Below are 57,671 nucleotides of genomic sequence, written 5' to 3'. Positions count from 1 at the left end.
ACGTGCGGTCGTTAAAGACAATGAATCCGGTGTCGATGCTGTGATGTTCGCCGGCGTAGTTCACGTCAACCGTATTTGTGTGACCGCCGACCCATGCATTCGCTTCGAACACCGTTACCGCATGCTGTCGACTCAGGTGATAAGCCGCAACCAGGCCGGAAATGCCACTTCCCACGATCCCGATTCTCATTCCAAACCCAGACCACAAATCCGCGTCGATCCACAATGTCGCCAAATCTATTGTGTCGTTTCTAGACGGAAGCCCGCTGGTGTCCAGCAGGAATCGCAACTGCCCTCGGTTCATAATGCCACCGTTTCGTGAAAACGGTTTCCGGACGTCAAGGAGCCTGACGTCGGCGGCGAAGTCGACGGAACGCCGTCTCATGCATGAAGCGGTATCGTCAGCGTTCGCGTCGCGCTGATGCCTGTGACACCGCACGGTCGTCACGTGATCGTCGGCGGCAATCGTGTGGCATCGATGGATGAATCGCGACACGCCTGCGAAGGCGCGACTCGGCTGCTTTGCCGGTGCGCACTGCCTTCGTTTCAGGGACATACAATCGTCAGCCGCCGCCAGCCGACGTCAATGCCGCAGCCAGATTGTTGACGGCATGCAGGATCACTCCGGGCCAGATCGAACCACACTTCAGGAACAGCCAGCCGAGTGCGACGCCGAGCAGCAGAATGGACAGTGAGTGAGACAGGTAAGCTCGATAACCAGGCAGCAGATTCAGCAGGTACCAACCCGGAAAATGAATCAAAACGAACAAGACGGACGATGCAACGATCGCAAACCTGCTGCCGTACCGCGACAGTTGCTGCGTGAAATACCCGCGAAAGGAGACTTCCTCGATCACGGTCGCTGTGGAAAACCCCGTGAACCAAAAGGCAATCTCCGGAACGCCGTTGAACGTCCTGTGCTGGATTCGACTGGCAAGGAACAATGACACCGCAGCCCACGTGGCAGCGACGAGAAGACCACCTATCAACCACCGACCCGGCGGAATTCTCACACCCAGCGCCCGCCACGGACTCCGCGATTGGAAGATGACGAACAACGGAGCTGTGAAAATCAGGAACCGGCAACTCTCACCAATCGCGACACTGAAACCGGCCGACATCCCCGCAAGATGCGGATATCCCCACGCGACATACGCTGTCCAGATAACCGCCAGCCACACCGTATACGCCACTGCGTGCATTGCCGAACAATCACTTCTGTCGTTCAGTGAAGGCCGCCACCAATCGCGGCATACGCAGCCCCACGTGATTCTCCATGGCAGCTCGGTCCAACTTCGCCATGCGGCCAATCAGCCGGACGAGCCCTCAGGTCACCGTTCACCAGTTCCCGACAGGCTGCTCAAGTCACCGGACAGTCGACCGACAGAACCTGCGGAACGGGACACGGACTTTACCGTCTCCGATTCGGCCAGTGCCACGTACCGAATGCTCAAGCGACGTGGATTCGCGAAACACGGCAATCCCAACTTCACCGGGCGGTGGTTTGAGACCTGGCAGGGCTCGCGTCATACTTCGGCACCGCGTGGCGGAGTTTTGGTTGTCTGGGTTTCTGTAGAAGAGGTTCTGATGCTGTCTCATATGGTGTATTTCACTTTGAACGATCCTTCGGCCGACGCTGCGGTGAAGCTGGTGGAGTCGTGTCACAAGTATCTGAAGAATCATCCGGGAGTTGTATTTTTTGCCGCCGGCACGCTGACTCCGGATCTGGTTCGGCCGGTCAATGACCGCGAATTTCATGTCGCGCTGAATGTCGTGTTCGACACGCGAGCGAATCACGATGCGTATCAGGTCGCGGAGGATCACCTGAAATTCATCGAAGAAAACAAGCCCGGGTGGGCAAAAGTTCGCGTATTCGACGCCGATGTGACGTAGGCGGATCGGGGCGAACTGATGCCAGACGAACGAACGACGACGCACTGTCCGCAGCGCGCTTGCCCCGGTTCGGTGCGGGCGCAGCCGGGCCGACAGCCCCGCCGCCTGCGAATGACCTGGTGAAGGCTGGCGGCACAGGAGGACGAAGTGACATGTTCCCGCGTTCATTAGAGTCCGGCTCATGACTGTTCCCAGCATTCAGTCAGCGTTCGGTGACCGAACGGCTGTATCGCGTGCCGAATGGCTGCTTGTGTTGTGTGTCGGTCTGGGTCTGTCTTTGGGCGTGTGGAGGGGACTTGTCACCGGCGGCGGGCTGGTCGGAGGTGACACGTATCCGTACTTTATGCCGCAGAAGCAACTGATGGCGGAGGAATACCGGCGCGGCCATCTTCCGTTATGGCACGACCGGACGGGCCTGGGCTACCCGCTGCTGGCCGAAAGCCAGGCTGGTGTCCTGTATCCTTCGAACCAATTTCTGTATCGCGTGCTGGACATCAACACGGCCTATAGCGCCAGCCTGGTTCTTCACTATTGGCTGGCGTTTGTATTTGCCTGGCGGTTCGCGCGCGCGCAGCGGCTCTCGTTGTGGCCGGCGATGCTGGCGGCATTGGTCTATGTCTATGGCTGGTTCCCGGCCCGCGTGTCACTGGAATGGAGTATCATCGGCGGTGTCTGGCTGCCGCTGACACTGTGGCTGACGGATTCACTGCTGAAGGCTCCTTCGCGGCGATTGTTTGTGGCCCTGGTGGCGTGCCTGTCGATCCATCTGCTGGCCGGGCATTTTACTCTGGCGTTCATCAACCAATTAACGTTGATTCTGTATGCGACATTGTGGGTCGCAATGCAGCCGCGTGTTCGGAAAGGCGAGACTTCTGCCGGACATCACGAGTCGCAGCAGGGAACCGGTTCTGCCGATGCGTCGTCCCTGCGAAAGTCTCTCTTCCGTCGCGCCATTCCGGTTCCGGCTGCGATCAGCGTCAGTTTGCTGCTGGCCGCGGTGCAGTTGCTGCCGACTCTGGATCTGAAGCAGACCAGTCAGAGGGAAGGCGCTCATCAGGCATTCAATCCTGCCTATGGACACATGCCGCCGCTGTATATCACACAGCTATTGGCATCGTGGACTTATTGGCATACACCGGAGATTCTGCTTGACCGCCGGATGCTGCGCGATCCCATGGCCATCGATGCTGACACTAATCCCGTTGAAGCTCACTTGTATTGGGGACTGCTTCCGCTGGGACTGGTTGTCGTTTCGATGCTCCCGCACATACGGCACCGGTTGCCAACGAGAGAATTTCGGACGTGGGTGGTTCTGTCTCTATTGGGAATTATCTACGCCACAGGATGGCTGCTTCCGGTGACGCGTCATCTTCCAGGGTTCACGTTTTTTATGGGACCAGCCCGGTATACGATTGTGGCGGCGCTGGGCGGGGGAATCGTCAGCGGCCTGGTACTGGAACACCTGGTTCGCCGCCGGCGCGGATTTGGTCGAGCCGTGATCACGCTGCTGGTCGCTGCGATTACTCTGCCGGACTTGCTGGCATCGTCGAAGTATGTGGCGGACGCGGTCGTGGTGGAGACGGCTCCGATCTCCAGGCTGTCGGAAAGCTGGTTGCGGAACTTCTTCACTTCACGAAATTCGGAAACTCTGCGACTGCTGGCTCCCGGACCGAACGTCGGCAATCTTTATGGTGTCAGTTGCGTACCGACGTATCTGGGGCTCGGGCCATCGTTTTATTTCAGTGAGCAATTCGAACTGCGTGCGGTGCCGGAATCGCCGAATGATGTGTTTCCGTCGCCGGAGCAAAGTGTTCGGCTGCGAAACCTGGGCGTGACGCACTTGCTGCTGGAAGACGAGATTTCCGTCCCCTCTTCGGAGATTGAAATTGTGGAAAGTGGCCCGGACGCTTTGTTGAATTCGCTTTGGGGCCGGGGGATGAAGCCTGTGTGGCTGTATCGTTTCGTGGAGCCGCCGTCGCGGGTGACGGCACAACCGGCGACTTCGCTGATGAAATGGGATGTCGTCGCCAGCGGCCCTCGGCGAGTGGAGTTCGACGTGGCACTGTCGGAAGACGCGACTGTCGTGCTGCGGGACCTGATGTTTTCCGGCTGGCAGGTGTCGGTTGACGGAGAAGGGCAGACGGCAGAAGACGCTGTGTTTCGGTCCGTCAGCGTTCCGTCCGGAAAGCATCACGTGGTGTGGGAATACCGTCCGGCTGGTTTTCAAACCGGGTTGTGGTTGTCTCTGATCACGGCCGCGGCGCTGGCGGCTTTGGCGCTTGTGCGATCCGGCGGAAAGTCTGACTGACGGCCTGGAGCCCGCGGAATGGTGGTCGCGGGAACGCGCGAGTGCTTCGCCGTTGGCATCGTGATCAATGAATGGGACGGAAGCGAGCCACATGTCGACATCGAACGCCGAACGATTCTCTTTTCCTGAGGTGACGCCGCTGCAGTCGATCGGCGAGCTTCGGACTCTGTTGCCGGCGACCTTGAAATATGCCTATCTGGACAACGCGGCGCTGTCTCCGATTCCTGTTCCCACGGCGGACGCAATTCGGTTCTGGGCCGGAGACGCGATGCTGAACGGCGTGCTGCACTGGAAGCACTGGCAGACCCTCATTCGGCAGACGCGGGAGCTTGCCGCGCAGTTGATGGGATCGTCGCCGGACGAAGTTGCATTCGTGCCGAATACCGCCGCCGGAATCGCGGTTGTGGCAGAGGGTTTCCCGTGGCAGGCGGGCGACAACGTGGTCGTGCCGAAAGCCGAGTTTCCCAGCAATCTGTACCCGTGGCTGAACCTGCGTTCGCGGGGTGTTGAAGTGAGGCTGGTGGAAGGCCGTGCGACCGAAGTCGCGATCCGGGACGCATGTGATTCCGCCACCAAAATTGTCGCGTGCAGTTGGGTAGACTTCATCAGCGGAGAACGGCGTGATCTGGCCGGGCTGGCCGAGATTGCTCACCGACATGGCGCATTGCTGGCTGTGGATGCGATCCAGGGGCTGGGGGCACTTGACCTGGATGTTTCCGCCTGCGGAGTTGATGTCCTGGTTGCCGACGGCCGCAAGTGGCTGCTGGCCGCTGATGGCACGGGAATTCTGTATGTTCGTCGTGAATGTGCGGAGCGGCTGCGGGTGCTCGGACCAGGCTGGAACAGTGTCGTCAATCCCACGGACTTTGAATGCGGGGAACTCAGGCTGAAGTCGGACACGACGCGCTTCGAAACCGGAATTCTGAACACATGCGGAATTGCCGCTCTGTACGCCAGCCTGAAGCTGCTGTGCTCGATTCCGCTTTCCGACCGACAGGAGCGGTTGCTGCAAATTCGAGCGGAGCTGCAGGATGCCGCGGCGTCGGCCGGAATGTCGGCGTTTGCAGTTCCCGCGGACCGGCAATCCGGGATCCTGTCGCTGGACTGTGGCGGCCGCGATCCTCACACGGTGGCTCGCAACATGCGAAGGCAGGACGTGATCGTCAGCGTTCGCGGCGAACGACTTCGCGCGAGTCCTCACATCTACAACAACAGCGACGACGTGCAGCGGTTTGCCGAACTGTGCCGCACGGCGTGAGTCACATCGTCATCGGGCCGATCAGCGACCATACCGGCTGGAACCGAGTTTCGGCAACGTTGCCATCGACGCCGGCCGCATCTGCGGCACCGCCGGCGAAACGGACGCCGGTCGAACAGGGTAACGGCCGGTGCCGGTACCGGTCATGGCCGGTTGAGCATTCTTCGTCTGCAGTTGCTGAATGAAAGATGTCGACGCGGGAGCCGCGAGCGGCTGATTCGCGCCGGCCGGAGTCTGCCCATAGCGCAACGATGCCTGATTGACATTCGGCACGATCGCCGGCTGCCCGGGTGACGTCGCGGTGCGGTTGGCGAGCGTTCGAATCACCGGCTGACCGGCGGGTCTCTGAACCGACACCGACTGCACAGTCGTGGACCGCGGCACCGGCAGATTGTATCTCGACTGCGGCATCGGCGGCTGAAGTCCGGGGTCGGCTGCTGGCATCGGTTGAGGAACCGGTGCCGATGGAACCGGGTTACTGCCGGGAGCCCCGTATCGGGGTGGCTGTCCGCCAAACGGCGATGAAACGCCGGACGGCGGAGAATTCAGCGGCGCTGGTGTCGTGCTGCCGAGTTGCTCGTGAAAGACGTGAGTTGGTTTGACCGGCAACGGCGTGCCTAAGCCGTATCGTCCGCCGGAGCTGACGCCTGATGATCCCGACATGGTGAACTGCCCATCGATCCACGGTGAGTCCCCAAAGGACTGCGGCATCGCGCCGGAACCATCGGCCTGGCACGAACCGTCCTGGCAGCCGCAACCGGATAGGCCGCACGAATCCGTGTCGTCACATGCGGGCACGTGGGGAAACCGTTTCCAGCAGGTCTGATGAAATCCCCAGGCCGGTTCGCAGGCCGGAGATGTCTGTGGACGCACGGGTTCTTTTTTGAAGTAGCAGCCGTCGGCCATTACGCTGCCGCCGAACAACACCGCGAACGAACCTGCGGCGGTGACTGACTTCAAGTTACGAAGGAATGCGAGGTCCATGTTTCGAAATCCTGCTGTTCAGAATGTTCCGTGTCTTCGATGGCGATGGTGCTGAGTTGCTGCCGTGTCGCGTTATCGTCCGATATCGCAATGCGCTTGTCGGCGGTTAACGTCCGAGACCGTATCCACCACCGCCGCCGATGCCGAAGGCGGCCGGATGTCCGGTCAGACCGCCGCCGAGTCCGCTGCTGATTCCCAGGCCGACTCCGTACGCGCCACCGCCCAGTCCTCCGCCGTAACCGCCGCCGAAGCCGCCGCCGCCAAAGGCACCGAGCCCGCCGGCGCTGGCTGGCCCGAGGCCGCCACTGAAACCGCCGATCCCGCCGCCCAGGTTGGGTCCCAGCGAGTTACCGGAGAAACCGCCACCGAAGCCGCCGCCGATCCCGCCGCCAAAACCTCCGCCGCCGATTCCTCCCCCGCCAATGCCGCCGACACCAATTCCTCCCGCGCCAATCCCGCCGCCTCCGCCGCCAACACCGGAGAACGACATGAACGTCGCTGGATGGCCGGTGATTCCAAGCTGCGAGTACGACTGCACGCCTCGCTGAAGTCCGCCACCCTGCTGCAGGTAGTTCTGCTGCAACTGCAGAGCCTGGAGGTTCATCCCCAGTTGCTGATTCGCCTGCTGGAAGTCCAGTTGCGGCCGGACCAGACCGTAGTAGTTCAAAACGCCGCCGCTGTTGTCGCCGCGAAACAGGTTCAGGTACGGGCTGACCGTGGGACGGTCGAACGGCCGGTCAATGTGGCCTCCCAGTTGAGCCTGTGCCGAACCTGCGAAACCGGCTGCGATCACCGTCGACAAGATCAGCAGCCGGATTTCCGGAAATCGCTGCATGGTTGTATTCCTGAGTGAAGTGCGGACGGAATCTGGTTAGGAAAGCGGCCGGTCAGACGATCGCCGAAGGAATCGCGGTGTCGATTGACCGGCGGATGTGTCGTAATCAGAAGCCGCCACTGTTGCCGGAACCGAACGCCGATCGTCCTCGCTGCAGGGTTCGCACGGTTCCGTTGCCGAGAATCGTGAAGCCCAGGATCCGCTCAAACGGCGCTGTGATCTTCGCCATTGCCGTATCGAAGCGAATGAACTTGTCAGCTTTCACGTAGATCCGGTCGCCGGGAAGAATCTGGTAGTTCGTCGCCGTCTGCCCTCCCTGAGCGATCGCATTCCAGTCGACCTTCAGAATCTGATCCGGCCGGCAATTGCCCGGAGCCGGGCGAGCGACCCAGATGTCGCCTTTCGAAGCGACGGTGGGCAGCCCGCGAATGTTGCCGATGGCGTCCAGCACGGTTTCATTGCCCATCGACGGCAGAGGAAAGACCTGTTCGCCGGCACCGCCGCCGTCTGTGATCACGTAGTACTTCTTGCTGTTGTACGCCAGGATGTCGACATTCACGCGCGGCTGATAGATGTGCTGCGACAGGTGCTGTTCGATCGCCTGACGGGCTTCATCCAGAGTCTTGCCGGTGACATACACGTCGCCGTAGATCCCCAGGTGGACTGTTCCGTCCATTCGCACCAGATGCTGACCCGCGACGTACTGCTGATTCTGCGGCATCGGCAGCGTGACCAGCACCTGTGGCTTCGTCAGCACCTGCTTCATGTGTTCTTCAACGCGCCGCTGAATTTCCGCAAGCGGCTGTTCGGCGACCAGAACCTTGCCGTATTCCGGTCCGAGGTCGACGTAACCATCGGTGCCGATCATGTAAATGCCGTTGATCTGCTTGAACTGCCGCGAAACGTTTTCTTCCTCGCGACTGACGGGAATCGTCCGGTTCACCTGAATCAGCAGCGGTTCGCCGGCGTGAATCGGGGCGAAGTCCGGCCGCAGATTGTTGACCGCTTCAATCAGCAGCAAATCCGGCGGCTCGATGCGGTAGACCGGAAGCGACGTCTTCCGCAATTCGCGCGGGACGTTGTCCTGTGTCATGCAGCACTGCGAGATCTCTGAGGTGCAGCCACCGACTCCGCAGTATTCGCCCGGAACTGCCGAGAACGCGGCAGTGGTCGCGCCGACCGGCGCACAGGTTTCGCATGGCATTCCGATTTCGGTGACGGGCGGCCCGCCGATGGTCACGCATCCGCTGAAGCCAACACAGCACGCCATCGAAACTGCCAGCAGTGTCAGGCCGGCCGGTGATGATGTGTTTGTGCTGATGAACAAACGCCGCATGGTCCCCTCCATGGAGTCGTGCTGCCGACTGGGCAGGCTGGCCCGAGTTGTTTCCGGAATCGCCGAACAAACCGGCGGGCTCGTCGGGTCAGAGCGAAAGTGGATGTCGCCGTGAGCCGATTCCAGGCCAAACCGCTGATTGACGTATCCGCTGATAACAGTTGTCGTTATTGCCCGAACATCGTGTTGCGGGCGAGTGCTTTGTCAGCACGGAATTGATGTAGTGTGTGGCATTGACTGTTCCCGTGGTGTCCGCTGCGCAGACGCTCTGGCGCAGCCGGTGCCACACATCAGAACACGCTGGCCAGAGCACCGGGTCACTGTCCGCCGCCGACGTCGGTTGCGAACGGGACGCGAAACGACGGGCATATCACCCCTGCGTTCCTGCATGTTCATCGGACTGATATGATCCATCCAAACGGAGTTTCTGTTGCAACTCCGGCTGCTGGAACCCGGCTGGTCCGGTTGTGACGGATCTGCCGATTGTGCCCCGGACAAATCCGGTGGATTCTTCTCAAGTCGAGGCACCCCGCCATGACCGCCGCGCCGCGTTTGACCATTGCTGCACTGCTCGCCGCTTCATGCCTGGCACTTGGCGACATCCCGGTTGCGGCCTGGCAGTCGGAACAGGCGGCAGAAGAAGCCGCAGCCGCTGCCCGCGGCGGCAACCTGACTCGATTCAACCCGCTGATCGGGTCCTGGCGCGGCGTCGGTCAGCCGCAGCGAGGATCACGTCGCGGAGCCTGGACAGAAGCCGTCGACTGCCAGTGGGATTTCACAGGCCGGCAACCTGCCATCGTGCTGACTGCAACGGATGGCAGGCAGTTTGATTCGTTGCGTCTGGGAATCGATCCGGAAAGCGAGCGTCTGATCCTGACACAAAAGTTCGGCGACCAGACTCGGGACTTCTCCGGACCGCTGCCGGAAAAGTGGCCTTCAGAACTTCAGTTCCTTTCGGAAGCTGACGACGGGACTTCCTTTCGCTGCACGCTTCAGCAGCTCAGCGACATACGCGTTGTGCTGCTGCTGGAACAGCGAAGCACGCCGACCGGCAGTTTTCGCCGCATCGCGGGAATCGGGTACACGCGCGAAGGAGCCCGGCTGGCTCAGGCCGGCGGCAGCCAGCGAAAGTGTGTCGTCACCGGAGGACTCGGCACCATCGCTGTCGTTCACGAAGGGAAGACCTGGTACGTTTGCTGCGAAGGCTGCCGTCAGGTGTTTGAACAGTCGCCTGACGAAATCATCGCCGAATACCGCCGCTCCCTGGAGGAAACCGGCAAGCCGACTCCGTAGGTGAGGCCTTGGCAGGACGGTCCGGTCGCTGCGTTGAATTCGCAATGCCGCGTGGATAGTGTCCGTGTCCCTGCTGCCGGCGAAGTGGCGTTCGACCGCGTCGTCACATCAGCCAACCCCGTATCCGCGACTGCCTGCGGACGGCGAACTCAGACCATGTTTCGATTTCTGGGCCATCTTGCCTCGCGAAAAGCGCCGCTGATTATCGCCCTATGGGTTGCGATTCTGGCCGGTGCCGTGCTGGCTGCGCCGGACTGGCTTAGTGTCGCGGAAAACGGTGAGTTTGCGTTTCTGCCGCAGGATTCCCCAAGTCGGATTGCGGAGCAGGAGTTTCGCAAAGCATTCCCGGAACAAAGCCTGGCCAGCAATGTCGCACTGGTACTTCGACGCGAAACGTCAAAGGTCGGACTGCAGGACAGCGACCGCGTGTTCATCGCGGAAGTGTTGATTCCCAGGCTTCGAGAAATTGTCGGCTTCCCTGAAGGCAGGGATACTCTGCGAGACGATGCCGGCGACGGACCCGTGCCGCCTGACGCGATCGTCAACAAGCTAAGCTGGTACGGTGTCAATCCGTATGTCGGCGACCTTTACGACAGCACGGACGGGCAGGGTTCGCTGATCGTGATGGAACTGCGATCGGAGTTTCTCGACCAGGCCAATAACGCCCTGATTGCACGCGTGGAAGACTTCCTGGAGGAACTTCGCCGCGAACCAGCCGGCAGCAGTCTGGCCATTCCCAGAGGACTGGATATCGCGTTCAGCGGTTCGGCGACATTCGGTCGGGACATGCTGCAGGCTCAGCGGGAAAGTGCTCGCGCGACGGAACGCTGGACCATCATTCTGGTCGTATGCCTGCTGCTGATTATCTACCGCGCTCCGCTGCTGGCTTTGATTCCGCTGATGACGGTTGCCGTTGCGACGACAATTACGCTGAAGCTGCTCGCGATCGGTGCTCAGTTCGGCCTGGTGAAACTGTTCAACGGAATCGAACCGTACGTGACCGTGCTGGTCTATGGAGCCGGTGTCGATTATTGCCTGTTCCTGATTGCTCGCTACCGCGAAGAACTGGACGGCGGTGCGGCCATTGAGGAAGCGATCGCCGGAACGCTGGAAAAGATTGGTTCGGCACTTGCCGCCAGCGCCGGAACTTCGATGACCGGCATCGGCATGATGGCGTTTGCGGAGTTCGGCAAGTTTCAGCAGGCCGGGATTGCCATCACATTCGGTTTCGCGGTTGTTTTGCTGGCCGCGCTGTCACTGACACCGGCGATTCTGCGACTTCTGGGCCGCTGGGCGTTCTGGCCGAATGTTCCGCGACAGGACGTCAGTCATGAAGCCGGCTGGCCCGCTCGATCCGATTCGTTCACGCGGCTGCTGCAATCGAACTGGCTGCAGCAGGGCTGGCACTATGTCGGACAGCAACTGCTGAAGCGTCCGCGAAAGATGTGGCTGAGCGCCGTCGGCGGACTTCTGCCGTTCGCCATGATCGGAGTCGTCTTCTATGGCTATCTGAGCTATGGATTGCTGTCGGAACTGCCGGATTCCGCCGCCAGCGTTCACGGTGCGAAGGCGCTGCAGACTCACTTTGCCGCCGGGGAGATGGCTCCCGTTGACGTGATCCTGTCCGTTCCGGGTGCGAACTTCGCGGAGGAAAAAAGCGGTCCGGACATCGACGCCATTGAAGCGTTCACGAATGCAATCGTGGAAAGGAAAGGAGAACTCGGACTCACAACGGTTCGTTCTCAATCCGCTCCAAAAGGCCAGCGAGACCTGCTTCCCAACAACGGCGATGGGTTGAGTCGGGCGAACAGGGTGACAATCATCACGGGCATCAAGACGGTGGCCCGCAATCTGTACCTGAGCCATGTTGATCCTACGGTGGCTCGGATTGAACTGGTGTTCGAGCACGATCCCTTTTCCCGCAGCAGCATCGAGGAGTTTCGCGGCCTGCGAACGACTCTTCCCGAACTGCTGCCGGAGCGTTTCAAAGGCGCGTCGCTGTTCCTGAAAGGTGAAACCGCCAACATCAGTGACCTGAAGGACGTGACCGATCGTGACCAAATTCGCATCGATATCCTGGTACTGGCGGGTGTCTTCGCGATCCTGTGGATCCTGCTTCGAAAGCCAGGCATCTGTGCCTATCTGATGTGTTGCGTGTTCTTCAGCTACATGGCGGCCCTGGGCTTTACGTTTTTCGTTTTCTGGGCGATGGATTCCACCGGGTTCACGGGACTCGACTGGAAGGTTCCCATGTTTCTGTTCACGATCCTGATCGCCGTGGGGGTCGACTACAACATCTTCCTGATGACTCGCATCACCGAAGAACAGCGAGCTCATGGTCCCGTAACGGGGATCATTGTAGCGCTGGAACGCACGGGCAGCATCATCAGCAGTTGCGGCATCATCATGGCAGGAACGTTTTGTTCACTGCTGTCAGGCAGCCTGATCGGCATGGATCAGCTTGGCCTGGCCCTGGCGGTCGGTGTCCTGCTGGACACGTTCGTTGTCCGTCCGGTGCTGGTTCCGTCGTTCCTGATTCTGCTGGTTGAGGGCAGATTGGGGTTCGCAAGCCGCTGGGCAGGATTCCCGCCAACAACGCAGGCTTCCCAAATTCCCACGTGACGAAATTCGTCAATCTGTGACGGCAATTGCGCCGAATTAGATGGGGCACAGCGCCATTTCCGCGCGCACTGGATTTCCGCGTGAACTGGTAATGCCGGAAGTCAACAGCGTTCGGAAAACTTGGAGGAACAGGGCAGGAGGCCGGACCATGGCGGAGAGTTTTCGAACGTTGCCGGTCTTCGGTCGGTTGCCTCACGGCTACCGAATGGACCCGGAATTCGGTGCCGTCTACGACGCTTCGCCGGCGGCGGCGGACGACCTGACGCTTGTTCGCGGCATTCGTACTCGCGAAGCCGTCGCGTTGAATCATTTGGGCGTGTACTTCCTGGCTCAGATTGCCTACTGGCAGCAGCCGGAGATCGTTGCGTTTGCCGAAGAACTTGGCATGTCGCCGTCTCAACTGATCGACGAACAATGGGTGGAGCAGGCTCAGAATCTCTGCCGCCCGTCGGCGGTCGCCGCTCCGGCGCATCCCATGCCTGCATCCGTAATTCGTACGTGTTCGCTGCTGGCGATCGCGATCATGGCAGGCTGCCTGGTTGTGTACTGGTTTGGCATTCGATCCGGCGAACCGATGCGCGGCGTCCTTTCGGCGGACATGACGCTGCTGCGAGTCCCGGTTGACGCACGGCTGGTCGCATCGCATGTGACGGCGGGCAGCGAAGTGTTTTCGGGTGAGAAGCTGCTGACGCTGGAAAAGACGGAGCATTTGAAGCTGATCCAGACTCAGCAGCAGCAGGTTCGTCGGCTGGAAGAAAGACTCCATCAGGCGGAAGCGCAGGTGACGCTGGAGCTGGGATGGCGAACGCGCGACATCGATCGCGAAATCGCGGAAGTGCGAACGCGCGCGGAACTGATCCGGGAGGTCAAACGGCGGCCCCCGGAGCCGCGCCGGGCAGCGGCGTCCGCAAATGAGTCAAACGACTCCGACCCTGCACAGCCGTCTGCGGCGGTAGCGGTGTCGCGGACTCGTGCATTCACCGCCAGCGGCATGGGCAGAGCGAATTCGCTGCTGTTCGTCAGCGGGCACTCCGGCAGCGCGACAGTGGATTTCGCGCCGGCACTGCATCTTCCGCCGCCTTCGGTCAATCCGCCGGTCGTGGCAAGGCAACCGGCACCGGACTCAGAACCCGTTGAGGAATCCCGAATGCTGCTGCTGGAATCGCGGACCGCCGAACTGCGCCTGCAGCAACTGGAAGAACTCAAGAAGGGCCTTCCGGCACAGGTCAGGCAGGCGGCGGGTGTGGAATCGCTGCGAATGCAGCACGAAGAGGCGGCTCGGCAGTTGGCGGAGATGACGGATCTCAGCCGCGAAGTCGATTTGCTGTGCCCGGAATACGGCACTGTTGCGGAAGTCCGGTTTCACGAAGGCGACACTCTGGCGGCGGGCGAAGTTGTGCTGAAGATCCTGCACATGGACCGGCGATTCGTTTCCATCTACGTGCCGGGACGCCGCATGAATGAGCTGGGTCCGGGAACCGAAATCGATCTGATCTTTCCCGGCGGTGACCAGTATTCCGCACGGGTTGTTGAACTGCCCATGCTGGCTGATGCGTGTTCCGTCGACGGCGACAGCGTCGCGACTGTTCGGGCGGAACCATGCGGCAGGCTCTGGCCATCAGTCCCGGTCGGCACGCAGATTGAGGTCATCCCGAACCGGTAGCCCGGTCACCGCCGGGTTGTCAGTGATCGCGATCGTCGTTGAGCACCGGTCCGTCGCATCGCCGGACGCTCGCGATGTCGTCGATGGAAAACGGCCCGAGATCCGTCAGTCCGCCATCGGTCTGCTGTTGAACCAGCACCAGCATTCCCCTGCGGCTGCGCCGGCTATCCGGGAATCCTTCGACCAGTCGTCCGTCGCGAAGCTGCACGGACACGCGGTGCGTTTCATTGACTCCGGGCAGACCTTCGTGAGTCAGCTCCGGAAACCGGTCCCACGCCCAGGTCCACAGCGAGGCATTCGCGTCCGCGCGCCCCGCGATGTCCAGCCATTCAAGATCCGCCTGGCGCAGGTGTTTGAGTGCAGCCTGAAGACACCACGGACGCAGGACCTGCTCAATCCACCGGCGCCGGGATGCGGCCAGATCGTCGAACGACAGTGGAGCGTCAACGGCAGTATCCGGGGAAGAATCAGTTGGCATGGCAGTGACTTCGGTTCGCGCAGGCAGCATGAAAAGGAGTGATCGAAAAGCGACTTCGGATGACACACCGTTGCGAGAAGGTACTGAAATGCTCCGCTGTGAGCACTGGTGCGGGAACGCTGTGTGACACATTCCGGCAGGAATCGCGGGCCGCAGTGGTCAGAAATGATCGGTAACGCGCAGCACCGCACGTGATGACTTTACACGCTTCAATCACCGGCGGGACGCTGTCCAGCGACAGGCAGCACGGCGTGACGTCCGATGCCTTGCCGACCACCGCAGAAACCGCATTTTCTCGAAAGACAGTTCTCGACGCTGGACACCTTCAGCTACAATGCCAGATCGCTGATCCCGCCCAAACTGCACGCCTGCCGACAGAATGTCACGTGTCTTGTGCGGGAAGCTGTGTCCCGCCGCAACCCTGCCTGCCGTAGTCATCCCGCGATATGCACTTCGATCCGCACCGCCAGCCGATTCTCGTTCTTTCATACTGCGCCGCACTTGCGCTGGTGTCGTGTTTTCCGCCACAGGCTGCAGCCGACGAAACGACGACGGAATCCAGCGCGAGTGACTTCGCTGCGAAGGCAGTTCCGTTCCTGGAAAAATACTGCGCGTCCTGCCATTCCGGGAGCGATGCGGAAGGGATGGTGCGACTGGACCAGTTTGCGGAATCCGCCGACGTTCAGAATCACTTCGAGCTCTGGGAGAAAGTCATCCTGGTGCTTCGTGAACAGCAGATGCCTCCCATCGACGCGGATCAGCCGGAGACAGCCGAACGCGTCGCCGCATTGCAGGCTGTGTCGCAGGAGCTTGACGCATTCGACTGCGGCGCCGGCAGCCGGCCGGGGCGAGTCACGATTCAGCGGCTGAACCGGGTTGAATACAACAACACGATTCGTGATCTGGTCGGACTCGATTTCCAGCCCGCTAAGGATTTTCCTTCGGACGACGTCGGCAACGGCTTCGACAACATCGGGGACGTGCTCACGCTGCCTCCGATTCTCATGGAAAAGTATCTCGACGCTGCACGTGACATCGCGGCTCGTGTGTTCGCCGACGAGAACGCGCGAAAGCGTGTGCTGATCCATACCGCTGCAGGTGATTCCATCGAAGAAAAGGTGGAAGTCGCGCGGCGCAACGTCGACGAATTCGCGTCGCGAGCCTTTCGACGCCCGGTCACGCAGGCCGAATCAGATCGACTGTTTCGGATCATGACGCTCGCCTACAACGCTGACTCCCAAGAGAACGAAATCTTCCAGACAGTGGTCACCGCGGTTCTTGTGTCACCACACTTTATCTACCGAGTCGAACTGGACGCCAACAGCGAAGCGACGGACGGAGTCCGGCCGCTGAATGACTTCGAACTGGCGTCGCGGCTGTCGTATTTCCTGTGGAGCAGCATGCCGGATGAACAACTGTTCGAACGTGCTCGTCGCGGTGAACTGCACACCAGAGAAGCGGTCGCCGAAGAAGCCACCCGCATGCTGAATGACCCGAAGTCCCGCGCGCTGGTGGAAAACTTCGCCGGACAATGGCTGCAGCTTCGAGACCTGGACCGGCTGACTCCGGATCGGGAACTGTTCCCCGACTTCAACGATTCCCTGCGGCAGGCCATGCGCAAAGAGTCGGAGATGCTTTTCGAATCGCTGATCCGCGAGGATCGCAGCGTGTTGGAACTGTTGACGGCCGATTACACGTTTTTGAACGAAGCGCTGGCCGGTCATTACCGGATCGAGGGAGTCACGGGCGACGAATTCCGAAAGGTGCCGCTCACCGGTGCGCGCCGCGGAATTCTGACGCAGGGAAGTATCCTGCTGCTGACTTCCAATCCCACACGAACATCACCCGTCAAGCGCGGCAAATGGATTCTGGACAACCTGCTTGGCGAACCGCCTCCGCCGCCGCCGCCAAACGTTCCCGAACTGGAAGCCGGCGCTGAGGCTCTCGGTACGCTGCGGGAACGAATGGAGCAGCATCGGAGTAACCCCGCCTGTGCCGTTTGTCACACCAAGATGGACGCCATCGGATTCGGCCTGGAAAACTTCGATGCGGCCGGAGCCTGGCGTGATCGTGACGGACGCTCCGAGATCGATCCGGCCGGTTCGCTGCCGGGAGGCCGGACATTTGCAGGACCGGTTGAGTTGATCACGATTCTGGCCGAAGAAAAGAAGACGGAGTTTTGCCGCTGCATGACGCAAAAACTGCTGACCTACGCCCTCGGACGGGGTCTGCAGCCGTTTGATCGCTGCACGGTGAAGCAGATCGTCCGCCAGCTATCCGAAAATGACTACCGCTTTGGTATACTCGTCCGGGAAATCGTCACCAGCGGTCCATTCATGACTCAGGAAATCGAAGGTTCCCGTTAATTCACTTTCGCACCGTGGCAATTCACTTCAAAGGTCCGGGACAAATCCGGAAAAGCGAGGCATCACATGATTAGTCTGACCCGAACGCGAATTTCCCGACGGACGGCATTGCGCGGACTGGGAGTCTCGATGTCGCTGCCGTGGCTGGAAGCAATGGCCGGACCTGCCGCGTCAGCTCCCGTGCCCGCACCCGCGCGAATGGCCTTCATCTTTGTTCCCAACGGCGTCAACCTGTCACAGTGGACGCCGAAGACGGAAGGTTACGGTTTCGACCTGCCTTATATTCTGGAACCGCTGGCGGATGTGAAGGATGACGTGCTGGTGCTGAGCGGTCTGACTCACGACAAGGGTCGAGCGAACGGCGACGGACCCGGCGATCATGCTCGCAGCGCTTCCGTGTTTCTGACCGGCGCTCAGCCGCGCAAGACGGACGGCGAAAACATCCGCTCCGGTGTCTCCGCGGATCAGGTGGCGGCACAGGCCATCGGACAACTCACACGGTTCTCGTCACTGGAACTCGGATGCGAACAGGGACGCAGCGCCGGCAACTGCGACTCCGGTTATAGCTGCGCGTATTCGTCGAACATCTCCTGGTCGTCGGAGTCCACTCCTGTCGGCAAGGAAACCAATCCGCGGCTGGTGTTCGAACGACTGTTTGCCAGCGGTGCCTCGAAGGATGTCGCGAAAAGTCAGCACAGCCGCCTGGAACTGCAGCGAAGCATCCTGGACTTCATTTCCGAAGACGCAAAACGGCTGCAGACGAATCTCGGACGCAGCGATCGACGCAAGCTGGATGAATACCTGACCGGCGTCCGCGAAATCGAACGCCGTCTTGGAAATACCGACGCTCCGGTCGTTTATTCCGAAGACCTGAATTATGCCCTGCCAGCCGGCATTCCGTCCGACTATGCGGAACACATCCGGCTGATGGCCGACATGATGGTTCTGGCGTTTCAGACGGATACAACGCGCGTCGCCACCTGTATGTTCGCCAACGCCGGCAGCAACCGCAGCTATCGGCAGATCGGCGTGCCCGACGGACATCACGATCTGTCACATCATGGCAGCGATCCGAAGAAGCTGGACAAGATCAAGCAGATCAATCGCTTCCATGTGGCGCAGCTGGCGTGGTTCCTGGGGCGACTAAAATCCATCCGCGAAGGCGAACGCACGCTGCTGGACAATTCGATGATCTGCTACGGCAGCGGACTCAGCGACGGCAACCGGCACAACAACGAAGACCTGCCGGTGATTCTTGCCGGCGGCGGCAGCGGCACGATTGATACGGGACGACACATCCGCTTCGAATATGAAACGCCGATGTGCAATCTGTTCATGTCGATGCTCGACCGAGTGGGCGCGTCAACGGACTTCATCGGTGACAGCACCGGACGCCTGAAGGGTCTCACCGTTTGAACCGGCGACCGTTTGAACTTGCGGCAGTCGCCGGTTGCCATGATTCAACCGCGGAACTGAGTGTCGCGTACGGTCGCAGCTCACTGTGGCGGTCGTACTGACGGAACCCGGCCGTCCGGATCGGATTTCGCCTGCGCGGAAATGGCGACAGATAAGTAATGATCAGTAGTCGAGGGCTGTCCGTGATTCGATCGACCCTGTTCGTGCTCGTGTTATTCGCGGTTGACGGCTCAGCGTTCGCTGCGGCTGAAGATATCCGCGATGCGTCCATCGACTCACTCGTCGCGAACCTGAAATCAGACGACGTCGATAAGCGCCGCGACGCAGCCTACGAAATCGCGCGGCGACGTGACGACTCACCGGCCACGGTCGACGCACTGGCCGGCGCTGCAAGTGATCGGGACGAACAGGTGCGGTTTCAGTCCCTGATGACTCTGGGCCGCATCGGGGACAGAGCGGCCCCGGCCATTCCGGCGCTGATTGAATGCCTGTCACACCGCGATGACCAGGTTCGCTATCGCGCGGCGTCCGCATTGGGCAGGATTGGATCGGCGGCGGTTCCGGCGCTATCCGACGCCGTGCAAAGCGAAAACACAACGATCCGTCGCAGCGCGGCTGTGGCTCTTGGCCTCGTCGGACCACAGGCCGATTCCGCGCTGCCGTTGCTGCAGCAGCGGCTTGCCGACAACTCCGGCGACGTGCGGGAAGCCGCGGCACGCGCCATCACGGCAATCGCGCCCCGAGACGACTCGCTGCTGGCCGAAATTGTGGCGAATGACAACTCCCAGGTTCGCCAAATCGGGATCGATGCGATTGCCGAGTTTGGTGCGAACTCCGCCGCCGCACTTCAGCTATTGCGTGATTCTGCGGAAGATTCCAACCCCGTCGTTCGTTCCATGATCGTGCTGGCGCTGTGCCGCTCGGACATCCCTGCGGATGAAAAGCAGGCAACGATCGAGCGCGCTTTGCAGGATTCGGATACTTCCGTTCGAGCCGCCGCTGTCGTCGCTTTGGAGAAGTCGAAGCTGACCGGAGAAAGTATTGCCCAGTCGATCGCGCGACACCTGCAGAACGAAAACGCACAGGTCCGGAACTCCGCAGTCGCGGCCCTTGGCGTCCTGAAGTCAGACGCACGGACAATCCTGCCGGCACTGCTGGAAGCGCTGCAAAGCGGTCGGGTCGACCCCGGACAGACGGCGTCAACGCTGGTGCGTATCGGCCAGGATGCGATTCCGCAACTGCTGCAGGCCGTCGCCAACAACCACGATGCGGTGCCGGTGATCGCCGACGCGCTGGCCGCCATCGGGTCGCCCGCTGCCGATCCTCTGATGCACGCCGTGACCGACTCCGACGCGGCCGTGCGGCTCACAGCCATTCGCGCACTGGGAAATATCCGCCCCGTCACCAGTGAAGCGCTGAATGCATGCGCGAAGGGCTTGACCGATGATTCTGCTGACGTCCGTGCCGCGAGCGTCAGAGCTCTGGTGGAAACCGGCAAAGCTGCTGACTTCGCTGCCCCTGAAATCGCGGCAGCCGCTGAAGACAGCGACGCCGACGTTCGTGCGGCAGCCGTGCTTGCAATCGCCGCATTCGACTATCCGACGGACACCGTTGCAAAGATCCTGAACGCAGCAATCTCCGACAGCAGTTCGCTGGTGCGGGCAAACGCTCTAACGGCTATCAGTGGCAATACGGCGATCCTGAAGACTCGCCTGGACGACGTTGTTCGCTTCTTCGCTGACGAAGCTCCGGACGTGCGAGCCTCAGCAGCCGCAACTCTGGGAACACTGCCGGCGGACGACGTTACTGACAAGGCTCTGGCTGCGCTGGCAACCGCGCTGGCCGATGAGGACAATTCCGTTCGAATCTCGGCGGCCGGCGCGATCGCGAACATTGGCCGTTCCAGCAATGAACTACTGACCGCTTTGTCTGGCAATCTCGGCCACGATGATCAGCCTCTGGTGCTGGCCGCATTGAACGCCGCTGCGGCTCTGGGGCACGACGCCGCCGGCGTTGCGGATTCCGTCACGCCCCTGCTGCACCATCCGGAAGCTTCCGTTCGGGCAGCAGCCGTTCAGGCGTTTGCGGCGATTGAGCCGGACAGCGAAAAGCGAACGACTGCATTCCTGGAACTGCTTCGTGATGACGCGTGGGACGTCCGACGGAATTCGGCGGAAGGACTTGGCAAGCTGGGACCTGCCGCCAAAGCTGCGGTTCCGGTGCTGTTCGAAATGCTGGACAGCAACGACGACGCGGAATTCGCCCGCGCCGCCATTCGCGACATTGATGCCGCCGGACCGGATGCCGTTCCGGTGCTGATCAACGGCCTGAAGTCCAGTGACCGCCGAAAGCAATACTATGCGGTCTTCCTTCTTAGAAAAGTGGGCTCGGAAGCCGCCGATGCTCTGCCAATCCTGGAAGAAATGTCCAAAACGGAAAACCGTCGCCTGCGGGATTCGATCCGGGAAGCCATCGACGCAATCCGCAAGAGCGAATAGCGATGCTCACGCAACGGGCCTTCAGAAGCTGTCCACGGGACGCGCCGATCGTGTCCGGTCGCAGTTGTCCGGTGAGCCCCGGAATGTCTCGTTCCGTCTCTGTGCACACGCTACATTGCGTGTATGCCGATCAAGTTTCGCTGCCACCATTGTCAACAGTTGCTGGGGATTTCGCGATCACGGGCAGGAGCACTTGTGGATTGCCCACAGTGCGGACGATCGCTGCGAGTTCCGTCGCTGGACGGAACAACGCGAGCCGTACCGAATCCGGGAGAATCAGTCCGCCGCGATGGCGACCTGCTGGCAGCGCTAAGCGAACTGTCGGAACTTGCCACCAGCACCGACGATGATTCGGGCAACACCAGCGACCGGACAGAACACGATTCCAGGCTACGGCCGGTTCCCTCCGAACCGCTGCCCAATGCGGAAATCATTTCGCTTCCCGAGCCCGCTATCACAGTTCCGCCGACTTCCGATTCCGATCACGACACGGACTTCGACGAATCCATCGCGACGACATACGCCCGCGAGCCACTGCGGGAACTCGCGGAGTCGTTTGATCAGGCCGTCGGTCAGCCGAGTCTGAGTGAACTCGGTTTCGAACAGACGCCGGCCCGCACACTCCCCGGTGCAACATGGTGGCTGATTTCGGGAATCCTGATGCTGGCCTGTCTTGCCGGCGGCTGGTGGATTGGTCGGAATGGCGCGGACGGCAGTCGTCGATCGACGGACGCAGAACTGTCGAACTCGGGGGACGGTTCAGCAGCGGGAGCGGCAGCGTCGCGTCCGCGAAATCCGGTCGCCGTTGCGAGCGTCCGCGGGACCGTGATGTATGTCGATCCCTCCGGCCGAAGCGTGCCCGACTCGTCGGCGCTTTTGATCCTGCTGCCGACCAGTCGTCGCGGTGACATGCTGCTGAGTTCACGAAGCCTTCGGCGGGAGACGGAGCATCCGGACTTTCAGGCGACCGCAGCCGCGCTGGCGATTCTCGGCGGCGCGATCGCCGTTGCCGATGGCGACGGTCGTTTTCAACTGGATGCGACCGGTCACGGCAGCCATATTCTGGTCGCGGTCTCGCGTCATATTGAACGGCCAAACGACCTGCCGGTGCCGCCAGCCGTCGAGAAGGCACTGTCCGGATACTTCGACAGCATCGGTCACGCCCCGGGTCGACTGGCCGCGCAGGCAGTCGACGTGGCCATCGATGACACGACGACAGTTGATGTGAATCTGAAGGATTTCGCGGCAGGCGTCGGTTCCGGCGAGTGAGCGTACGAAACAACTCCTGCCGACGGCGATGCTCGGGGCGCAGGCACCGGCGATCCGGAATATCGCCGCGACCGCAACGAAACTGCCGCAAAGTCACGGCGCGAAACGCAGTCCCGGCTATTTGTCATCTGCGTTCTTCGTAATCCATGGCGGCCACTTCGGATCTTCGCGAAGGCGGTTCAGCAGTATCGCGGCCCCTTTGGACAGGTCGAACACGTCGAGGCCCCAGGCCGGAAATCCTTCGCTTCCAACGGCCTCAAAGTGAGCGACGGCGCCGGCGCGGTCACCGTGACCGAGCCTGCTGAGACCGGCCAAATAGTGAGCATTGATACGATCCTGCCGCGTTTCTGCCGAAGCAACCAATTCATCGATCCCGATCAGACCGCTTGTGAATTTTTCGACCTGCAGACTCATCGAGTCGGTTGGCGGATCGGTGCGGATCAGTCTTTGGAACTGCTTCGTCTGTTCGATCGCTTCTTCGGGTCGGCCGAGATAACAGAACAGACCGAACACAGAAACGCCGCGATCCGGTGGCGCGTCGGGGTTCACCGCGGCCAGCCATTCCTGATACGCGTTCAGCGCCTGTTCAACGCCTTCGCAGTCGGCGATCAGGAAGCAGCGATAGATACCTGTCTGGTCTTGCCTGGATCCCGGATTCTTATCAACTTCATAAAGCGCTTCGGCAGTCCTTCCCGCTCTGTGGAGAAACGAGGTCACGTCGGCCAGATCGTCTCGGGAATGCGCCCGCAAACGGGCGTCACGTGCATACTTCAGTGCAAAATCCCACTGGCCATCAAACGCGGCCAGCAGTGAGTTCACCTGGTAGCTCTTGGCATCCTCCGGAAACTCGATCAGCATTTCCCGCGCGGTTTCCTGTGCCGTGAACAGGTTCTGGCGTTGCTCCTCCTGGAAACCGGCAAGCCGGAAAATGTCGGCAGCGTAGAAATGTGCGAGTACCTGCCGGCGCATCGCCAGGACGTTGTCCGGCTGAGTTGCTCTGGCGGCATCAATCAGCCGCAGCATGTCGCCGATATTGAATCCCGCTTCCAGATCAGTCCGCAGATATGTCTGAACGACGCGGGCAAAGTAGGCGCGCCCAAGCATGTATTGAACGGCGGGAGACGACTCCTGCTGTTCCAGCTCCCGCAGCATTTCAATGGCTTGCAGAGGATCGGTGCCGGTCATCGCAGAGCCGCCGTACAGTTGATCGAGCCGCGTGACAGGTGTCATCTGCCGGAATTCGCGATTCATCTGCACCGCAAGTTCCAGGTCTTCGCGGGAAACCGCCATCATCAGACAAGACCGCATCAGCAGAACTCTTGCCGCAACACTGTCCGGCAACTCACTAACGGCCAATTCCAGGTGTTCGATCGCCTCGCCATAGGCGCCTGATTCAAAAGCCGCAAGACCTCGCAGCAGATGGACTTCACCTGTGTGGGCTCCGAAGAATTCCGCTTCCCTGAGATGTTCCTCGATACGGTCGTAAGTGCCATTCAGTGCTTCGCGAGTCGCCGCTTCAATCGCAGTGGCGGCGCTGGCGGCCCGCTGTTTGTCAGCCTCTTCCGCAACGCGTCGCTGTTGCTGCCGCTCGCGTTCCAGCTTGTCCCGCGCTGCCTGCCGCTGATTCTCTGCGATCAGTTTCTGAGCGGCACGATTGTCCTGATAGGCGCGAAAGCCGAACACGCCGCCTGACAGCACCAGGACGATCAGGGCACAGGACAAGGCGGCGACCGCTGGACGACGCTGCGCCCATTTCAGCAGCCGAGCACCGAGTCCAGCACGTCGTGCATGAATGGGTTCGAACGCCACGAACCGGCGCAGGTCAGCGGCCATTGCCGCCGCTGTCGGATACCTTCGATCCGGATCCTTATCCAGAGCTGTCAGGCAGATGGTCTCCAGGTCGGCAGGGATCTTCCTGTTCAGAGATCGCGGATCTCGGGGCTCCTTTGTCAGGATCTGCGTCAGGATTTCGTCGCGGCGTGTTCCCACGAATGGCGGCTGCAGCGTCATCAGTTCATACAGCGTGGCTCCCAGCGAATAGATGTCGGTGCGATGATCGATCGGCTGACGCCCGGTCACGATCTGCTCCGGTGACATGTACAACGGTGAGCCGACGAATTCACCGCTGACGGTGACGCCTGGTGCGTCCATCACTCGGACCAGCCCGAAGTCGTTCAGACACAGTCGCCCGTCGCGGGACAGCAGCATGTTTCCCGGCTTGATATCGCGATGAATGATTCCGGCGTCGTGAGCGTGCTGAAGAGCATCCGCCACATCCGCCAACATCCGAGCGATATTGCGAAAATACCGGCTGCCGGTCGAAAGAGACTGGTCGTGCAGGGAAGCACCAGAGCCGCTTGAACCGAATAGCATGGAATCAGACGGGGAGGAACTCACCATTCGCCGCGCGAGGTTGGTTTCGCCGATCCCGGAGCCGCTGACCTTGATGTACTCCGCCGTTCGAGCGTGTTCGTCGACATCCGGCTTTTCAACGACGGTGGCTGCGACTTCGGCCGGAATGTCTCCCACGACGGTGGCGTCGTCATTGAGGTCGCCGGCGGCAAGTCCGGTCATTTCCGTCGGCTGTTCAGGAGCAGTCGGCTGCGGTGATGTCGGTTCGGGCGTGGTTTTTTCCGGCGACGTTTGTTCCGCAGGAGTCTGGTCATGGGCAGTTGCGGTGGCGCCGGGCGATTCGTGGCGACCGATAATCGTTTCGACGGACCAGTTGATGGCGGGGTCTTCGGTGTCGTGTTCCGGGCCGCCGGTTGCCGTGATGGCCTCGACCGTGCCGGGAGTCACTGCCTGTGGTCGCGTCGCCGCGCCGTCTGCCGGCGGACCGCGGCGCGTCAGTCGCATTTGCCGGATGATTCGGTCGAGCGACGGGCCGTCGATGAATTCCATCGCATAGAACGGAATCCCGTCCTGTTCGCCGGTTGCGAAAATCGGCACGATGTTGGAATGATGCAGTCGCGCGGCCGCTTCCGCTTCGAGCTTAAAGCGCGTGATCGCCCTGGGAGTCAGCCCCATTCTCCCGGACAGCACCTTCAGCGCGACACGGCGCTTCAGCGAAACCTGGCGGGCCTCATACACGACACCCATGCCGCCGCGTCCAAGTTCTCCGACGATTTCAAAATCGCCGAACTTCTCAAGCGGTTGAATGCTGGCGTCGGCCATGAAAGTGGTTCGAAAAACGCGGGCTGAGATGAACGGAGGTAACTCCCGGCCATGTTACCGAAAAGGATCGGATTCTGCGAAGAATTCCCGTCCACCACATTCGGTGCACCATTCGAAGGCTAACGGAATCTTGACGTGAGCCAGTTGATGTCGAGCGGCACAAGTGATAAACCATTAGTTCACCCTGATTCCACACCATTGAAAGTACGTGATAATGCTGCCGGAATGTCCAAAGTGCGGGCTTTTGGCGGAATTCGCTGAGAGTCGTTCCACCCTGCGGAAACTGGTTTACCTGTTGATCGGACGCAGACCTCTGCGATGCATGAGCTGCGGGACACGGATCAGTATCCCGGTCTGGCATCGCCTCAAGAGCCGTCTCCATCGGTGAACCCGACGGATCGCGCGTCGTACCGGCGGCTTCAGAATACGTCGACCGAACATCGCGCCGCGAACGACTCTGGAACCGAAAAACGCCCCATGCCGGGGACGTCTGAGTTCACGTTGTGTACTCGGAATTGAGCCGGACGTATTCCTGAGTCAGGTCGCTGGTCCAGTATCGGACGGATTCGCCGCCGGAAGCCGGACCGCCGGAAAGCACCAGCCGCAGATGTACCTCGCGACGGGACTTCATTTGGCGGGAGAGGGCCGCACTGTCAAAGCTAAGCGGAGTGCCGGCCCGGTAGACTTCCGTGTCGTTGATCGTCAGTGACAGGTACGCAGGGTCGAAGGGAATTCCTGCGTACCCGGCCGCTGAGGTGATGCGTCCCCAGTTCGGATCGTTTCCCGTGATGGCGGTCTTCACCAGTGCGCTGTCGGCAATTTCCTTCGCAATGCAGTGTGCGGCGGCGCGGGTTTCGAAACCTTCGACGTCGACAGTGATAAAGTGCTCCGCACCTTCGGCGTCGCGAATAATGTCGGTGGCCAGCTTTTCGCAGACCTGCTGCACGGAATTGCGCAGCTGGGTCAGGTCGTCGCCGGACGGCTGCACTCCGGAAGCTCCACTGGCCAGCAGCAGAACAGTGTCGCTGGTGCTCATGTGCCCGTCGACGCTGATGCAGTTGAAAGTCCGGTCGACGCCGAACCGCAGAGCTTCGTCGCACTGCTGAGCCGTCAGCACGGCATCGGTCATAACTAACGACAGCATGGTGGCCATATTCGGGGCAATCATGGCGGCTCCCTTCGCGCAGCCGGCGATTCGTACGCTGCGACCGCCGAGTTGCACTTCGACGGACGCCTGCTTCGCAAACGTGTCGGTGGTCATCATCGACGTGGCGGCATTCAGGAACGACGCGCCGCAGTCACCCAGAGCCGACACCGCCTTCGGAATGCCTGCCTGGACGATCCCCATTGGCAGCGGCACTCCGATCACTCCGGTTGAACAGACCAGAACGTCTTCCCTGCTGCAACCGATTTGTGCGGCGACTGCTGCCGTCATGGCCTGCGCATCTTCGATCCCTCTTGTTCCCGTGCAGGCGTTTGAGTTCCCGGAGTTGATGATGACCGCCCGCACGGACTCCGAAGGGACTCGTCCGCGCGTTACCGTCACGGGAGCTCCGCACACGCGGTTCGTTGTAAAAACGCCGGCGGCCGAGGCCGGTGAGTCGGACACGAACAGCGCCAGGTCGGGCTTGCCGCTGGCCTTGATGCCGCAGGTGGTGCCGGAAGCCCGAAAGCCGCGCGGCAGTTGAGCGTGATCGTCTGACATTTTTTGTGAATCCTGTCGGAGTGACGATGCTTCAAACGGGAAGCATTCCTGTGCGCTGATCGAGACCCAGCAGCAGATTCATGTTCTGCACGGCCACGCCGCTGGCTCCCTTGATGAGATTGTCGGTGGCGGAAAACACAACCAGTTGGTCGCGATTCATTCGCAGCGACACGTCGCAGAAGTTCGTATGCGAGACGTGTTTGGTCGCGGGAATGTGGTCGACAACACGTACAAAGGGCTGATCGGCGTAGAAGCTGCGATACACGGAAAGCAGTTCTTCCAGCGATTTCGGCGAATTCAGTCTCGGGTACATCGAACACAGGATTCCGCGGTCCATCGGCATCAGATGGGGATTAAACGAAACCTGCACGCTGACTCCGGCGACATCAGACAGGACCTGTTCGATTTCCGGAGTGTGGCGATGATTTCCAATGCTGTAAGCGGTGACCGATTCGTTGCATTCGGAGAACAGAGTTCCCAGTTTTGGCGTCCGCCCGGCGCCGCTGACTCCGCTTTTTGCGTCGATGACGATCCCAGTCGGGTCAATCAATCCCGCTTTCAAAAGTGGTGCCAGTCCCAGAATCGCCGTGCTGGTGTAGCAACCGGGATTCGCCACCAGGTCGGCGGACGGAATGCGGTCCATGTAAAGTTCCGGCAGGCCGTAAACCGTGGTGCTCAGCCGCGTGGGATCCGTGTGAACGTGGCCGTACCACTGTTCGTAGACTCCCGGATCGTTCAGCCGATAATCGGCGCTCAGGTCAATCACGCGGCAGCCCTGATCGAGCAATTGCGGGACTGCTTCCATGCTGGCCGTGTGGGGAAGCGCGCAGAAGACGACGTCGGCACGCTGGCCAACCTGTTCGGCTGTCAGATTCTCACACGCCAGATCGAAGATTCCCGTCAGTGACGGATGGACCTCAGAAACGTGCGGATTGCCGTCCTGGCGAGTGGTCAGCGCCGCGACTTCGACATGCGGATGCCGCGCCAGAATCTTCAGCAGTTCGAGCGCCGTGTAGCCGGTTGCACCAAGGATCGCCGTTCTTGTCATCTGCCAGGTTCTCTGTACGCATTTCGTGCCCGGTTTTTGCCGTGTCATGATCGCCCGCGTCTGTGTTCGTTCGCCAAACTCGACCCGGCGGGCCGGATTCTACGCGATCCGCTGCGCCGCTCCAGCAAGCGTCGGAGACCGGACACGGTCTCTGGCCGGTGAGATCATTGGCAGTCGAAATTTCGGCGAGATTCCCGGAATCGGAAGCGCCGCCCACGGTACCGGCGTCGCGGAATTGCCCAGTCGCCTGGAAATCGGCCGGTTGCTTTGAAATCTGTTTGGCTGCCGTCAGAATGCCAGCCCTGCCGAGTTCGCTGCGTGGAAAACGTCCGGAGTTTCCTGCCCTCCCAGGCGAATGTTCCACCCGCCCTGTTGACATTTTTCGGGCCGAAACACTCCTATTTGAAGTCTGCTTCCTGACCGATGACCAACGTCGCCAGACTTGCGTCTGATGCACCGACCGCCGGAAACGGCATTCTTTGCATCGCTCCAACCCGGGTTCCTCGGTCATTTCTTCAGCTTGGGCGTCCGCTCCGCAATCGCCTCGGATAATTCCGTTCGCAGGCCGGCTCGTTGGGTTCTGGTAGATTCAAGACAACAAATATCTTTCCAAATACGTCATGGAACCGACACGCTCCTTTTGACTTCCTGAGGTGAACAATCTTGGCTTCTTCGACGTCAATTCTCGCGGATAAACTGCACGAGTACCCCCAACAGGATGTCATCGACGGAGCATCCGCTGCGATTCTCGATGACTGCCTGAACAAGAGCGATGGGGTCCTGCAGCTGCTGCACCGTTACGCCGGTCGGACATTCTGCACGCCAGGGAAACGCCTTCGCCTTGATGCACAGTCGTACTACCCGGACTACATGAACGGCACGGGGCTCGATGAACTCTGGATGTGCTGCACGGTTCCCATCGTGACGGGTGTCATCGACACGCGCACGAACAAGGCTCCGTTCCGCGAAGGAGAAGCACACGTCCTGACTCCGAACGGGCAGGTCATCTCGCTGCAGGATCTGATCGTCGCCAATCCGGAAGCTGTGATGGGCGAGAAGGTGACGGCCTTTTCGAAATCGCTGTTTGGCAACCCGACGTGGCCGATCGTGTCAAAGAAGTTCGACAATCTGAATCCGATCCCGCACCACCTGCACTGGTCGAAGTGGGAAGTTTATGACATCAACTCGTTCGACAATCCCGGAGTCAGTGCGTCGCATTATCACACCACGGCCATGGGACTGTACCCGTTTGTGACGAAGGATCAGTTTCTGGCCTGCATGAAGAGTTTCGGCAAGGGCGAATACAACGGGGTCCGGCATTTGTCGCCGCACACGATGATGTGGATTGATAACGGCTTCGTGATGCCGAACGGCGTGCTGCATTCGCCGACAAATCTTTGCACGCACGAGCTGCACGTCACGATGGATGAGCACTTCCTGGCCGAGGACCTGACGCTTGACGGTCGTATCGGAGCAGCCGATGCGTTCTACGCCTGCCGGGAATTGGACTATCCGAAGGCGAAGCACGAAGACTGGGAGTACCTGGTTGAAAAGTTCGACTTCGCAGCAAACCAGGATCCGAACTTCGTTCAGAAGAATTCGCGTCCGGCAATCACCGCCGAAGAATTCGCAGGCGCCGGAGTCGATGCGAAGTGGATCGTTTACGGCGATTTCCTTGGCGACCAGAAGTGCTCGATTCTTCGACTCACCGTGCAGCCTGGCGGTAAAACGAATTTCTGCCCGGAGAGTCCAGCGCTGTTTCACACGAACGGCGGAAGCGGTCGCGTTGGGAAGCTCGCAGTGCGATATCACCAGGATATGAAGCTCGGCGAACTCTATCCCGAAATCGGCTTCATCACTCAGTCCGCACTGAACAGCGGCGGCGTGGAAATCGAGAACACAGGCACTGAACCGCTCGTGTTGACCTTCGACTTCCCGCAGCACGCACATTCCAAAACGCCGGGCGTTGCGGCTGCGAAGTAGTTCCTCGGTGTGGGTAATCCGCGTACAGGACTGCCGCGTCGCTCATAATGACCGAGGCACGTCAGTTCCTCGATTACCCAACTCAATCTGCAGCGCCGCTGGTTCAATGCCAGGTCATCGGCTAAGCTTCCCACCCTCTGAAATCACCCGTCATCTCAACAGAAGATTGCTGCACACGACATCGGCAAGGGAGAAAATATGAGTGCCTTGAAACTTCACAACGCCATGTGGCCCGGACTCGTCGGTAAAGGTGACGGTGAAGGACAGGAACCGCCCATCAGCCTGGACCGTATGCTGGAACTGACGGCGGCAGCCAATGTCAACGGGCAGAAGTTTGACGGCATCGATTATTTCCTGTTCCACCCGCACACCGATCCCGATGCCTCCGACGACGAACTCCGCCGCATTGCTGACAAGATTGCGTCGCACGGATTCGCCGTCGGTTCCCTGGTGGCGCCGATCTGGCCCGGTACTGTTGGCGATTCCGCAATGGGAACGCCGGTTCAGCGAGCCAAATTCATCCTGTCCGTGAAGAAAGCCTGTCGTATCGCCCGTATCTTCAACGAACACGGCGTACGACAATACGGCGTGATCCGGGTCGATTCCGCGGAATTCGGCGTCAACAAGTGGCGCGAAAATCCGGCTGCACACACCAGGACCATCGCTGCGACTTTCCGGGAAGCGGCGGTCATTGCAGCAGCTCACGGCGAACGACTGGCCGCGGAAGGTGAAATCTGCTGGGCCGGTATGCACAGTTGGAAGGATATGCTGGACCTGCTCGAAGCCGTCGACATGCCCGGCTCCCTGGGCTTTCAGTGCGACATGGCCCACACCTACCTGTACCTGCTTGGATACAACGCGCCGGAACACGCGTTGGTGCAGCCAGGCTACAGCGATGACGAGTTCTACGCCGCATACGCGACGATGACCGACAAACTGCGACCCTGGACGATCGATTTTCACGTGGCACAGAACGACGGCAACGTTCACGGCGCGGGATCGCACGACAAAACCGGAAAGCACTGTCGCGCTGATGATCCAAACGGAAAACTGGATATCGTGAAGTGCTCCAAATACTGGCTGGACGGAGCGGAAGAACGAGGAATACGCCACATGTGCTGGGACGGCTGTATGTTTCCCAACTCCGTCCTGGAAGACCCGAAGACGTGGAACACCATTCTGGACACGATGATCAAAGTCCGGGATGCGAACGCGTGACGGTCTCGTCTTCTACGTGGTCGCCCAGGCCGGCTGATGCATGTTTGTCAGCCGCCGACGTTCGAACTGATTGTGCAGAAAGAAGACTCTGAAATGGCAAACCTTCGCCCGCTGAATATCGGTCTGATTGGTTACGGCTTCATGGGCCGGACGCACACAAACGGCTACAAGCGAGTCAATGATTTCTTTCCCGAGCTTCAGCACAGGCCGGTGCTGAAGTCGGTGTGCGGCCGTGACGGCGACAAGGTTCGGGCATTCGCCGACCAGTGGCAGTACGAGTCTGTCGAAGTGGATTGGCGAAAGCTGATCGCACGAGACGATATCGACGCGATCGATATCTGTACGCCGAACAATTCCCACGCCGAGATCGCCATCGCCGCCGCTGAAGCGGGCAAGATGATTCTTTGTGAAAAACCGCTGGCGCTGAATCCGGAAGAAGGGCAGCGGATGGTGGACGCCGTCGAAAAAGCGGGCGTCGCAAATACGGTGTGGTACAACTACCGTCGCGTCCCTGCCGTCACACTGGCGAAGCAGTTGATTGACGAAGGACGCCTTGGCCGGATCTTCCACTATCGCGCCAACTTTCTTCAGGACTGGACGATCAACGAAGACCTTCCTCAGGGAGGCGCGGCGCTATGGCGTCTGGACGTCAAGGCCGCAGGTTCGGGAGTCACCGGCGACCTGTTGGCACATTGCATCGATACGGCGATCTGGCTGAATGGCTCGATCTCCACGGTTAATGCCATGACCGAGACATTTGTCAAACAACGCATGCACAATGAGACGGGAAAAGTCGAACCGGTCGGCATCGACGACGCCTGCACCTTCATGTGTCGTTTTGAAAACGGTTCGCTGGGCCTGTTCGAATCAACCCGCTACGCGCGCGGACACAAGGCCCTGTATACGTTTGAAATCAACGGCGAACACGCTTCGATCAAATGGGACCTGCATGACCTGCATCGACTGGAGTATTTCGATCACAGAGATGATTCCCTGATTCGCGGCTGGCATGACGTCCATGTGACGGACGGCGATATGCCGTACATGGATAAGTGGTGGGTGCCGGGTCTGCAGATCGGCTACGAACACACGTTCGTCCATCAGGTCGCTGATTTCCTGAAAGCCCTGGAATCCGGCGGTCCGTGTCATCCCACATTCCGTGATGCCCAGGAAACGCAGCAGGTCTGCGCTGCCGTTCTGGACAGTGCGGGTTCGCGGCAGTGGTGCAGCGTGGGATAGCCATTGCCCGCGTGTTGAGTATACTTTCGGCAGTGACTGCGGTTGCCGTGAACTTCTCTGCACAGGCCCCGTTCCGCAGTCACTTGTGAACATGAAATCTCCGTCGAGGACACGGTCCCGTCCGCACCGAACCAATCGGTGTCGAGTCCGTGTCCTCGGCTTTTGTATTGCGCAAAGAGAGCACGACCAGCCAACCAGGAGCACCGCCGTGGATCGCCAGCCAATCTCCCGAGAAGGATACGAAAAAATCCGCGAAGAAATCCGCGAACTGGAGGATGTCCAGATGCCCGCCGTGACGGAACGAATCAAGGTCGCGCGTGAGGAAGGAGACCTAAAGGAAAACGCGGAATACCATGCTGCGCGCGAACAGCAGGGATACATTCAGGCCAAGATCAACCAGCTCAAGACAAAACTGGCCGGTTGCGAAATCGTCGACCGCTCCGCGATGCCGAAAGATGTCGTCGCGTTCGGCTCACGCGTCACTGTGCGAGACCTGAGCGACGGTCTGGAAGAAATGTACGAACTTGTAGGCCCCGGCGAAGAGGACTACGACGGCGATGTGATGAAGATCCTGACGTCCAGCCCGATCGCCCAGTCAATGCTCGGCAAGAAAGTCGGTGAGGAGTTTGAGGCCGAAATTCCCAAAGGCACGCTGCGTCTGCAGGTCATCGCGATTGGCGACCCGGAGTAGATTCCTCAGCGGCCATCAGGCGAATTGACCATTGAACGATGCAGTTGCCGACCGGATTCCCGTTGGCTCTGCAGATCCCCTGAACAAGGTTCCGAGCGCGTCGGCTTCCCGGCCGGCGCAAAACTCGCGAACGGCGCACGGTCGCTTCAGAAGAACAGCTTCCGGGCGCGCAGCGGTACCAGCAGTCGTCCCGACTGTTCGCGCCGAATGATGGTGAGTTCGATGACATCACCGGGCTCATGAGATTCCACGAGCTGTCGTAGCTCAGTGCCGCTGGAAAGAACTTTGCCGTCAACGGCGGTGATCTGGTCACCCGGCATCAGACCGGCGTCAAAAGCGGCCGAATTATGAAGGACGCGCCCCACGATCAGTCCGCGGTCGATGATTTCCTGCGGGATTCCAAGCTGCAGGGCACTCTCACGATTCAGCACCGAGGCACCCAGCAGCTCCGGACGCTGCTTGCCGCTGGCTTCCTCGACGACGCGCGGAACGGAATCCAGCACGGCGTCGACGGGCACGGCGAATCCCAGCCCGGAGTACGCCCCGGTCGGACTGACAATCGCCGTGTTGACGCCAATCAGCCGCCCGGCACTGTCCAGCAACGGTCCTCCGGAATTCCCCGGATTGATGGCGGCGTCCGTCTGAATCAGCCCGCTCAGGAATTCATTCTGCCGTTCCGTCGCAACGATGCGATTCAGTCCGCCGATGACTCCCGTGGACAGCGTCTGGTCAAATCCGAAGGGATTGCCGATCGCCAGCACTTTCTGCCCGACCTGCAGATCCTGGGAACTGCCAATCGTGATCGGAACCAGTTCGCTGACGCCGCCCGGTACTTTCAGCACCGCGATATCATATTCAAAGACTCCGCCGATCACGTCGGCGTCAACAACTCGTCCGTCGGAGAACTGCACTTCCAGGGATGCATTCTTGCCGCGTTCCAGGACGTCGCGGACGACATGCAGGTTGGTAACGATGTGGCCGTTTTCGTCCCAGACGAAGCCCGTGCCCGAAGACAGTTCCTGTTCAATGACGCCGCGGGGAAAACTGGGCTGGTAGCCCTTGGTGCGGATAAAAACGACCGAGGGAGACGCATGTTCGAACACTTCAATCGTGGAGCGTTCGTCGGCTCCCAGTTCCCCGCGCGGTGTGACGACGCGCGGGGAGTGGTTCACAAAGACCGGCTCGCGGCTGCGAAACGTCTCATACATCAGCGCTGCCGCGAGCACCACGAGCGTGCCCACGAGCCATCCGTTGACCAGGCGAGGGGTTCGACCAGCGTTTTCGTACTCTTCTTCGGAAAGACTCATCGTCGCCGTTCGCAATGCCGCTGACAGGGACCGCCGGGCTCAGACTCGGTCGCCGAGCTTTTCCTGAAGGTCCGCCCAGGCCGTCGCCAGTCGTGACTGAAGTTCCGGCGGCTGGTCGTCGAACGAATTCAATACGGATTTTGTCAGCCCGCGGTTCAGTCGTTCCAGAGCGGAGACGGTGCGCTTCCAGATCTGTTCTGCGGTTGGTTCCGATCGTTCCAGAACCGCCACTTCCGCGAACTGTTCGCCGGGCGCCGGTGCGGCAGCTCCGCTTCGGAACGGAGCGTATTCGGCCGATTCGCGGGCCGCCGCGGACATCGTGGGAACCTGGCTTCCCGGATCGGAAGGCAGGCCGGCGCGATCACCCTGGCCGCTGCGCAGGTAGTTTGCCGGATCGACGACGGTGCTGAGCGGCATGTCTGCGGTGTCAATCGCCAGTGGTGCCGCCCATTCGGAATAAGTTTCCTGAGATTCCGCCGTCAAATCTTCGCCGTGCTGGGCTCGTCGCCACGCCCGCATTTCCGCGACGGTTGCTTCATTCTGATCCGCCCAGTCCAGGCACGCCGTTGCGTCGTCCCAGTTCAGTGCCACGTAGAAGAAAGACCATTTCAGGTTGTTGTATTCCTGATAGACCCTGCCGAAAGTCTCCCACACGCGCCGCCGCTGGAAAATCTGGTCTCCGCTGAGCCCGACCATCTGGCCGAAATCGGCGTCCGTTCTTCCGCGCGCGTACCGCTGAGTCCACCGGGCCGCGCATTCGCCCACGACCCAGTTGCACTGGCTGACGGCGTTTCGCGCCTCCTGAATGAGCTGTTCTTCGCTTGTCGCCGCCGACTTGTGCGATTCGCTTGTTTTTGTTTCCGCTGCCACGTTCTGCTCCGTTAAAGAATACTTTCCATCAATCGGGCACCCATGCTACCGGTGAGAAATCAGGGGATCTACCGAAGTCGATCCGAACCCCGGGAAAAGCCCGGGGGTCTATGCTTTCGTCAGCGGATGACGGCAGACTTGTCGCGGCAGTCGTGGCCAAAATCGGTCGTTTTTCACTGCAGCAGGCTGGTGGAAACGCCGATACCTTCCGTAGAATTGCCGCGTTAGTTCCAGTCCGCAATCTTTCACCAGATTGCCTGATTGAACCCGGCACAGCAGGTTTCGCCGTGTCATTTCCAGCGAAACCGCGTTTCGGGGCGATGGCGAAGTGGCTAACGCAGCGGATTGCAAATCCGTTATCCGTGGGTTCGAATCCCACTCGCCCCTCTTATTCCGACCCCGGTTTCAGCCGGGGTTTTTTCTTTGCGCGTAGCGCCCGGTGGTCGGGCACCGTGAGACCCCCGAAGACGCTCCGTGAATTGAGCGGCGGTGTGGACGCTGCGGATGGCCGTTCCAAAACGCGGTGCCGGACACGATTCCATTTTCCGCAAGGCGCGCGACTCCTGGCCATCGGAAGGCCACGCTGTCTGCGGGGTCTCACTGCAACAGCCGCGAGCCCTCCCGCCCGTTGCCGCCGCGCTTGCGGCGATGATCGACGGATCAACTGCCGGGAAACCTGCAATCACCCGATTTCTTCAGCGGTGCCGTCAACACCGCGCGAAAGTTCGAGCTAGGCTGAGGTTGTTGACTTCCTGCAACATTACTGAGCGCTGCATTATCCGAATGTTCGCTGTAAACCGACGCTGCACGAGCGCAGACGCGGAACGAACAGCGGCAGTGCTCCGAACGTAACCTGAGGATGCAATGGAAACCCCTGATTCGAACCATGCGATCCGGATCCCCACGGTGTCCGTCAGTCCGGTGCCACCCGCCGTCGTCGCATGCTTTGCCGTCACTGTCTTTCTAAGCGCCTTTCTGCTGTTTCAGGTTCAACCGCTGATCAGCAAGTTCATTCTGCCGTGGTTTGGAGGAAGCCCCGCCGTCTGGACAACGTGCATGCTGTTCTTTCAGAGTCTGCTGTTTCTGGGCTACACCTACGCTCACCTGCTGACGACTCGCCTGTCGACGCGGAACCAGGTCATTGGCCATGTCCTGCTGATGGTCGCGGCGGCAGCCATGCTGCCGATTACGCCGGGAGCAGAATGGAAACCGGCCGGCGACGCCCCACCGGTTCTCAGCATCCTGACGTTGCTGACGGCCTGTGTCGGACTTCCGTATTTCGTCCTTTCGTCAACGGGGCCGCTGCTGCAGAAGTGGTTCAGTCAGACTCGCACAGACGGTTCACCCTACCGCCTGTACGCACTCAGCAACGCCGGATCACTGCTGGCACTGCTTTCGTTTCCGTTCGTCGTGGAACCGGCCTGGAGTTCTCAGCAGCAGACTCTGATCTGGTCATGGTCGTTCGGAATGTTCGTGCTGTCCTGTACGGCATGCTCGGTACTGGTATCGCGGTATGGAAAACATGGCTGCACACTGGCTGACGGTACTGACGACGACTGCGAATCCGGCCCTGTCACGGCGGGAGACCGCTGGACGTGGTTCGGTCTGGCATGCGCCGCGTCGGTCATGCTGCTGGCGACCACGAATCATGTCTGCCTGGACATCGCCACTGTACCGTTCCTGTGGATCCTTCCGCTGGTGCTGTATCTGCTGTCGTTCATACTGACTTTCGACAGCGACCGCTGGTATTCGCGGCGCTGGTTCGGCTGGAGCCTGCTGGCATTTTCTTCGGCAGCGATTGTGATGGTTGTCGCCGAACACGTCAGCGCGGTTCCTCAGATCATCATCCACTTCGGAGCGATGTTCTGCATGTTCATGGTGTGCCACGGGGAACTGGTCCTGCGAAAGCCCGGTACCCGGCAATTGACTCAGTTCTATCTGATCATTTCCGCCGGCGGCGCCTGTGGCGGTCTGCTGATCGCACTGGTGGCTCCCGTTGTGTTTCCCGTGTATCTGGAATACCCGCTGGGGCTTGTCGCCTGCGTCGGCATGTCACTCTCGATGGTCCGACGGTCACAATCCGGATTCATTCCGACGGTATCGACCGGTCGGCCATCGCCCGTTCAGACAGTCGTCATGTTGAGCGTGATTGCCGCTGTTGTGGGAATGGGCGGCTACGCTCGCAACATCCTGCTTTCCGAGAACTCCGTGATTCGCAACTTCTACGGAGTACTGCGGGTCGAAACCGGGGAGGTGGAACTGCCTGATTCCGACAACGGCCCCGAAGAGATGCGTCAGTTGACTCATGGCCGCACACTGCACGGTCGCCAGTTCATGTCCGAAAAACGGCGACGCCAGCCGACAACCTACTACACAACGGACAGCGGCATCGGCCTGGCGATGCAAGACGTCCTGCAGGGCCCGGAGCGGCGAGTCGGTGTTGTCGGACTGGGCGTGGGAACTCTGGCAGCCTATGGCCGGCCCGGCGATCATTTTGTGATGTATGAAATCAACGACGCCGTCATCCGGCTCGCCAGTGAGAAATTCACCTTCCTGAAGGATTCCCCGGCGGACGTGGAACTGGTTCTGGGCGACGCGCGGCTGTCCATGGAGCATGAGTCGCCTCGGCAGTTTGATCTGCTTGTGCTGGATGCATTCTCCAGCGACGCCATCCCGACTCACCTGATGACGGCCGAAGCAATGCAGATCTGGATGAAGCATGTGAAGCCGGATGGAAAACTGGCGTTCCACATTTCGAACCGCTTCTTCGACCTGGCTCCGCTGGTGCGGGGCATGGCGGCCGAACACGGTTTTCAGACGATTCGCATCACGGTTACGGAACCGGGCACTTTGCAGCGTTCGTCCAGCATCTGGATTCTGTTGTCACGTGAACCATTCAGCCACGCATTGCTTTCGGCACGGGACAGGGAAGCTGACGACAGCAGACGAATCCTGTGGGCGGACGACCATGTCAACCTGCTGCAGATCCTGCGATAGCCCGGGGTGTTCACAGGGTTGTACGACGAGACTCCGATCCCGTCGCTGCAGTTCGACGGGATTGGAGTCCCGTCGTACAGTGTGCAGGTCGCTGATTCGACATAACATCCATTTCCTGGAAGCTTTATGTCAGGAATTGCTGATCGCGTGAACAATCCGAAACAGGCGCAGCGTCCGGAAATCGTACTGAAACCTGTTCCCTGGATTCGTTGCCCGGCCGACGAATAATGGATCGCTGCAGCCAAAGTACTCACGGCGTCGGCGAATCAGGCTGCCAGTGACCATGCATCGCGCAGTGGCCGGCGGGGACGGCGGTAATGGGCTGAGCTTCCGAACCGTCGGCTCGCGCGACGTACAACTGCATCACACCGCTGCGGTCCGAACCGAACAGAATCCACTTACCGTCGTGCGACGGACCGGGATGGTAGTGTCGCACGCCGGCCGCGGATTTCGTGAGCTGCGAAACCCGGCCGTCCAGAGTCACTTTCATCAGCTCAACGCTGCCTTGCACCTGTGCCGTGAAAAATACGGCGCTGCCATCACGTGACCAGACGGGCACGTCACTGCTTTCGCTGTGGAAGTCGGGGTGCTTCAGCCGCTCGACAACACCCCGGTACCCGCCCCGATCGGCCAGTTTGCGAAGCTCGGTGCCGTCACTTCTGACGACATGCGGATGGCAGTCGTAGTGTTCGCCGGACACAAACAGCAGCCACTGACCGTCCGGAGACCACTGCGGTGCGAAATTGAACGGGTTGCCGGTCTCGATGTGCCGCTTGTCGCTTCCGTCCGCGCTGGAAACGTAAATCTGATAGTTCTCGTGATAGGCGATCCGGAGGCTGTCGGGAGACGGGCTCACTCCGTAGGTGAATCCGGTGCCTCCGCCGGAAACATCCCGCTTGTTTCGTCCATCAAGATCCATCAGAAACGGTCGCGAAACGCCGTTGATCAGCGATGTCATCAGCAGCTTCTGTCCGTCCGGAGTGAAGCTGGCCGTGTTGTAAATGCTGACTCGATCCACCGCCGAGACGTTTGTGATCGTGCCTGTAGACAGATCCATCAGACAGGCGTCTGACAGCCAGCCTTCGGTCATGCGGAACGTTCGATGCTGCCGTTCCCACGCCGCATTTTCCGGGCTCTCCCAGTGCGAACCGATGATCATCGTGTTTCCGTCGGGCGACCACCCGGCAAACTGAGTCCACGAGTTCTCCTTTTGCGTCAGTTCCTCAGCCAGCATCCGGCGACTGGTGCCGTCCGCTTTGACAACGCAGGCGCGGTTGGTGATCCAGTTTGCGAACTGGCCTTCCGGAAGGTCATTTCGTCCTTCGGTATAACCGATCAGCATCGTCGGTCGCGGTTCGTCGGCCGCTGAAATTCCGGCAGTCATGCACAGCCAGCACGCGGCGCACAGAACGGCTGGTACGGCAAGCAGCCGGGGAAACTCAGAACGGGCGAGTTTCATGAGAAGCGATCCTGCACTGAACGGTCAGATCCGGCCGACATTACACCAGTTCGGGAATCACGTCGCGTTTATCGAGCAGATACTGCGGGCGTCCGGCTTGGTCGATGATTGTGGCATTGCCGACATCGATCCCAAGGCGGTCATACAGCGTGGCGAAGACCTCCTGATAATGCACGGGACGATCGCGAGGAACTTCACCGAATCGGTTGGTGCTTCCGATCACTTGTCCGGTCCGCATGCCTCCGCCCGCCAGCAGGCAGCAGGACACCTGCGGCCAGTGGTCCCGGCCGGCATCCTTGTTGATTCTTGGCGTGCGGCCGAATTCTCCCCACGCAACGACGCTGACATCGTTTTCCAGCCCGCGGCGGTGCAGATCTTCAATCAGCGCCGTGATTCCCTGGTCGAATTTCGCCAGTTGTTCGGGAAGCCTTTTGAAGTTCGAATGATGCCGGTCCCAGCTCCCGAACGACAGCGTCACGCAGCGAACTCCGGCTTCGACCAGCCGCCGAGCCATCAGGAACTGATCCATCCAGTGAGGGCCGGCGTCTTCGCCGAACGCGGGGTCAGAACTGCCGCGACCGTAGCGGTCACGCACAGCCGGATCTTCCTTGTCCAGATCGAGCGCCTCGACCAGCCGGCTCGACGTGAGCACGTCGAATGCCTTGGAGGTCAGTGCATCGACGCCGCGATACGTTTCCAGTGAATCCACATGGCGGCGGAAACGATCGAAACTGGTCAGCAGCCCTTTGCGATCTCGCAATCGTTCCAGCGTCACACCGTTCAGATGCATATCGGCCATGCCCTGACCATCCGGCTGAAATGCACCATGCGCCATTCCCAGGAAACCCGGCATTCCCGGATTGCCGTACGGAGCGTGCCGAGTCTTGATCGTCAGTCCGACGAAGGGCGGCACTGCGGGATCAACCGGCCCCTGAAGCTTTGAGGCCGAGGAACCCAGCGACGGATGGTTGTCCTGCCGACCTCGCGGACCGATCGGATAGCCGCTGACACACAGGTCCGACGCATGCTGATCCGGGCAGCCGTACAACGAACGAATGATGGCCACCTTATCCATCATCTGCGCCAGGCGAGGCATGTGTTCACAGATCTGAACCCCGCTGACGCTGGTGTCAATTGGCCGGAAGCTGCCGCGAATTTCCTGCGGCGCGTCCATTTTCAGATCGTACATGTCCTGATGCGACGGACCGCCGGACAGAAAGATCATGATGACCGCTTTGTGCGACAACCCGTCGACGCGTTTCTTCGGGGATGATTCCTGAGCGTGCAGGATCTGCGGCAGCGACAGGCCGCCCATCGCCAAGCCACCAATCTTCAGGAAATGCCGGCGAGCACTTCGGTCACAGTGAAGGGCGGAACCCGCACTCTGGATATTCAACATCCTGGAATTCTCCTGTTTGCTGTCGCGGCGATCGAGCGGACCCTGTGCATCACCCGTCATCCGGCCCGTCATGATATCCTGGAAAGATTCCCGTCACCCGCGTATTTGAAACCAATCTGCACGTCAAATCGAGGGTTTTGAATATCCGGCAGTGCCGAGGATCCGTCGCTTCGCCTCACCACGCCCCATGCATCCATCCTGCGACGTTTGACAGAGAAACACGCGATGGCTGTGAAGAATGCTGGGTGACGCGAATGGCGTGACTTCGGAACGCCATCGGATCATTTTTCGAAGTTCCGTCGTTTGAAGTTCCGCGTAGCTTCGTTTGTAGCGCCGCTTCGCGGTGACTGCGCTCCCGCAGCCAGAGGCGCACTTCGGTCGATTCCAGCGACGATCGCTTTCCTTCAGAATGTGGAGTTCCCGCGAGTTCCACCGGTAGCCCACGAGCCTCGCACTTGACGCACCGACGACCGTTTCTTTTTTCGTGAGCCTGATCGCCATGTCGACGTCTCCCGACCGCCGTGTGTTTCTTTCGACGCTGGGGACTGCGCCGCTGCTGGCGACTGGGTTCTTTCCGGCGGCACCACCGTCCGATCCGCCCCATCCGCTGGATCAGTCCGGTGCGGACCTTGGCACAAACTTCGAATTCGTTTCCAGCATCGCCGATGCCAGCCGCCCCGCGATTTTTCCATCCGGCGCTGATATCACGTTCGACAATGCGTTTCGCGACTCGGCCCGGCGAAGCGTTATGCAGGTGCTGAGCTACGACCCGCCGAAGGTTGATCTGTCGCCGGAAGTCGTCGAGCGTGTGGATCGCGGTGACCACATTCGCGAACGAGTGCTGTTTTCGACGACGCCGTGGTTCCGCGTCGCGGCGTATGTGCTGGTGCCCAGGGGACTCACCGAAAAGGCGCCGGCGATTGTCGACCTGCATTCTCACGGCGGAATGTTCCTGTTCGGCAAGGAAAAGGTCATCGACCTCGGCGACAACCATGCCGCGATGACAGAGTACCACGCAAGAAACTACGACAGTCGCCCCACGGCCACGGCGCTTGTTCGGCGCGGGTACGTCGTGATTTCGATCGATGCCTTCATGTTCGGCGAACGCCGGGTGCTGCTTGACGAGGATTTTCGCTATGGCTGGGACCGCGCCGCATACTCACTGGAGGATGTCCGGCAACTGAACGCGAAGTGCCGGACGAAGGAATCGACACTGGCGAAGAGCCTCGTGCTTGCGGGAGCGACCTGGCCGGGAGTGGTGAACTACGACGACCGCCGAACGATCGACTACCTGCAGACGCGTCCGGACGTGGACAGCGAGCGAATCGGATGCACCGGCATTTCGATGGGCGGATATCGGTCAGCGTACCTGGCGGCTCTGGATGAACGAATTCGCGCGGCGTGCGTCGTCGGCTTCATGTCGTCGACGCGCCCCATGCTGCGTGCGCACATTGACACGCACTCATGGATCCACTTTCTGCCCGGACTGCATCGTTTGATGGATTTCCCCGAACTGACCGCTCTGGCCGCGCCGCGGGGACTGTTCGTTCAGCAGTGTGAACGCGACCAGTTGTTCCCGACGGAGGGTATGAAGAGTTCCGTGGAGCGAATCGGAAAGCTTTACGAAGCCGCCGGCGCCGCGAGTCAGTTTCAGTCGCGGTTCTACGACGAGCCTCATCGCTGGACCGTGGCGATGCAGGATGAAGCCTTCGACTGGCTCGACACCCACCTGCGCCGCTGACAGGAAACGGCGCCGGTACGAACATCGCCGACACGCAAACAACATCCGCCACGGACTTGGTAAAGACCGCCGGGAACGCTGCGGAACACGTCGAAAAACCGCAGCGGACAGCGTTCCGGCGACGCGAAACGCGTCGATGTCACGGACTTCCCGCACAATCCCGGTCACGCTCCTTCACGCAGGCCGCGATGTCCCTAGAATCCCTCCTTCCTCACGCAGACGAGGCACCTTCACGGATTTGAAGCACTTTCGAAACGCGCTGTCCCCGACTCCATGGCCAAGAAACGTCCACGCATTGAAGACCGCGTCGAAGCACGCACGCAGGAAATTGGACGGGAACTCTTCGGTCGGCTGGAGCAGCGTTCGCCGTCGATTTTTCACGGGCGTTGGTGGGAAGATCGCCTGATGAACTGGGCGATGGAGGACGAAGCGGTCAAAGTGCAAATGTTCCGCTTCGTCGACGTCCTGCCCATGCTGAAGGACCACGTGGCAATCGCCCGCCACCTTGAAGAGTACTTCGAGGACGTTCAGGAACGACTTCCGTGGGCCGCGCGGATCGGACTGGAACTTTCCTCCGGCAACAGCATTCTCAGCCGGGCTCTGGCCTACAACGCCCGCACAAACGCGTCGCGTATGGCTCGACGATTCATCGCCGGAGAAGACGTCGGCGAAGTGCTGCAGTCGGTTCAGAGAATTCGCAAGAGCGGGTTTGCCTTTACGCTCGATCTGCTGGGGGAAGCCGTCATCAGCGAATGCGAAGCCGATCGATACCAGCGATCGTACATCGACCTGATCGAAGGCATGTCCGACCGAGTCGCCGGCTGGTCGGAAGTGTCGCTGCTGGACCGCGATGCCGACGGCGTGATTCCCCGGCTGAATGTTTCGCTGAAGTTGTCAGCTCTGGACAGCCAGTTTTCTCCGACAGACCCGGAGGGAACGCGCGAGCGGGTCGCGGAACGTCTGCGGCCCATTCTGCGGACGGCTCGCGAGCATCACGCCTACGTTCACGTAGACATGGAAAGCTATGAATACAGAAACCTGACCTTTGACATTTTTCAGCATGTGCTGATGGAAGACGAATTCCGCGACTTTGCCGACGTCGGAATCGTGGTTCAGGCCTATCTTCGCGACGCGGGCGACGACCTGAAGAATCTGCTGGCATGGACAAAACAGCGCGGAACCGCAATCACCGTCCGTCTGGTGAAGGGAGCCTACTGGGACTACGAAACGATTGTCTCCGAATACCGAAACTGGCCGTGTCCGGTGTATCGCCGCAAGTGGCAGTCGGACGACAGCTTCGAAACGCACGCTCGCTTCCTGATGAAGAACCACGAATGGCTGCGGCCGGCTCTGGGCAGTCACAATCTGCGAAGTCTCGCCAGCGGACTGGCGTGGGCCGAAGAATACAGCGTTCCCAGACGGCAGGTCGAAATCCAGATGCTGTACGGCATGGGAGAGAACGAAGCCCGGCTGTTCTCCGAACGCGGTTACCGCGTTCGAATCTATACGCCTTTCGGAAAGTTGATTCCCGGCATGGCGTACCTGGTGCGCCGCCTGCTGGAAAACACGTCCAATGATTCCTTCCTGCGTCAGAGTTTTACTCAGCACATTGCTGTCGAGAAACTGCTTATGAAACCTTCCGATCACGCTGTTGCCGAACCGCCGATCGAAGAGTCGGCCGCGGCCGGATTCACCAACGAACCGCACACCGATTTCAGCCGCGGTGAAAACCGCGAAGCCATGCTGCAGGCTCTGACAGACGTGCGGGCGGAATTCGGGCAGGAATATCCGCTGGTCATCGACGGCAAATCCAGTGACAGCCGATCAACGCTCAGTTCCCGCAATCCGTCAAAGCTATCCGAAATCGTCGGCCATGTGGCCTCGGCCTCAGCAGACCAGGCAGCCGATGCCATTGACGCAGCGCGGCGAGCGTTTCCGCAATGGGCGGCCATGGAAGTCAGTAACCGGGCGGAGTATCTGGAACTGATCGCCGCCGAAATGCGCGAACGGCGTTTCGAACTGGCCGCGTGGATCATTTTCGAAGTCGGCAAGCCATGGGCCGACGCCGACGCCGATGTCGCCGAAGCAATCGACTTCTGTATGTACTACGCCGATCAGATGCGGCGTCTGGACGTACCGCGGCAGGTTGACATCAAGGGCGAGGAAAACAGCTACGGCTACCGACCGCGGGGAGTCGCTGTCGTGATTTCTCCGTGGAATTTTCCGCTGGCGATTCTGACCGGAATGACAACGGCCGCACTGGTCGCCGGGAATACGGTAGTGATGAAGCCGGCTGAGCAGGCATCGGTCGTTGCCGCGAAATTCATGGAAGTCGTTCGCAACGCCGGTTTGCCCGACGGCGTCGTCAACTTTCTTCCCGGTATCGGAGAAGATGTCGGTCCGGAGCTGGTGGGAAGCCCTGACGTCGACATGGTTTGCTTCACAGGTTCGCAGGCCGTCGGTCTGGAAATCAATCGCCTGGCAGCGGAAACCGACGACCGTCAGGCCGGCGTTCGCCGAGTGATCGCGGAAATGGGCGGCAAAAATGCAATCATCGTCGACGACGACGCCGACCTGGACGAAGCGGTTGTGGGCGTCATCCGCAGCGCGTTTGGGTACTCCGGGCAGAAGTGTTCGGCGTGTTCACGCGTGATTGTGCTGCAGGCGGCATACGATCAATTTCTGCAGCGGCTGGTGGAAGCAACCCGCAGTCTGAAGGTCGGTGCCGCCGAGGATCCCGGCACACGGATCGGCCCCGTGATCGACGCGGATGCCCGCGATCGCATCCTGCAGACGATCAGCCGCTGCGACCCGGAGTTCGACGGGGAAGTGGCACTCTCCGTTGACGTCGCGTCGCTGTCGGACGGCACGTTCGTCGGCCCGCACATTTTTCGAAACGTCAACCCGGATTCGAAACTGGCTCAGGACGAGATCTTCGGCCCGGTACTGGCGGTTCTGAAAGCCCGAGACCTGGACGAAGCGTTCGCCATCGCCAACAACACTCGCTACGCTCTGACCGGCGGCGTTTACAGCCGCAGCCCGGCCACTCTAAAGCGGGCTCGCAGCGAATTCGAAGTCGGCAACCTGTACCTGAACCGTGACATTACCGGGGCACTCGTTCACCGCCATCCGTTCGGCGGCTACAAGATGAGCGGCATTGGCAGCAAGGCCGGTGGACCGGACTACTTGCTGCAGTTTCTCATTCCGGTCAACATCACAGAAAACACGATGCGGCGGGGATTCGCGCCTCCGCCGGATGGAAATGCGTAAGATGCCGCTGTCATCGGCAGGCGGTGTCCCGTCATGGATTCGGCTGCGTCAGATTCGTTTTTTCGAGATCCCTGCTGATTCAATCGCTGTCGGCTGATCCGGAGCAAACATGAAAATCTACCGCTATGAGTCCGTTCGCTTCGATGCGGCTGACGGCCTGAATTCACTGCTGCGGCAGGGCTGGCTGCCGATCCGTGAGACACACATTCCGTCAGGCAGCGAATCCAATTCGGAATCGGCGGCGGCAACGCTGCTGATTCTGCTGGAAAAGGAAGTGGATCGGCTGCCGTTCCCCGGAGAAACGCTGGCGGGAAACGTCCCGATCACGTTCCTGCAGGATGTCATGCTGTTTGACGGCTTCGAATTGAATGACCTGCAGCGCGTTGTGGGGCTGTGCGATGTTCGAACGTTTGATCCGGAGACCGTGCTGTTTCAGACTGGCGACGAAGCTCACTGGCTGGCTGTGGTTCTGAAGGGAGACGTGCAGGTCGGTCTGCCGGAACTGCCTGTTCAGCAAACAACGATCGCTGTACTGCAGCCTGGCGGAGTTTTCGGCGAAAGCACGTTCTTTTCGGAATCTCCGCACACAATGTCGGCTCGAACGGGTGCCAACGGTGCGACACTGCTTTCGCTGACGCGACCGTCCTATGATGAACTGGCCCATATCGATGCGAACGTCGCGGCCAGACTGGCGAACAACGCCGCTCGAATTCTGGCCGGCCGACTGCAGGAAACCGACGAATGGGTGTGGGAATTGCTGCAGCAGAATCAGATCGCTCAGGTGAGCGCCAGTTGGCGGCGGTTTCGGCATCGCGTGCGAGGCGGCGACGTTGCGGGAGGCGGATTTTTCGGAGTGTGAGCGTCGTATGCTTCCGTCCGGAATGTGCTCGATTTTCCTCCGCCGAGAACGAACAGCAGGCGTAAGATTATCCGAGGAATCCGCGTCATTCAAAGCGGGATCCCCAGACGGAGGATTGTCTGCCGTAAGATCCAGGAAACTGCCAAAGACCACTCCGCCGGCGCTTCAAACTTCAATCAACGGTCGGTGAACCGGAGAACAACCAATGATTTTTGACCCTCTCTACCTGCTGCTTGTCGGCCCGGTGATGCTGTTCGCAATGTTCGCCCAGTGGCGGGTGAAAAGTGCATACGCGAAGGCCCAGGCTCAGCCGGCTCCCATCAGTGGAGCCGCGGCGGCGCGGATGGTGCTGGACGACAGCGGCCTGAGCAACGTGGATGTGCAGATGACGCAGGGGTTTCTGTCGGACCATTATGATCCGCGAGCAAAAGTCATCCGCCTGAGCCCTGAGGTCTACCAGAGCCGTTCGCTGGCCGCCGTTGGGATTGCGGCTCACGAAGCAGGTCACGCCATCCAGGACGCGACGAACTACTCGCCGCTGGTGATCCGCAACGCGGCGGTTCCGCTGGCGTCGACCGGCGGCGGGATTTCGATGATGGTGTTTATCGGCGGAATCATGTTCGGCGGAGCTGCGTCGGTGCTGGGAAAGAGTCTGCTGATCGCCGGCGTTTTTCTGTTTGCCGCCGTGGTGTTCTTCCAACTGATCAACCTTCCCGTCGAATTCGACGCCAGCAATCGGGCCAAGCGAGTGCTGGGTGAATTGCAGGTCGTGCGAGGCGAACAGGCGGCAGTCGTCAACGATGTGCTGAGTGCCGCCGCGATGACGTACGTGGCCGCCACGGTGTCAGCAATCATGACGCTGATCTATATGCTGATCCGCAGCGGGCTGCTGAGTGGACGGCGCGACTGACGCGCATCGTCCTGCAGCTTCTTCGTTCCGACCCGCCACGCGATCGACGCTGCGTGAGCGCCGTGCTGTGTTCCGACCTGCGGCGCTGACCTGGCGTTCGCTTCGTAGGCTCGAATCAGCCGAATGCCGTAGACGATAACCACGATGCACAGTGCCGCGATGACAACCCGGCGAGCCTTTGTGCTCGCCATTTGCCAGACTCGCGGCAGGTACTTCAGCTTCCAGTGACGAGGATAGCCGGCCGAGTCGAACTCCTGCTCGTCGACGTCATCGGATTCAATCGTGACGCCCATCGCCGAGGCGAGCTGCCTCGCCACGGACAGGACTCGTTCGTTCGCGGTTTCATTTGACAGCTCGGCCTTGTCGGACTCCAGAATTACGGCGTCGCCTTCCGGAAAACAGCCGACAATCTGCGACTGCTGCCGATCGACTTCCGTGTCTTCGGCGTCGTCCGGTTGTAGGTGCTTCCGCGGCAGGCGAACCGTCCGAATGCATAGTCGCTGCAGGTACGGAAGCGAATACGTTTGCTCGGAACGCGGCGTCATCACCGACAGCAGGCGGCGGTCCCAGTCAACGACAACTTCCCTCTGCGAAAACGCGGCGTCCAGCTTCAGAAACAGCACCGCCCCGGCAACCAGCATCATTGCGCAGTACAGCCAGGCGATGTTGGTTCCGCCGAAGGAAAACACATCGGCAATTGCCAGATAGACATTGCGTCGCATCGCTGCGGGAAACAGGTATGCCGCAAAGCCGACGACGAAACCCACCAAAGGCGTCGCAAACGGCGCGATGAACAGATTCACGACGGCTGAACCGACAACGCCGCCAATGGAGCCGGCCGCGATCAGAAACGCCGTCGGCCGGACACGTTTCACAACGATGCGTTTTCCCGGCTGCCACTCGACAAAGTCGGTCAGGCTGAATTCCAGCCGGTCCATCTTCGCCTGCATCTCCGCAATTTCACGATCTCTGTCGGCGGAGATCGCTTTGATACGCTGCTCCGCGTACCGGAAGTCTGACTCGGACCATTCTTCCACGGGCCGCTGAGGCAGCCCCAGTTTTCGTCCGGCTGCCTGCAACTGACTCTGTTCGACCTCGTTCTGAATCGTATTCACGATCCATTGCAGTTCTGCAGTCGACAGTCCTCTGAAGTATTCGAAGCATCGGTCTTCGGTCGAATTGACGATCAGTCCGTGCGGGCGGTGTCCCTCTGCATCACTGGCCAATTGAACGTCAATGACGTCCTTTGCAATGGACCACGCTCTTCGTGATCGGCGGAACACGCGATGTTCGATGACGGCTAATGTATCTTCGGAAACAGCAATGGCTCCGCGAGTCCGCATGCGCGTGAGTGCTCTGGACGCCAGCACGAGTCCTGCCGTCCAGACGACGGCAATAATGGCAAAAGCCGCCTTCCAGACGAACTGCCGTTCAACAACCAGGTGCGTCAGTTCGCCGGCGATGCACAGAACAATGATCGCCTGCAGCGCCGCCGGCCAGCAGATTCCCTGCGTCTGCGGGATTTGAATCGTGACGCCGTTCGCATGACGTGAACACGTGATGCGGCTGGATTCCGGCGGTGGAAGTGAATCGAAGCCGGTCGCCGAGTTGTCGGTTTCTGGTTTGGAAGGCATGACCAATGCGACCCGGCCGGGATCCTGCGGGCGAGCGATCACGGATCACGTGCCGCCGCTCGCGGGCATCGAGCGACCGCTGACCGGACGACTCACGAGTTGCGGTGATACCCCTTGAACAGCTTGCGTTCGATCCTTGGGCTGTACGGCGTCCAGGCGGAATCCTTGTTCATGTCGTCTTCGATGCTGCGAGAAAACTCGTGCAGCTTGGCGTCAAGATTGTCGATGTGGTGCAGGACGATGGCTTCAGGCGTCATGGGAACCCGGGGACTGCCGAATTCAAGCGTGCCATGATGGCTGAGGATCATGTGCTTCAGCCGCAACACGTCTTCCGCGTCGAATTCTTCGCCGCTCATCTGGCCGCGAGCCAGCAGCAGCTTTTCGTTCAGCATCTCGATGGCGATGTTCATGTGGCCAAGCAACTGGCCTTCGTCGGTGTACGCCAGAGTCGGATCCCAGGAAAGCTCCCGCACCTTGCCAAGGTCATGCAGCAGAACTCCCAGCAGCAGCAGATCCCGGTTCAGAGCAGGGTACAGCGGACAGATTCGATCGACGACTTCGCACATACTGACAATGTGCTCAATCAGGCCGCCCTGGTAGGCATGGTGAGCCTTGACTCCCGCCGGTGCGGAACAGAGATCATCGACGAGCGTTTCGTCTGTCAGGAAGCAATCGGCGAGAGTTCGAAGTTTGCGGCATTGCAGCGACGCGAAAAGTTCCTTTAGTCGTTCCAGCAGCGGTCCCACGTTCATTTGCGGCTGAGCCTGAAAGTCCTCCGCGCTGTAGTCACCGTCACCCGCCAGATCAATGCGGTTGACAATCATCTGCAATCCGCCCTGATACAACTGAACCTTTCCTCTGACATGCACCAGGTCGCCCGACGAAATGTGGTGCAGGCGCTCCTCGGTGACGTTCCACATCAGACCGCTGATGACTCCGGAACTGTCGCGAAGGCTCGCCAGCAGATACAGATCGGCATTGCGGTTGGCTCGCAGTTGTTTGTCTGCCAGCAGAAACACCTGATCAATGGTGTCACCGTCGTTCAGTTCCTTGACGAGAATGCGAGACATCGAGCAGCCTTCGGAGAGTGGGAAACCAACGATTCTAAGATCAGGCCGAGCGGTCAACAACCAGTCCCCGTCGCGCGCGTGCCTTTCGCCGCGTGCATCGGGAACGTTTCGCCTGTGTCTCATCGGCGAGCCTCGCTGATTCCGGACTCGGCCGGACCGCCGTTCATCCGACGAAGTATGGGCCGCCGGGACGGCTGAGTTCCCCCCGGAGATCGTGGTTAAACATCGGCGACGCTGTGCTAGAATCCGCCGCCCGAACTTCATAACCCTCCTGAAAGAACACCCGTGCGCTGGACTCAGACATTTGTTCCCACAATGAAGGAAGTACCCTCCGACGCGGAGGTGCCCAGCCACCAGTTGATGCTGCGGGCCGGCCTGATCCGGCAGCTCATGGCGGGAGCGTACACGTACCTTCCGCTGGGTTACCGCGTCGTTCGCAAGGTTTCCGAAATCGTGCGACAGGAAATGGACCGCGCCGGGGCCGTCGAACTCTTCATGCCGGCTTTGCAGCCGATCGACCTTTTCGAACGCACTGGCCGCCGCGAAGCCTTCGGAAACGTGCTGTTCAATTTCGAAACGAAGCGAGGCGACAGGAAACTGCACTTTGCTCTCGGGCCGACGCACGAGGAAGTGGTCACGAACCTGGTGGCTCACGAAATCAAGACGTACAAGCAGCTTCCGATCACGCTGTACCAGATCCAGACGAAATTCCGCAACGAAGAACGGCCGCGGTTTGGTGTGCTGCGAACGAGCGAATTCCTGATGAAGGACGCCTACAGTTTCGGCACGTCGCTGGAACAGCTCAATGTCGCCTACGAAGCGATGTACAACGCGTACTGCCGCATCTTCGAACGCTGCGGGCTGGAATATATCCCCGTGGAGGCCGAAAGCGGTCCGATCGGAGGCGATGCGTCCCACGAATTCATGGCTCCGGCGGACAACGGCGAAGATTTCGTTGTTCGCTGTCCAGGATGCGGATACGCGGCGAATCAGGAACGAGCGGACACGGGCCGCAAGTCGTCCCTCCCCGCAACCCAAACCAGCGCCGCCGATCCGGAAAAAGTCGACACGCCGAACGCCGGCACAATCGAACAGGTCAGCAACTTTCTGAAGGCGGACCCGACTTCGTTCATCAAGACGCTGGTCTATCTGGCGGACGAAAAACCGGTTGCCGTATTGATTCGCGGCGACCACGACGCGAACGAAGGCAAGATTCGACGAGCACTTCGAGCGACCGACGTCCGGCTAGCCGACGAAGCGACAATTCAAAAGGTCACCGGAGCCCCTGTCGGGTTCGCGGGACCGGTCGGCATCCGGTGCGACATCATCGCCGACCACGATGTCGCCCTCATTGAATCAGCTTTCACCGGAGCCAACCAGAAGGACACTCACCTGACCGGCGTCGTCCCCGGCACTCACTTCGAATTGACCGAAACTTTCGACCTGCGAAACGCCGAAGGCGGAGACCCGTGTCCGAAGTGCGACGGAACACTGGAAATCGTCCACGGCATCGAAGTCGGTCACGTGTTCAAACTGGGCACAAAGTACAGCGAATCGCTGGACGCCATGTACCTGGACAAGGACGAAAAGAAGCACCCCATCATCATGGGCTGCTACGGTATCGGAGTGACGCGTGTCGTCGCGGCAATCGTCGAAACCTGCCACGACGAAAACGGCATCGTCTGGCCATTTACGGTCGCCCCGTATTCGGTGGAATTGATCCCGCTGAATGTTAAAGACGAAGAAGTGATGACAGTCGCTAATCAGCTCTACAATGACCTGACCGAGGCCGGAATCGATGTGCTGATGGACGACAGAGACCAGCGTCCCGGCTTCAAGTTCAAGGACGCCGACCTGATCGGCATCCCGCTGCGAGTCATCATCGGCGGCAAAGGCCTGAAAGAAGGCATCGCGGAAATCAAGGGACGCACGGAATCTGACGCCGTGAATGTTGCGATCAGCCAAACCGTGTCATTCATCAGGGAGGCACTCGGAGGCCTGGAATGAGAATCAAAATCACTTACTGCGTGATGTGAAACTACACGCCTCAGGCCGTCAGTCTGGCGGCTGCGATACGGGACAAGACGGGAGTGAATCCCGAACTTATCAAGGGGTCCGGCGGAATCTTTGATGTCGAAGCGGACGGCAGGCTGATCTACAGCAAACACGAAACCGGCCGGTTCCCCGAGCACGATGAAGTGCTCAGGCGGATTTTGGCATGAGTCACAGTCGCGGTTTCCGACACGATGGTCCCTCACGCTGCTGCGCACGCGCCGGCCGGAATGCGAACGCGATGCAATCGCCGCGACGGCAATATGAAGCAGCGGTCGCTAACGTTGAGACCATGCCGCCAATTGACGGACTCCGGCGCCGTGGTCTGCGATTCTGCGTTCGCCGGCACGTACGGCAGCCACAACGGTCTGCTCGGGACGTGCGGCGACGGGCTGGCGTTCGTTGCGCCGCGTTGACGCGGACACACGCGTAAGCCTGTTGGTGTTGCGAAAATGCAACATGTCGCCAAGTGCCGTTCATCGGTCAGCAATCGCAGTTCCCGCGAAGAATTTGACGGCATCGTGCCGGGTCGGAAGCGTCCCGCCTGCACGACGCCGGGGCGTGAGCTACATTCTTCACACGACGGAATCGTTCATGGCGGTTGAATGCGGTCCTACCGAAGCGAAACATGTCTTCCACAGCAATTCCTGCGATCCGCGGCCAGTACACCATCGCCGATCCGGCGGACGGCGACCGGACTGGCGAGAACCCGGAATCGCGTGAACACGAACGGCCCGATGGCGAGCCCGCGGCTGTCAGTCTTGAGGTGCTGGACGGCTTCGAGCTCGACTGGCTGACGAGGCTGCACGCCACTGATGGTCGCCGCGATATCCGCTGCCTGCCGGCGCGCACGCGAGTCTTGAAGCGTGCCATCGATGTCGCGGGAGCATCCGTGTTGCTGATCGTCACACTGCCGGTCCTGCTGGCCGCTGTGGTTGCCATCAAGCTGACATCGCCGGGGTCAGCATTCTTTCTGCAGACGCGCGTGGGTCTGAATGAGCGTCGCCGCTTGACCCGCGTGAATATCCCCGGACACATTCAGATGTGCCGTCGCCGCCGAGCAAACTTCGGGCGACCGTTCACAATCTACAAGTTGCGAACGATGCACACAGACACCACCAAGGCCGGTCCATCAACGGCCGTTGACGGCGATTCGCGAGTAACCAGTGTCGGCCGTCTGCTGCGAAAGATGCGAATCGACGAACTTCCGCAACTGGTCAACGTTCTTCGAGGTGAAATGTCGCTGGTCGGACCGCGGCCGGAGTGCATCGAATACATGGAGAACCTGTCGAAGCAGATCCCGAATTACCTGCAGCGCCTGGGACTCAAACCGGGGCTGACCGGGATCGCTCAGATCGAAAACGGCTACGCCAACGACCTGTGCAGCTATCAGCGAAAGGTCGCCTTCGACCTGCTGTACCTGCAGCACTGCTGCATCATGAACGATCTGAAGATTCTGCTGCGAACCGTAAAGGTTGTCCTGACAGGCTTCGGAGCGCTGTAACCGGTACTGCGGAATGCACCGCCGTCGTCCCGCGGAAGCCTGGTGCTAATCACGACCGTGCGGCCTCTGCAACCTTCTCTCCGCCGCCGTCCGTGACCTCAGGCTGACGGCCGCGCGGTTTCCGGCCGCTGACCAGTGTCGATTCCGATCGCTGCCCCGGCCGGACCGGCGTTCGTCTGAACGATTCAGAGACCAGAGTCTCAGACGAGGATCTCAGACCAGGAAACCTCGGAGCCACAGCCGAAATTTGAAACGCAAACAGGCGACCGAAAAACTCGGTCGCCTGTTGAAGTTTGTGAGCTGAGCGTCCGCAGTTTTTCGTCGCGGTGCGCGCCGGTGTGGAACTCTGCCTACTGAATCCTGCGATCGTCGAATTTCGACGCGGCTTCTGAGGCTCGAATGGGAGCCTGAGCACCGCGTGCCGCAGCGGCGGGATTCTGCGGAACCGCCCGGCCGCTGTCCGTCCCGTCGGCCACGTCGTCCTGGCCCGACTTCGGCACCCAGTTCGCCACGGCCCACGTCGGATATTCGTCGGCAACGCTGACAGCCAGATCCTGCAGCACTTCCATCATTTTCTGAGTCGACATGTCTTCGTTCGGAAGCACACGCTGCAGAACGAAACGCTTGTTCGTCGGGATGTAGGCAAAGAACTTGCCGTTACCCAGCCGGTCGTTCGCTGCCAGCAGACGCAACAGAGCGGTGCGGGGAACTTCGCTGGCGGTTTCAGGAATCTGATCCAGCCACGCCATGACCCACACGGCCTCGCCGTTTCGGCTCAGCACGGCCGACATACTGAACTTCCATTCTTCGCCGCGGATGCTGGTCTTGAAAGCGAAGTCGTATCGCTTTTCCGTTTTCGTCGGCTTCAGACCAATCGCGGCCAGAGCATTGCCCAAATCCTGCTCGGAAAGCTGACCGGCAGCCGGTGCCGGAGCCTGACTGCGGGAATCCTGGCCATGGACGGCAGTGGCGCTGAACGCGGTGACCAGCACCGCCGGCAGGAGAAGGGCGACGATGGATTTCATGTGATGCACTCCTTGCATTTGTCCGCGGACTCACTTCAACGACGCCCGTCCTGCGGTGAGAACGAACATTCCGCTGGCGGTCTGGCAGAATCTGCCGAATCGCAGTTCACTTCGCGCCGTAAAGGTGCTTGAGACAAATCTGCGACCAGGTCTCGAATTCACTCAGTTCGCGCACCAGTTCCTCCGGTGATGCGAATCCTGCGTTTATCATCGACTCTTCCCGTGGTTCGACTTTGGGATAGTCCAGGTCGAAAATGTGAACCACGCCCAAATGCACCTTCCCGACGTCGGTGTCATCGTCGTTAATCAGTCCGACACAGGATTCCGTCCACGCGGACTGCAGCTCCACTTCTTCTTCAATCTCGCGTTTCATGCCTTCGTGGTAGGGAGTCCCCTCGCCTTCAAGATCAAGCGTCGAGACATGTCCACCAACCCCCACCGACCGCTTCGAATGCAGCCTCGATTCGCCCTGATTCGTTCCTCGCTGGTAGTGAAAGATCCGACCGCAGCAGCGAAAAATGCAGTACGGGATCAGTTGCTTGAATGACGGATCCCGTTCCATTTCACTTCGAGGCCGGTAGCTGGCGTGGATCGGGTCCAGGATGACTTCAAGGTAGCGGTCAATCTCACCGCAGAATCCGTTGAAGTGACCAATGTCGTGGAAGACTTCTGTCGGAATAACCAGAACATGTTCGACGGACGTGTCGACGGCGGCGGCGGGATTTGTCATGAGCACTCCTTTCTCAGAGTTTCCTGGTTTGGCTGGCCGCGTGCGCGGACACGAGTTCGCGACGGCCTGTTGTTACGGAAGTTAGTCGGCGGTCCGGTAACCGAATTCTGCGTGCCGCTGGTTGTGGGACGAAGTCGTCGGGAACCTGACTTGTGCGAACTCGAACCGAAATTCCGTCCTCTCGAACACAGTCGGAAAACCTTTCCAACCACTGCACGGTCGACGATGCCCTAACAGCGACGCATGCGGTTCGTTTCTTCTCGTCGCGAAACGATTCCGCTAGCTGCCTTTCATCAGCAACTTCACGGCCCGGGCAATGTCCGGTTGACGCATCAGTGATTCGCCGACGAGAACCGCACCGACCCCGGCGTTTCGCAGCCGGACGATATCATCATGGCTGCGGATGCCGCTTTCGCTGACGAGCAACACGTCCTCCGGAATTCCCGACATCAGGTTGAACGTGTGGTCAAGGCTGGTGGCGAAGGTTCGCAGATCTCGGTTGTTGATGCCAACCAGTTTCGTACCGGTGTCCAGGACACGGTCAAGATTCTCAGTGTCGTAGAGTTCGATCAGCACCTGCAGTCCGAGTTCCTGGCTTGCCGATAAAGTTCCGGCAGTTCTGAATCGGTCAGGCACTCCGCGATCAGCAGCACGCAGTCGGCCGGCGCAGCGCGGGCTTCATAGATCTGGTAGGGATCGATGATGAATTCCTTCCGCATCACCGGAATGCCGACGCTGTTCCGAATGTCGCGAAGGTAATCGAGATGTCCCTGAAAGAACTTTGTGTCCGTCAGCACGCTCAGGCAACTGGCTCCCGCGGCTTCGTAGATTTTGGCGACTGCGACGGGGTCGAAATTGTCCCTGATGATTCCGGCCGATGGTGATGCCTTTTTCACTTCAGCAATCAGACCCGGCGGACGTCCGCGTTTCAGGGCCGCTTCAAAGTCGCGGACAGCCGGTGCTGCCTGGCACATTGACTGCAGTTCAGCAATCGACACGGCCGCGCGCGCCGCCGCGACTTCCTGGCGCTTATGGGCGACGATTTCGTCAAGGACGGTCGACAACGGGCAGACTCCGCGTTGTGATACTCGGGACCGGGTCAGGCAACGGCCTGCGGATCATATCGGCCCGCTCGCGGCGCTCAACCGGACCCCGTCGCACCCTTGCATCATCCATTCTTCGCGGAATCTGATACTTCTGATGCCATTTCTGATCGCTCAAATTGACGCGGAACTGCCCGAGATCACAGCGGGACAAATCGCCGCTTCGATGTTGTTACTCGGCGCACTCAGCGGCGGCATTGCCATGATTGTCGTCTGGCTCGTTCGGTGGCATTCGGGGCAATCGATGCTGCCGCAGGCTCGACGCCGACCGCTGCACGTTCCGCTGCCATTGATGATCGTCGGTATCGTCTGGGTGGCTCTCCTGGCCGTGATGGCTCTTGCCGTGGACGACGGACCGGCTACAGATCCGCCGCGCGTGATTGCCGGCGCAGACATCGACGAAGGCGCTGTCGTCGACGCGGAAGATCCCGGTGAAACCACAGATCCCGGCGACGCTGCCAATC

The 57,671-nt window shown here is 60.1% G+C and carries 40 protein-coding genes, 1 tRNA gene and 2 pseudogenes (2 of these 43 cut by a window edge); 25 read left to right on the top strand and 18 right to left on the bottom strand.

Features of this window, described 5'->3' with window-relative positions; all coding sequences use genetic code 11:
• Together R3C19_06265 and R3C19_06260 are read right to left on the bottom strand one after the other, a co-directional pair.
• Positions 1-190 carry the beginning of an FAD-dependent oxidoreductase gene (locus R3C19_06265; GenBank protein ID MEZ6059946.1) on the bottom strand. 1,064 nt of this gene lie to the left of the window's left edge, so 190 of the gene's 1,254 nt are visible here — the first part of the coding sequence; it begins with the start codon at positions 188-190; its stop codon lies beyond the left edge, outside the window.
• 373 nt (positions 191-563) lie between these two features.
• Positions 564-1,202, bottom strand: coding sequence for a type II CAAX endopeptidase family protein (locus R3C19_06260; GenBank protein MEZ6059945.1), 639 nt, complete (start codon positions 1,200-1,202; stop codon positions 564-566).
• Between the two features lie 385 nt (positions 1,203-1,587).
• Here R3C19_06260 and R3C19_06255 point away from each other — a divergent pair, with 385 nt between their 5' ends.
• The 3 genes from R3C19_06255 to R3C19_06245 all read left to right on the top strand — a co-directional run bounded on the left by R3C19_06255 (position 1,588) and on the right by R3C19_06245 (position 5,459).
• Positions 1,588-1,893, top strand: coding sequence for a Dabb family protein (locus tag R3C19_06255; protein MEZ6059944.1), 306 nt, complete (start codon positions 1,588-1,590; stop codon positions 1,891-1,893).
• Between the two features lie 181 nt (positions 1,894-2,074).
• Positions 2,075-4,201, top strand: a complete 2,127-nt coding sequence (locus tag R3C19_06250) for a hypothetical protein (protein MEZ6059943.1) — start codon at positions 2,075-2,077, stop codon at positions 4,199-4,201.
• 91 nt (positions 4,202-4,292) lie between these two features.
• The gene (locus tag R3C19_06245; GenBank protein MEZ6059942.1) at positions 4,293-5,459 is read left to right on the top strand and encodes an aminotransferase class V-fold PLP-dependent enzyme; all 1,167 of its coding nucleotides are present in this window, start codon (positions 4,293-4,295) and stop codon (positions 5,457-5,459) included.
• A 21-nt stretch (positions 5,460-5,480) separates the two neighbouring features.
• Here the strand turns inward: R3C19_06245 and R3C19_06240 are convergent, their stop codons facing one another.
• From R3C19_06240 to R3C19_06230, 3 genes are all read right to left on the bottom strand, one after another.
• Complete coding sequence (locus R3C19_06240; protein ID MEZ6059941.1) at positions 5,481-6,122, bottom strand: hypothetical protein; 642 nt, start codon at positions 6,120-6,122, stop codon at positions 5,481-5,483.
• Between the two features lie 427 nt (positions 6,123-6,549).
• A complete protein-coding gene (locus tag R3C19_06235; GenBank protein MEZ6059940.1) occupies positions 6,550-7,278 on the bottom strand; it encodes a hypothetical protein in 729 nt (242 codons plus the stop codon).
• A 106-nt stretch (positions 7,279-7,384) separates the two neighbouring features.
• Positions 7,385-8,371 (bottom strand): polysaccharide biosynthesis/export family protein, encoded by a 987-nt coding sequence (locus tag R3C19_06230; GenBank protein ID MEZ6059939.1) that lies wholly within the window; start codon positions 8,369-8,371, stop codon positions 7,385-7,387.
• Here R3C19_06230 and R3C19_06225 point away from each other — a divergent pair.
• The 4 genes from R3C19_06225 (at position 8,370) to R3C19_06210 (ending at position 14,192) form a co-directional block, all read left to right on the top strand.
• Positions 8,370-8,729: a hypothetical protein gene (locus tag R3C19_06225; GenBank protein MEZ6059938.1), complete on the top strand. Its 360-nt coding sequence runs from the start codon at positions 8,370-8,372 to the stop codon at positions 8,727-8,729. The two genes, R3C19_06230 and R3C19_06225, sit on opposite strands and share 2 nt — an antisense overlap.
• 419 nt (positions 8,730-9,148) lie before the next feature.
• A complete protein-coding gene (locus tag R3C19_06220; GenBank protein ID MEZ6059937.1) occupies positions 9,149-9,907 on the top strand; it encodes a hypothetical protein in 759 nt (252 codons plus the stop codon).
• 156 nt (positions 9,908-10,063) lie between these two features.
• Complete coding sequence (locus R3C19_06215; GenBank protein ID MEZ6059936.1) at positions 10,064-12,529, top strand: MMPL family transporter; 2,466 nt, start codon at positions 10,064-10,066, stop codon at positions 12,527-12,529.
• 148 nt (positions 12,530-12,677) lie between these two features.
• Positions 12,678-14,192: a hypothetical protein gene (locus R3C19_06210; GenBank protein ID MEZ6059935.1), complete on the top strand. Its 1,515-nt coding sequence runs from the start codon at positions 12,678-12,680 to the stop codon at positions 14,190-14,192.
• A 19-nt stretch (positions 14,193-14,211) separates the two neighbouring features.
• On the opposite strand, the gene R3C19_06205 is transcribed toward R3C19_06210, so the two are convergent.
• A complete protein-coding gene (locus tag R3C19_06205) occupies positions 14,212-14,670 on the bottom strand; it encodes a hypothetical protein (GenBank protein MEZ6059934.1) in 459 nt (152 codons plus the stop codon).
• 509 nt (positions 14,671-15,179) lie between these two features.
• Between R3C19_06205 and R3C19_06200 the strand changes: the two genes are divergently transcribed.
• From R3C19_06200 to R3C19_06185, 4 genes are all read left to right on the top strand, one after another.
• Entirely contained in the window at positions 15,180-17,036 is a 1,857-nt protein-coding gene (locus tag R3C19_06200; protein ID MEZ6059933.1) for a DUF1592 domain-containing protein, read from the top strand.
• A 66-nt stretch (positions 17,037-17,102) separates the two neighbouring features.
• Positions 17,103-18,452 (top strand): DUF1552 domain-containing protein, encoded by a 1,350-nt coding sequence (locus tag R3C19_06195; protein ID MEZ6059932.1) that lies wholly within the window; start codon positions 17,103-17,105, stop codon positions 18,450-18,452.
• Positions 18,453-18,634: 182 nt separating this feature from the next.
• Positions 18,635-20,950, top strand: coding sequence for a HEAT repeat domain-containing protein (locus R3C19_06190; GenBank protein MEZ6059931.1), 2,316 nt, complete (start codon positions 18,635-18,637; stop codon positions 20,948-20,950).
• A gap of 123 nt (positions 20,951-21,073) precedes the next feature.
• Positions 21,074-22,219 carry a zinc ribbon domain-containing protein gene (locus tag R3C19_06185; GenBank protein ID MEZ6059930.1) on the top strand — a complete coding sequence of 382 codons (1,146 nt, stop codon included), beginning with the start codon at positions 21,074-21,076 and terminating at the stop codon, positions 22,217-22,219.
• 117 nt (positions 22,220-22,336) lie between these two features.
• On the opposite strand, the gene R3C19_06180 is transcribed toward R3C19_06185, so the two are convergent.
• The 3 genes from R3C19_06180 to argC all read right to left on the bottom strand — a co-directional run bounded on the left by R3C19_06180 (position 22,337) and on the right by argC (position 28,146).
• Positions 22,337-25,393: a protein kinase gene (locus tag R3C19_06180; GenBank protein MEZ6059929.1), complete on the bottom strand. Its 3,057-nt coding sequence runs from the start codon at positions 25,391-25,393 to the stop codon at positions 22,337-22,339.
• Positions 25,394-25,889: 496 nt separating this feature from the next.
• Complete coding sequence (argJ, locus tag R3C19_06175) at positions 25,890-27,098, bottom strand: bifunctional glutamate N-acetyltransferase/amino-acid acetyltransferase ArgJ (GenBank protein MEZ6059928.1); 1,209 nt, start codon at positions 27,096-27,098, stop codon at positions 25,890-25,892.
• 31 nt (positions 27,099-27,129) lie between these two features.
• Positions 27,130-28,146, bottom strand: a complete 1,017-nt coding sequence (gene argC / locus R3C19_06170; protein MEZ6059927.1) for an N-acetyl-gamma-glutamyl-phosphate reductase — start codon at positions 28,144-28,146, stop codon at positions 27,130-27,132.
• A 663-nt stretch (positions 28,147-28,809) separates the two neighbouring features.
• On the opposite strand from argC, the gene R3C19_06165 reads away from it, so the two are divergent.
• The 4 genes from R3C19_06165 (at position 28,810) to greA (ending at position 33,277) form a co-directional block, all read left to right on the top strand.
• Positions 28,810-30,129: a hypothetical protein gene (locus R3C19_06165; protein ID MEZ6059926.1), complete on the top strand. Its 1,320-nt coding sequence runs from the start codon at positions 28,810-28,812 to the stop codon at positions 30,127-30,129.
• Between the two features lie 198 nt (positions 30,130-30,327).
• On the top strand, positions 30,328-31,347 hold the full coding sequence (locus R3C19_06160) for a TIM barrel protein (GenBank protein MEZ6059925.1): 1,020 nt from the start codon (positions 30,328-30,330) through the stop codon (positions 31,345-31,347).
• A gap of 93 nt (positions 31,348-31,440) precedes the next feature.
• Positions 31,441-32,586 carry a Gfo/Idh/MocA family oxidoreductase gene (locus R3C19_06155; GenBank protein MEZ6059924.1) on the top strand — a complete coding sequence of 382 codons (1,146 nt, stop codon included), beginning with the start codon at positions 31,441-31,443 and terminating at the stop codon, positions 32,584-32,586.
• Between the two features lie 208 nt (positions 32,587-32,794).
• Entirely contained in the window at positions 32,795-33,277 is a 483-nt protein-coding gene (gene greA / locus R3C19_06150) for a transcription elongation factor GreA (protein MEZ6059923.1), read from the top strand.
• A 146-nt stretch (positions 33,278-33,423) separates the two neighbouring features.
• On the opposite strand, the gene R3C19_06145 is transcribed toward greA, so the two are convergent.
• The gene (locus tag R3C19_06145; GenBank protein ID MEZ6059922.1) at positions 33,424-34,584 is read right to left on the bottom strand and encodes a trypsin-like peptidase domain-containing protein; all 1,161 of its coding nucleotides are present in this window, start codon (positions 34,582-34,584) and stop codon (positions 33,424-33,426) included.
• Positions 34,585-34,623: 39 nt separating this feature from the next.
• Complete coding sequence (locus tag R3C19_06140; GenBank protein ID MEZ6059921.1) at positions 34,624-35,454, bottom strand: hypothetical protein; 831 nt, start codon at positions 35,452-35,454, stop codon at positions 34,624-34,626.
• Positions 35,455-35,768: 314 nt separating this feature from the next.
• Here R3C19_06140 and R3C19_06135 point away from each other — a divergent pair.
• A tRNA-Cys gene (locus tag R3C19_06135) sits at positions 35,769-35,841 on the top strand.
• A 519-nt stretch (positions 35,842-36,360) separates the two neighbouring features.
• Positions 36,361-38,451 carry a fused MFS/spermidine synthase gene (locus R3C19_06130; protein MEZ6059920.1) on the top strand — a complete coding sequence of 697 codons (2,091 nt, stop codon included), beginning with the start codon at positions 36,361-36,363 and terminating at the stop codon, positions 38,449-38,451.
• A 250-nt stretch (positions 38,452-38,701) separates the two neighbouring features.
• On the opposite strand, the gene R3C19_06125 is transcribed toward R3C19_06130, so the two are convergent.
• Complete coding sequence (locus R3C19_06125) at positions 38,702-39,910, bottom strand: hypothetical protein (GenBank protein ID MEZ6059919.1); 1,209 nt, start codon at positions 39,908-39,910, stop codon at positions 38,702-38,704.
• 40 nt (positions 39,911-39,950) lie between these two features.
• Positions 39,951-41,309 carry a DUF1501 domain-containing protein gene (locus R3C19_06120; GenBank protein MEZ6059918.1) on the bottom strand — a complete coding sequence of 453 codons (1,359 nt, stop codon included), beginning with the start codon at positions 41,307-41,309 and terminating at the stop codon, positions 39,951-39,953.
• A 499-nt stretch (positions 41,310-41,808) separates the two neighbouring features.
• On the opposite strand from R3C19_06120, the gene R3C19_06115 reads away from it, so the two are divergent.
• The 4 genes from R3C19_06115 (at position 41,809) to R3C19_06100 (ending at position 48,089) form a co-directional block, all read left to right on the top strand.
• Positions 41,809-43,050, top strand: a complete 1,242-nt coding sequence (locus R3C19_06115) for an alpha/beta hydrolase family protein (protein ID MEZ6059917.1) — start codon at positions 41,809-41,811, stop codon at positions 43,048-43,050.
• Positions 43,051-43,323: 273 nt separating this feature from the next.
• Positions 43,324-46,320, top strand: coding sequence for an L-glutamate gamma-semialdehyde dehydrogenase (gene pruA / locus R3C19_06110; protein ID MEZ6059916.1), 2,997 nt, complete (start codon positions 43,324-43,326; stop codon positions 46,318-46,320).
• A gap of 109 nt (positions 46,321-46,429) precedes the next feature.
• The gene (locus tag R3C19_06105) at positions 46,430-47,179 is read left to right on the top strand and encodes a cyclic nucleotide-binding domain-containing protein (GenBank protein ID MEZ6059915.1); all 750 of its coding nucleotides are present in this window, start codon (positions 46,430-46,432) and stop codon (positions 47,177-47,179) included.
• A 205-nt stretch (positions 47,180-47,384) separates the two neighbouring features.
• Positions 47,385-48,089, top strand: a complete 705-nt coding sequence (locus R3C19_06100) for a zinc metallopeptidase (protein ID MEZ6059914.1) — start codon at positions 47,385-47,387, stop codon at positions 48,087-48,089.
• On the opposite strand, the gene R3C19_06095 is transcribed toward R3C19_06100, so the two are convergent.
• Both R3C19_06095 and R3C19_06090 read right to left on the bottom strand, forming a co-directional pair.
• Positions 48,044-49,723 (bottom strand): hypothetical protein, encoded by a 1,680-nt coding sequence (locus R3C19_06095; GenBank protein ID MEZ6059913.1) that lies wholly within the window; start codon positions 49,721-49,723, stop codon positions 48,044-48,046. The two genes, R3C19_06100 and R3C19_06095, sit on opposite strands and share 46 nt — an antisense overlap.
• Before the next feature lie 92 nt (positions 49,724-49,815).
• Positions 49,816-50,793, bottom strand: coding sequence for an HD domain-containing protein (locus R3C19_06090; protein ID MEZ6059912.1), 978 nt, complete (start codon positions 50,791-50,793; stop codon positions 49,816-49,818).
• A gap of 285 nt (positions 50,794-51,078) precedes the next feature.
• Here R3C19_06090 and R3C19_06085 point away from each other — a divergent pair, with 285 nt between their 5' ends.
• The 3 genes and pseudogenes from R3C19_06085 (at position 51,079) to R3C19_06075 (ending at position 54,349) form a co-directional block, all read left to right on the top strand.
• Positions 51,079-52,800 (top strand): proline--tRNA ligase, encoded by a 1,722-nt coding sequence (locus R3C19_06085; GenBank protein MEZ6059911.1) that lies wholly within the window; start codon positions 51,079-51,081, stop codon positions 52,798-52,800.
• A gap of 41 nt (positions 52,801-52,841) precedes the next feature.
• Positions 52,842-53,015 (top strand): annotated as a pseudogene (locus R3C19_06080) (Rdx family protein).
• A gap of 458 nt (positions 53,016-53,473) precedes the next feature.
• Complete coding sequence (locus tag R3C19_06075; GenBank protein ID MEZ6059910.1) at positions 53,474-54,349, top strand: sugar transferase; 876 nt, start codon at positions 53,474-53,476, stop codon at positions 54,347-54,349.
• A 350-nt stretch (positions 54,350-54,699) separates the two neighbouring features.
• Here the strand turns inward: R3C19_06075 and R3C19_06070 are convergent, their stop codons facing one another.
• The 3 genes and pseudogenes from R3C19_06070 to trpC all read right to left on the bottom strand — a co-directional run bounded on the left by R3C19_06070 (position 54,700) and on the right by trpC (position 57,102).
• Positions 54,700-55,374, bottom strand: coding sequence for a type III secretion system chaperone (locus R3C19_06070; protein ID MEZ6059909.1), 675 nt, complete (start codon positions 55,372-55,374; stop codon positions 54,700-54,702).
• Between the two features lie 106 nt (positions 55,375-55,480).
• Positions 55,481-56,104: a phosphoesterase gene (locus R3C19_06065; protein ID MEZ6059908.1), complete on the bottom strand. Its 624-nt coding sequence runs from the start codon at positions 56,102-56,104 to the stop codon at positions 55,481-55,483.
• Positions 56,105-56,383: 279 nt separating this feature from the next.
• Positions 56,384-57,102: pseudogene (trpC, locus tag R3C19_06060) on the bottom strand (indole-3-glycerol phosphate synthase TrpC).
• A gap of 202 nt (positions 57,103-57,304) precedes the next feature.
• Between trpC and R3C19_06055 the strand changes: the two are divergent.
• On the top strand, positions 57,305-57,671 hold the start of the coding sequence (locus R3C19_06055; GenBank protein MEZ6059907.1) for a CPBP family intramembrane glutamic endopeptidase. The gene runs 917 nt beyond the window's last position; the window shows 367 of its 1,284 coding nt (coding positions 1-367); it begins with the start codon at positions 57,305-57,307; the stop codon falls past the right edge of the window.

The sequence above is a fragment of the Planctomycetaceae bacterium genome, assembly GCA_041398785.1.
In the GTDB taxonomy this organism is placed as follows: Bacteria; Planctomycetota; Planctomycetia; order Planctomycetales; family Planctomycetaceae; genus JAWKUA01.
Note: the sequence above shows the minus strand (reverse complement) of the source record. Positions and strands in the feature narration are given on the sequence as shown.

Excerpts from the sequence above, each read along its gene's own strand:
- argC (MEZ6059927.1), bottom strand. The coding sequence starts at position 28,146 with ATGACAAGAACGGCGATCCTTGGTGCAACCGGCTACACGGCGCTCGAA.
- R3C19_06105 (MEZ6059915.1), top strand. The coding sequence starts at position 46,430 with ATGAAAATCTACCGCTATGAGTCCGTTCGCTTCGATGCGGCTGACGGC.
- R3C19_06090 (MEZ6059912.1), bottom strand. The coding sequence starts at position 50,793 with ATGTCTCGCATTCTCGTCAAGGAACTGAACGACGGTGACACCATTGAT.
- R3C19_06120 (MEZ6059918.1), bottom strand. The coding sequence starts at position 41,309 with ATGTTGAATATCCAGAGTGCGGGTTCCGCCCTTCACTGTGACCGAAGT.
- pruA (MEZ6059916.1), top strand. The coding sequence starts at position 43,324 with ATGGCCAAGAAACGTCCACGCATTGAAGACCGCGTCGAAGCACGCACG.
- R3C19_06180 (MEZ6059929.1), bottom strand. The coding sequence starts at position 25,393 with ATGGCCGACGCCAGCATTCAACCGCTTGAGAAGTTCGGCGATTTTGAA.
- R3C19_06250 (MEZ6059943.1), top strand. The coding sequence starts at position 2,075 with ATGACTGTTCCCAGCATTCAGTCAGCGTTCGGTGACCGAACGGCTGTA.
- R3C19_06095 (MEZ6059913.1), bottom strand. The coding sequence starts at position 49,723 with ATGCCTTCCAAACCAGAAACCGACAACTCGGCGACCGGCTTCGATTCA.
- R3C19_06225 (MEZ6059938.1), top strand. The coding sequence starts at position 8,370 with ATGCAGCACTGCGAGATCTCTGAGGTGCAGCCACCGACTCCGCAGTAT.
- R3C19_06215 (MEZ6059936.1), top strand. The coding sequence starts at position 10,064 with ATGTTTCGATTTCTGGGCCATCTTGCCTCGCGAAAAGCGCCGCTGATT.
- R3C19_06245 (MEZ6059942.1), top strand. The coding sequence starts at position 4,293 with ATGTCGACATCGAACGCCGAACGATTCTCTTTTCCTGAGGTGACGCCG.
- R3C19_06260 (MEZ6059945.1), bottom strand. The coding sequence starts at position 1,202 with ATGCACGCAGTGGCGTATACGGTGTGGCTGGCGGTTATCTGGACAGCG.
- R3C19_06255 (MEZ6059944.1), top strand. The coding sequence starts at position 1,588 with ATGCTGTCTCATATGGTGTATTTCACTTTGAACGATCCTTCGGCCGAC.
- R3C19_06115 (MEZ6059917.1), top strand. The coding sequence starts at position 41,809 with ATGTCGACGTCTCCCGACCGCCGTGTGTTTCTTTCGACGCTGGGGACT.
- R3C19_06205 (MEZ6059934.1), bottom strand. The coding sequence starts at position 14,670 with ATGCCAACTGATTCTTCCCCGGATACTGCCGTTGACGCTCCACTGTCG.
- R3C19_06185 (MEZ6059930.1), top strand. The coding sequence starts at position 21,074 with ATGCCGATCAAGTTTCGCTGCCACCATTGTCAACAGTTGCTGGGGATT.
- R3C19_06240 (MEZ6059941.1), bottom strand. The coding sequence starts at position 6,122 with ATGTCGGGATCATCAGGCGTCAGCTCCGGCGGACGATACGGCTTAGGC.
- R3C19_06070 (MEZ6059909.1), bottom strand. The coding sequence starts at position 55,374 with ATGAAATCCATCGTCGCCCTTCTCCTGCCGGCGGTGCTGGTCACCGCG.
- R3C19_06160 (MEZ6059925.1), top strand. The coding sequence starts at position 30,328 with ATGAGTGCCTTGAAACTTCACAACGCCATGTGGCCCGGACTCGTCGGT.
- R3C19_06075 (MEZ6059910.1), top strand. The coding sequence starts at position 53,474 with ATGTCTTCCACAGCAATTCCTGCGATCCGCGGCCAGTACACCATCGCC.
- R3C19_06235 (MEZ6059940.1), bottom strand. The coding sequence starts at position 7,278 with ATGCAGCGATTTCCGGAAATCCGGCTGCTGATCTTGTCGACGGTGATC.
- R3C19_06100 (MEZ6059914.1), top strand. The coding sequence starts at position 47,385 with ATGATTTTTGACCCTCTCTACCTGCTGCTTGTCGGCCCGGTGATGCTG.
- R3C19_06220 (MEZ6059937.1), top strand. The coding sequence starts at position 9,149 with ATGACCGCCGCGCCGCGTTTGACCATTGCTGCACTGCTCGCCGCTTCA.
- R3C19_06195 (MEZ6059932.1), top strand. The coding sequence starts at position 17,103 with ATGATTAGTCTGACCCGAACGCGAATTTCCCGACGGACGGCATTGCGC.
- argJ (MEZ6059928.1), bottom strand. The coding sequence starts at position 27,098 with ATGTCAGACGATCACGCTCAACTGCCGCGCGGCTTTCGGGCTTCCGGC.
- R3C19_06155 (MEZ6059924.1), top strand. The coding sequence starts at position 31,441 with ATGGCAAACCTTCGCCCGCTGAATATCGGTCTGATTGGTTACGGCTTC.
- R3C19_06065 (MEZ6059908.1), bottom strand. The coding sequence starts at position 56,104 with ATGACAAATCCCGCCGCCGCCGTCGACACGTCCGTCGAACATGTTCTG.
- R3C19_06230 (MEZ6059939.1), bottom strand. The coding sequence starts at position 8,371 with ATGACACAGGACAACGTCCCGCGCGAATTGCGGAAGACGTCGCTTCCG.
- R3C19_06145 (MEZ6059922.1), bottom strand. The coding sequence starts at position 34,584 with ATGAGTCTTTCCGAAGAAGAGTACGAAAACGCTGGTCGAACCCCTCGC.
- R3C19_06210 (MEZ6059935.1), top strand. The coding sequence starts at position 12,678 with ATGGCGGAGAGTTTTCGAACGTTGCCGGTCTTCGGTCGGTTGCCTCAC.
- R3C19_06125 (MEZ6059919.1), bottom strand. The coding sequence starts at position 39,910 with ATGAAACTCGCCCGTTCTGAGTTTCCCCGGCTGCTTGCCGTACCAGCC.